The 57,671-nt window shown below is 39.4% G+C and carries 48 protein-coding genes and 1 riboswitch (1 of these 49 running past the window's edge); of the genes, 22 read left to right on the top strand and 26 right to left on the bottom strand.

What is annotated here, in order from left to right:
• Together cpxA and cpxR are read right to left on the bottom strand one after the other, a co-directional pair.
• Positions 1 to 1,239 carry the 5' portion of an envelope stress sensor histidine kinase CpxA gene (gene cpxA / locus DK857_RS10275; RefSeq protein WP_109402115.1) on the bottom strand. The gene continues 132 nt to the left of window position 1, outside the view, so 1,239 of the gene's 1,371 nt are visible here — the first part of the coding sequence; it begins with the start codon at positions 1,237 to 1,239; its stop codon lies beyond the left edge, outside the window.
• A gap of 12 nt (positions 1,240 to 1,251) precedes the next feature.
• Positions 1,252 to 1,950, bottom strand: a complete 699-nt coding sequence (cpxR, locus tag DK857_RS10270) for an envelope stress response regulator transcription factor CpxR (RefSeq protein ID WP_099659475.1) — start codon at positions 1,948 to 1,950, stop codon at positions 1,252 to 1,254.
• 211 nt (positions 1,951 to 2,161) lie between these two features.
• Between cpxR and cpxP the strand changes: the two genes are divergently transcribed.
• Both cpxP and DK857_RS10260 read left to right on the top strand, forming a co-directional pair.
• Entirely contained in the window at positions 2,162 to 2,713 is a 552-nt protein-coding gene (gene cpxP / locus DK857_RS10265; RefSeq protein WP_109402114.1) for a cell-envelope stress modulator CpxP, read from the top strand.
• 215 nt (positions 2,714 to 2,928) lie between these two features.
• Positions 2,929 to 3,990: a glycosyltransferase gene (locus DK857_RS10260; RefSeq protein WP_109402113.1), complete on the top strand. Its 1,062-nt coding sequence runs from the start codon at positions 2,929 to 2,931 to the stop codon at positions 3,988 to 3,990.
• Between the two features lie 49 nt (positions 3,991 to 4,039).
• Here the strand turns inward: DK857_RS10260 and DK857_RS10255 are convergent, their stop codons facing one another.
• On the bottom strand, positions 4,040 to 5,191 hold the full coding sequence (locus DK857_RS10255; protein WP_109402112.1) for a glycosyltransferase: 1,152 nt from the start codon (positions 5,189 to 5,191) through the stop codon (positions 4,040 to 4,042).
• A gap of 126 nt (positions 5,192 to 5,317) precedes the next feature.
• Positions 5,318 to 6,073 (bottom strand): 3-oxoacyl-ACP reductase FabG, encoded by a 756-nt coding sequence (gene fabG, locus DK857_RS10250; protein WP_109402111.1) that lies wholly within the window; start codon positions 6,071 to 6,073, stop codon positions 5,318 to 5,320.
• A gap of 533 nt (positions 6,074 to 6,606) precedes the next feature.
• Here fabG and pfkA point away from each other — a divergent pair.
• Positions 6,607 to 7,584 (top strand): 6-phosphofructokinase, encoded by a 978-nt coding sequence (pfkA, locus tag DK857_RS10245; RefSeq protein ID WP_075673000.1) that lies wholly within the window; start codon positions 6,607 to 6,609, stop codon positions 7,582 to 7,584.
• A gap of 263 nt (positions 7,585 to 7,847) precedes the next feature.
• The gene (locus tag DK857_RS10240; protein WP_109402110.1) at positions 7,848 to 8,849 is read left to right on the top strand and encodes a sulfate ABC transporter substrate-binding protein; all 1,002 of its coding nucleotides are present in this window, start codon (positions 7,848 to 7,850) and stop codon (positions 8,847 to 8,849) included.
• Between the two features lie 104 nt (positions 8,850 to 8,953).
• On the opposite strand, the gene tpiA is transcribed toward DK857_RS10240, so the two are convergent.
• Entirely contained in the window at positions 8,954 to 9,724 is a 771-nt protein-coding gene (tpiA, locus tag DK857_RS10235; protein ID WP_069366847.1) for a triose-phosphate isomerase, read from the bottom strand.
• Between the two features lie 106 nt (positions 9,725 to 9,830).
• Complete coding sequence (locus DK857_RS10230; protein WP_075672998.1) at positions 9,831 to 10,466, bottom strand: DUF1454 family protein; 636 nt, start codon at positions 10,464 to 10,466, stop codon at positions 9,831 to 9,833.
• Between the two features lie 97 nt (positions 10,467 to 10,563).
• On the opposite strand from DK857_RS10230, the gene DK857_RS10225 reads away from it, so the two are divergent.
• Positions 10,564 to 10,995, top strand: coding sequence for a DUF805 domain-containing protein (locus tag DK857_RS10225; RefSeq protein ID WP_109402109.1), 432 nt, complete (start codon positions 10,564 to 10,566; stop codon positions 10,993 to 10,995).
• Positions 10,996 to 11,060: 65 nt separating this feature from the next.
• Here DK857_RS10225 and fpr read toward each other — a convergent pair whose 3' ends face one another.
• On the bottom strand, positions 11,061 to 11,807 hold the full coding sequence (fpr, locus tag DK857_RS10220; protein ID WP_109402108.1) for a ferredoxin--NADP(+) reductase: 747 nt from the start codon (positions 11,805 to 11,807) through the stop codon (positions 11,061 to 11,063).
• Positions 11,808 to 12,144: 337 nt separating this feature from the next.
• On the opposite strand from fpr, the gene emrD reads away from it, so the two are divergent.
• Positions 12,145 to 13,329, top strand: a complete 1,185-nt coding sequence (emrD, locus tag DK857_RS10215) for a multidrug efflux MFS transporter EmrD (RefSeq protein WP_109394375.1) — start codon at positions 12,145 to 12,147, stop codon at positions 13,327 to 13,329.
• Positions 13,330 to 13,431: 102 nt separating this feature from the next.
• Here the strand turns inward: emrD and glpK are convergent, their stop codons facing one another.
• Positions 13,432 to 14,964, bottom strand: a complete 1,533-nt coding sequence (gene glpK, locus DK857_RS10210) for a glycerol kinase GlpK (RefSeq protein ID WP_109394374.1) — start codon at positions 14,962 to 14,964, stop codon at positions 13,432 to 13,434.
• 42 nt (positions 14,965 to 15,006) lie between these two features.
• Complete coding sequence (locus tag DK857_RS10205) at positions 15,007 to 15,822, bottom strand: MIP/aquaporin family protein (protein ID WP_075672993.1); 816 nt, start codon at positions 15,820 to 15,822, stop codon at positions 15,007 to 15,009.
• Between the two features lie 294 nt (positions 15,823 to 16,116).
• Between DK857_RS10205 and zapB the strand changes: the two genes are divergently transcribed.
• Positions 16,117 to 16,359, top strand: coding sequence for a cell division protein ZapB (gene zapB, locus DK857_RS10200; protein ID WP_036933299.1), 243 nt, complete (start codon positions 16,117 to 16,119; stop codon positions 16,357 to 16,359).
• Positions 16,360 to 16,453: 94 nt separating this feature from the next.
• Here zapB and rraA read toward each other — a convergent pair whose 3' ends face one another.
• The 7 genes from rraA to priA form a co-directional block, all read right to left on the bottom strand.
• Positions 16,454 to 16,957: a ribonuclease E activity regulator RraA gene (rraA, locus tag DK857_RS10195; RefSeq protein ID WP_098941446.1), complete on the bottom strand. Its 504-nt coding sequence runs from the start codon at positions 16,955 to 16,957 to the stop codon at positions 16,454 to 16,456.
• 109 nt (positions 16,958 to 17,066) lie between these two features.
• On the bottom strand, positions 17,067 to 17,984 hold the full coding sequence (locus tag DK857_RS10190; RefSeq protein WP_075672991.1) for a 1,4-dihydroxy-2-naphthoate polyprenyltransferase: 918 nt from the start codon (positions 17,982 to 17,984) through the stop codon (positions 17,067 to 17,069).
• A 97-nt stretch (positions 17,985 to 18,081) separates the two neighbouring features.
• Entirely contained in the window at positions 18,082 to 19,416 is a 1,335-nt protein-coding gene (gene hslU, locus DK857_RS10185; protein WP_075672990.1) for an HslU--HslV peptidase ATPase subunit, read from the bottom strand.
• A 12-nt stretch (positions 19,417 to 19,428) separates the two neighbouring features.
• Positions 19,429 to 19,959 (bottom strand): ATP-dependent protease subunit HslV, encoded by a 531-nt coding sequence (hslV, locus tag DK857_RS10180; RefSeq protein WP_006534149.1) that lies wholly within the window; start codon positions 19,957 to 19,959, stop codon positions 19,429 to 19,431.
• 114 nt (positions 19,960 to 20,073) lie between these two features.
• Complete coding sequence (locus DK857_RS10175; protein ID WP_109394372.1) at positions 20,074 to 20,871, bottom strand: SPOR domain-containing protein; 798 nt, start codon at positions 20,869 to 20,871, stop codon at positions 20,074 to 20,076.
• Positions 20,872 to 20,941: 70 nt separating this feature from the next.
• Entirely contained in the window at positions 20,942 to 21,973 is a 1,032-nt protein-coding gene (gene cytR / locus DK857_RS10170; protein ID WP_072064648.1) for a DNA-binding transcriptional regulator CytR, read from the bottom strand.
• A gap of 306 nt (positions 21,974 to 22,279) precedes the next feature.
• A complete protein-coding gene (gene priA, locus DK857_RS10165) occupies positions 22,280 to 24,481 on the bottom strand; it encodes a primosomal protein N' (protein ID WP_109402107.1) in 2,202 nt (733 codons plus the stop codon).
• A 203-nt stretch (positions 24,482 to 24,684) separates the two neighbouring features.
• Here priA and rpmE point away from each other — a divergent pair, with 203 nt between their 5' ends.
• Positions 24,685 to 24,897 (top strand): 50S ribosomal protein L31, encoded by a 213-nt coding sequence (gene rpmE / locus DK857_RS10160; RefSeq protein ID WP_006534140.1) that lies wholly within the window; start codon positions 24,685 to 24,687, stop codon positions 24,895 to 24,897.
• A gap of 134 nt (positions 24,898 to 25,031) precedes the next feature.
• On the opposite strand, the gene metJ is transcribed toward rpmE, so the two are convergent.
• Positions 25,032 to 25,349 (bottom strand): met regulon transcriptional regulator MetJ, encoded by a 318-nt coding sequence (gene metJ / locus DK857_RS10155; protein ID WP_006534139.1) that lies wholly within the window; start codon positions 25,347 to 25,349, stop codon positions 25,032 to 25,034.
• Between the two features lie 281 nt (positions 25,350 to 25,630).
• Here metJ and metB point away from each other — a divergent pair, with 281 nt between their 5' ends.
• From metB to ppc, 3 genes are all read left to right on the top strand, one after another.
• On the top strand, positions 25,631 to 26,791 hold the full coding sequence (gene metB / locus DK857_RS10145; RefSeq protein ID WP_109402105.1) for a cystathionine gamma-synthase: 1,161 nt from the start codon (positions 25,631 to 25,633) through the stop codon (positions 26,789 to 26,791).
• 9 nt (positions 26,792 to 26,800) lie between these two features.
• Positions 26,801 to 29,239, top strand: coding sequence for a bifunctional aspartate kinase/homoserine dehydrogenase II (locus DK857_RS10140; RefSeq protein WP_109402104.1), 2,439 nt, complete (start codon positions 26,801 to 26,803; stop codon positions 29,237 to 29,239).
• A 920-nt stretch (positions 29,240 to 30,159) separates the two neighbouring features.
• Positions 30,160 to 32,796 (top strand): phosphoenolpyruvate carboxylase, encoded by a 2,637-nt coding sequence (gene ppc, locus DK857_RS10135; protein ID WP_109394368.1) that lies wholly within the window; start codon positions 30,160 to 30,162, stop codon positions 32,794 to 32,796.
• Positions 32,797 to 32,858: 62 nt separating this feature from the next.
• Here ppc and DK857_RS10130 read toward each other — a convergent pair whose 3' ends face one another.
• Genes DK857_RS10130 through proP form a run of 3 tightly spaced genes read right to left on the bottom strand, consistent with a single transcriptional unit; the run spans position 32,859 to position 36,819 of the window.
• Entirely contained in the window at positions 32,859 to 33,836 is a 978-nt protein-coding gene (locus tag DK857_RS10130) for a glycosyltransferase (RefSeq protein WP_109402103.1), read from the bottom strand.
• Positions 33,837 to 33,875: 39 nt separating this feature from the next.
• On the bottom strand, positions 33,876 to 35,306 hold the full coding sequence (gene phrB, locus DK857_RS10125) for a deoxyribodipyrimidine photo-lyase (protein WP_109402102.1): 1,431 nt from the start codon (positions 35,304 to 35,306) through the stop codon (positions 33,876 to 33,878).
• 10 nt (positions 35,307 to 35,316) lie between these two features.
• Entirely contained in the window at positions 35,317 to 36,819 is a 1,503-nt protein-coding gene (gene proP / locus DK857_RS10120; RefSeq protein ID WP_109402101.1) for a glycine betaine/L-proline transporter ProP, read from the bottom strand.
• 708 nt (positions 36,820 to 37,527) lie between these two features.
• Here proP and DK857_RS10115 point away from each other — a divergent pair.
• Positions 37,528 to 38,541, top strand: a complete 1,014-nt coding sequence (locus DK857_RS10115; protein ID WP_109402100.1) for a LysR substrate-binding domain-containing protein — start codon at positions 37,528 to 37,530, stop codon at positions 38,539 to 38,541.
• Between the two features lie 64 nt (positions 38,542 to 38,605).
• Here DK857_RS10115 and DK857_RS10110 read toward each other — a convergent pair whose 3' ends face one another.
• From DK857_RS10110 to DK857_RS10100, 3 genes are read right to left on the bottom strand one after another with little or no spacing between them, the layout of a single operon-like run.
• Positions 38,606 to 39,784: a M20 metallopeptidase family protein gene (locus DK857_RS10110; protein WP_023583449.1), complete on the bottom strand. Its 1,179-nt coding sequence runs from the start codon at positions 39,782 to 39,784 to the stop codon at positions 38,606 to 38,608.
• Entirely contained in the window at positions 39,784 to 40,233 is a 450-nt protein-coding gene (locus DK857_RS10105) for a hypothetical protein (RefSeq protein WP_036933266.1), read from the bottom strand. The genes DK857_RS10110 and DK857_RS10105 overlap by 1 nt, the downstream gene beginning before the upstream one ends.
• Positions 40,230 to 41,051, bottom strand: a complete 822-nt coding sequence (locus DK857_RS10100) for a DUF3100 domain-containing protein (RefSeq protein WP_023583450.1) — start codon at positions 41,049 to 41,051, stop codon at positions 40,230 to 40,232. Before DK857_RS10100 ends, DK857_RS10105 begins: the two co-directional genes overlap by 4 nt.
• Before the next feature lie 568 nt (positions 41,052 to 41,619).
• Between DK857_RS10100 and poxB the strand changes: the two genes are divergently transcribed.
• Entirely contained in the window at positions 41,620 to 43,344 is a 1,725-nt protein-coding gene (gene poxB, locus DK857_RS10095) for a ubiquinone-dependent pyruvate dehydrogenase (protein ID WP_109402099.1), read from the top strand.
• Positions 43,345 to 43,474: 130 nt separating this feature from the next.
• Here poxB and argE read toward each other — a convergent pair whose 3' ends face one another.
• On the bottom strand, positions 43,475 to 44,638 hold the full coding sequence (gene argE, locus DK857_RS10090; protein WP_109402098.1) for an acetylornithine deacetylase: 1,164 nt from the start codon (positions 44,636 to 44,638) through the stop codon (positions 43,475 to 43,477).
• Positions 44,639 to 44,738: 100 nt separating this feature from the next.
• Here argE and argC point away from each other — a divergent pair, with 100 nt between their 5' ends.
• The 5 genes from argC (at position 44,739) to oxyR (ending at position 50,459) form a co-directional block, all read left to right on the top strand.
• Entirely contained in the window at positions 44,739 to 45,743 is a 1,005-nt protein-coding gene (gene argC, locus DK857_RS10085) for an N-acetyl-gamma-glutamyl-phosphate reductase (protein ID WP_109394360.1), read from the top strand.
• A gap of 20 nt (positions 45,744 to 45,763) precedes the next feature.
• Positions 45,764 to 46,537: an acetylglutamate kinase gene (gene argB / locus DK857_RS10080; protein ID WP_109402097.1), complete on the top strand. Its 774-nt coding sequence runs from the start codon at positions 45,764 to 45,766 to the stop codon at positions 46,535 to 46,537.
• A gap of 75 nt (positions 46,538 to 46,612) precedes the next feature.
• Entirely contained in the window at positions 46,613 to 47,821 is a 1,209-nt protein-coding gene (locus DK857_RS10075; RefSeq protein ID WP_098941433.1) for an argininosuccinate synthase, read from the top strand.
• A gap of 77 nt (positions 47,822 to 47,898) precedes the next feature.
• The gene (gene argH, locus DK857_RS10070; RefSeq protein WP_109394357.1) at positions 47,899 to 49,281 is read left to right on the top strand and encodes an argininosuccinate lyase; all 1,383 of its coding nucleotides are present in this window, start codon (positions 47,899 to 47,901) and stop codon (positions 49,279 to 49,281) included.
• Between the two features lie 260 nt (positions 49,282 to 49,541).
• Complete coding sequence (gene oxyR / locus DK857_RS10065) at positions 49,542 to 50,459, top strand: DNA-binding transcriptional regulator OxyR (RefSeq protein WP_075672972.1); 918 nt, start codon at positions 49,542 to 49,544, stop codon at positions 50,457 to 50,459.
• Here oxyR and sthA read toward each other — a convergent pair.
• Entirely contained in the window at positions 50,451 to 51,848 is a 1,398-nt protein-coding gene (sthA, locus tag DK857_RS10060; protein ID WP_109394356.1) for a Si-specific NAD(P)(+) transhydrogenase, read from the bottom strand. The two genes, oxyR and sthA, sit on opposite strands and share 9 nt — an antisense overlap.
• Positions 51,849 to 52,047: 199 nt before the next feature.
• Here sthA and fabR point away from each other — a divergent pair, with 199 nt between their 5' ends.
• Both fabR and DK857_RS10050 read left to right on the top strand, forming a co-directional pair.
• Positions 52,048 to 52,734, top strand: coding sequence for an HTH-type transcriptional repressor FabR (gene fabR / locus DK857_RS10055; RefSeq protein WP_069366914.1), 687 nt, complete (start codon positions 52,048 to 52,050; stop codon positions 52,732 to 52,734).
• Positions 52,734 to 53,135: a YijD family membrane protein gene (locus DK857_RS10050; protein ID WP_098941430.1), complete on the top strand. Its 402-nt coding sequence runs from the start codon at positions 52,734 to 52,736 to the stop codon at positions 53,133 to 53,135. The genes fabR and DK857_RS10050 overlap by 1 nt, the downstream gene beginning before the upstream one ends.
• A gap of 123 nt (positions 53,136 to 53,258) precedes the next feature.
• Here the strand turns inward: DK857_RS10050 and trmA are convergent, their stop codons facing one another.
• Positions 53,259 to 54,356, bottom strand: a complete 1,098-nt coding sequence (trmA, locus tag DK857_RS10045) for a tRNA (uridine(54)-C5)-methyltransferase TrmA (protein WP_109394355.1) — start codon at positions 54,354 to 54,356, stop codon at positions 53,259 to 53,261.
• A gap of 112 nt (positions 54,357 to 54,468) precedes the next feature.
• A riboswitch (cobalamin riboswitch) is annotated at positions 54,469 to 54,675 on the top strand.
• 69 nt (positions 54,676 to 54,744) lie between these two features.
• On the opposite strand from trmA, the gene btuB reads away from it, so the two are divergent.
• Both btuB and murI read left to right on the top strand, forming a co-directional pair.
• Positions 54,745 to 56,619: a TonB-dependent vitamin B12 receptor BtuB gene (gene btuB, locus DK857_RS10040; RefSeq protein WP_109402096.1), complete on the top strand. Its 1,875-nt coding sequence runs from the start codon at positions 54,745 to 54,747 to the stop codon at positions 56,617 to 56,619.
• Entirely contained in the window at positions 56,564 to 57,430 is an 867-nt protein-coding gene (murI, locus tag DK857_RS10035) for a glutamate racemase (protein ID WP_109402095.1), read from the top strand. The genes btuB and murI overlap by 56 nt, the downstream gene beginning before the upstream one ends.
• Positions 57,431 to 57,671: the final 241 nt, after the last annotated feature.

Raw genomic sequence — 57,671 nt, 5'->3', positions numbered from 1 at the left:
TTCGCGATCTCTTGCTTCATCAGTGCGATAGAATGGTCGGAAGATATGCTCTCTATCTTCTGGGCTAACACCCGGGCCATCATCATCAACAATAATAGTGATACCTTGATTTTGTTCAGTAAAGGCAACTTCAATGCGAGAATTTGAATAACGTAAGGCATTCCGAACAATATTTTCAAATGCACTAGCAAGTGAATATGGATTGCAGTAGATAGGCCATGCTCCCGGAGGTGTTGTCACTTGTAGCGTCTTATTACTCTGTTCAGCCTCAAATTTCGCATTATCTAAAATGTCATCCCACAGCTCGTTGGCTTTTACTGTTTCGCGCAATAACTCGTTTTTATGTTGGTTGCGTGAAAGTACTAGTAAATCATTAATCATGCCATCAAGGCGCTGAGTTTCAGTTTCAATACGCTCTAGCTCTTTACTTTCTCCACTACGACGACGTAACAGTGCGCTTGCTAATTGTAAGCGTGTTAATGGTGTTCGTAACTCGTGAGAAATATCAGAAATTAAGCGTTGTTGTGCTTCAACCATACGTTCGAGTGCGCTTATCATCTGATTAAAGCTAGTACCTGCGGCTAAAAACTCTTGCGGGCCAGTCTCTAGTTCAGGATGAGGGCGTAGGTTGCCTTTTGCGACATCATCAGCTGCATTTTTAAGCTGTCTTGCAGGTTTCGCTAAGCTCCAAGAAAGCCATACTAATAATGGTGTGCTGATAAGCATGGTGAATATCAGTAGCAATAACGGCTTATCAAATAATAAGTTGATAAAGTCAGATTGAGGGCTACTTGAAGGACGTACGAGGTAAAGTTGGTAATGATCTTCACCATCTCTGACAGAGAATGGCCCTAACATCTCAGAACGACCGTATTTTTTCTTTTTAGGGTGATCTGCGTTATCAGATTGACCAATAAAGTTTCTGACAACCTGCATCTCATTACGTTGAGCACCAATGATACGGCCTTCACTCGTAACAATAATTAAGCGCTGACCAGGGGGAGCCCATTTATCAATGGCACGAATTAATCGACGCCACCAAAGGAGATCATTAGCGGGATCTTGCGCTAATTCAGCTTCGATATGTTGTTCTAGCATAACGCCTTGACGGTATTCACTCTCTAAAAGAGGGGTAAGCTGGCGCGAGTCCAGCTTTGGAACCATCATAACTAGCACAAGAACTAATGCTAGCGTCAGCCAGAATATTGCGAAAATGCGCGCTGACAGACTATTTATCATAAAGAATATTTATCAAGTTATTGAAACCATCAGATAACCGCGGCCACGTAAAGTTTTAAACCAAGGTTGTCCATCTGTTCTTTCTGGTAATTTACGGCGTAAATTGGAAATATGCATATCAATCGCTCTATCAAACGGCGTTAAGCGTTTACCAAGAACTTCTTGGCTTAGATGTTCGCGTGATACGACTTGCCCTAAGTGCTGAGCAAGTAGATAAAGCAAAGTAAACTCCGTTCCTGTTAACTCTAGTGGTTCATTATCAAAACTTGCTTCTTGGCGACCAGGATTAAGTTGTAATTTATCGACCTGTAATGTTGGAGATGTATTGTTGTCGGTCTGTTTTTGTTCGCTCCAGTTAGAACGACGCAAAATAGCTCTGATACGAGCAACCAGTTCTCTATCATTAAAAGGTTTTGGTAAATAGTCATCAGCACCTAGCTCTAAGCCAAGTACTCGGTCAAGATCACTGCCTCTTGCCGTTAACATAATGACAGGTGTCTGGAAATTTTGGCGTAACTCTTTGAGTGTCTCAATCCCGTTTTTCCGTGGCATCATAATATCCAGTAATAACAGGTCGATAGAAGCATCCAAAAGTTTAAGTGCTTGTTCGCCATCAGAGGCGATTACAACATTAAAGCCTTCCATTTCAAGCAGTTCTTTCAATAGCGATGTTAATTCGCGATCGTCATCCACTAATAAGATTTTATGCATTCGTCAATTCCTCCAAGAGAAAAATACGATAATAAATAGCGCGAATCTATGACTTTACGTTCTTTTACACGCTCTGACGCTAGTTTGCAGCCGCAACGGTATAGTAATCCACATAGCAAAGAATTACACATATGAATTATATATATGAATTATGCACATTGAGTTCGTATTAATTTAGTCGGTATTAATTTACCGAATTAGGAGTGAAGCAATGCGTAAAGTAGCAGTAGTTGCACTAGCATCAATGTTTTTAGCAGCTCCGTCGGTCGTGTTAGCCGAAACAGCCAACACTAATCCGCCTACTGAGCAACAATATAATGGCAATTATCACTGTGATTATGGCTATGGTATGCATGGTGACCGTGATTACCGAGGCCACCGCGGACAGCGCGGTCATATGATGAACAACGGTGGACATATGATGGATCGCGGTTATGCCGAATCACGTATGTTTAACGGTATCACATTAACTGAGCAACAGCGTACTCAAATGCGCGATTTAATGCGCCAGCATCATCAAGACAGATATAACGGAAATTACCGTCAACGTCATGAGAATATGCACAAATTAGTGACAGCACCTCAATTTGATGAAGCAGCAGTAAGAGCACAAATGCAAGATATGGACAAACAAGCAATTGAACGCCATGTAGAAATGGCAAAAGTCCATAATCAGATGTATCAGTTGTTAACCCCAGAACAGAAAGCGCAGTTGGAAAAGAATTACCAACAGCAAATGTCAGATTTTGACACACGTAACTAATTAGTAAGTAGTTGAGTAAGAGTGTAGTAAAGATGTACCTAGTTAGAGAGTAAGTAGCAACAACGAAGTTTTTTCCTTGCCATAGACACCATCCCTGTCTTTTGCAGCCCCTCTGGAGAGGGGCTTTTTTTTGCTCTTTTGTTTGTTAAAATAGTAATAGTTGTATAGTTTTAATATAATTAATAAATATTCTTTGAGTTGGCTTGTTTTCTATAATGAAAAAAGTATTAATTATTGGTTTTAATTTAGGCGGATTTGGTGGTATGGAGACTGTTTTTAAGAAATCCATAGGCATATTCGATTCTCATGGCATTAGCGCGGAGTTTATTTTTTTTAATGAAAATAACAATCAAGTTAATGATGAATGGTTAACTGCTCACAGATATAGACGATTATCTTCAAAGATAAAAAATACTAAGTTAAGAAGAGTTGGTTATGCTATACAATTAGCGAAAGTTATCAAAAAAGAGAAGCCAAATATAATTATTTCTTATGATACTGTATGTTGTTATATAGCTAATTTAGCGAGAAAAATTGCGCGAAGCAATGTAATGATTTATTCATGGATACACTTTTCATTGCAAAATTTATATAAGTCAGTTTACTTACACAAGGCTGATTATCATTTATCAATTAGCTCAGGTATTGCTCGGCAGATGATTGATATGGGGATAGGAAAAGATAAAATATTCACTATTTATAATCCAGTTGGAGAAAGTAATATTACCATTACCCGGGATAAGAATATAAGATTCTTATATATTGGAAGATTAATTGCTGATGATCCAAAAAATATTAATGAATTATTTTATGCACTCGCTAAATTAAAAGGAAATTGGCGCCTTGATATTATTGGTGATGGAAAAGATGCTGAGTATTTAAAATATTTGGCATTAGAATTAAATATAATATCTAATATAAATTGGCATGGTTGGAAAAAGAATGCATGGATGTATATTAAAGAAAATATTAAGCATACCTCAGCATTAGTTTTAACATCTGCAAATGAAGGGTTTCCAATGGTATTATGTGAAGCATCCGCTCATGGTGTGTTTTGTATTAGTTCTGATTGTTCAACTGGTCCCGAAGATATTATAACTCCTGAATCTAACGGATTACTTTACCCTGTAAAAGATGTAGATAGCTTAGCTAATTATTTGCAAAGTATTATTGATGGGCGTTTATTACCTTCACATAATGAAATAAAAAATACTATTACTAAATTTAATGATGAAAGCTTTGCTAGACGTCTATTATCTGCATTAAAGTTGAGTTGACATGAATAAAGGATAATCTTATCCTTTATTCAATTTTTTATATTTTAAGTTATGCTTGGCTGTTCCTTATAGCGTGTTCAAATTCTCTAATAAATAGATTATAATCTATAGCTTCTTTTGAGTATTTAATTGCATTTTGACTAAAAGTTACATAATTATTAATTGTTTCTACTACAGCCGTAGCACAATTTTGGGGGGATATTAATTTGGGGGAGGTTAATGTATCAGAAATGGGATCATAAACTGTATAAGGGAAGTTTATATCTAAACCTGTTAAATTATGATATTCATCAATAGATAATGTAGGTGTAATTCCTATACCACAATATTTATCTTTTATCGCTTCAGGTTGGCCGTCAATATTAGGGTAGATAACCGGAATACCTTGTGCTAAAGCTTCAATGCAAGATAAACCAAAAGGTTCTGTTACTGGAGTGCTTAGATAAATGTCGATATCTGAATAAAATGTATCCATGTTTGATTGATATCCAATGAAACTGATATAGTCTTTTACATTGTTGCGTATCGCTAATTCCTCTAACTCATTCCTTTGTTCACCATCACCCGCAATAATTAATTTTGCTTTTATATTTAATTTTATTAATTCTGATAGGCAGAGAATACTAATTCCTATTCCTTTTAATCCTACTAAGCGAGAGGCTGTACCCAGAGTAATTTGATTATCATCATGAAGTGTTTTTGCTATTTCAATAGGCTTTAATGGTAAGCGGTTAATAACTTTTTTAGGTTCATATGTTGTATTGAATCTCAACTCCATGACACGTTTGGATGCTGTGGATATAGCTATAGCATTATTGAGCATATCAAAAAAATCTAGTGTTTTTTTGGTAAGAGGATAGCGCCAAGAACAGCCATGATCATAATAAACTAAGCTGGTGTTTTTGGGTTTCCTAGATAATTTTGGAACAAAGTCCCATACTAAAGTGACATCAGCTTTACTTGCTTCAATCTTTTTTGTTAAGACGTATTTTCTTAAAAAAGAAGGATATTTTATTTTAGTAGAAGCAATTTTATTGGCATGTTTTATATTAAAATGCTTAAGCTCTGGGAGTAGGTTTTTATTTAAAGAGTTACTGGTACACAAAATCTCATTCTGAAATGAACTATTTTTTAAATATTCAATAAACAAACGTTCAGCACCACCAAACCCTTGTAAATTAATCAAATGAAGTATTTTCATGATGCTAAATCCGTTCCATTCTTTTATTGAAATCACCTAATAACACGATTAATTAGTTATAATTCAAAAAATTTTATATTAATTATAAGTGAAAAATTAGGGCAGATTATTCTACCCTAAAATATATTACAACAATGCCTCTGGAGATTCAGGTAAAATCTGTCCGCCATCGACGATAATTGTCTGGCCTGTAATATATTTTGCTTCATTCGACGCAAAAAATGCGGCTGCGTAGCCGATATCTTCTGGCTCACCTAACGTGTGAGTTGGGATAGAAGCCTTCATCTGATTTAAATAGGCTTCACCTTGAGCCTGTAAACCCTCAGTGAGGATATTTCCTGGCATCACGGCGTTGATGGTAATGCCATGGCGTGCGTATTCAAGAGCTGCGCTACGCATAAAGCCTAATTGTCCTGCTTTGCTTGCACCATAATGGCTCCAGCCCGGATAGCCAGTAATAGCACCTGTAATGGAAGAGGTAATGATCACTCGACCTTGTTTTTGTTTCTCCATTACACGAAGTGCGGCTTTTACTAAAAAGAACATGCCTTTTAAGTTTACGGTATGCATTTTATCCCAGTCAGCTTCTGTCATCTCTTTAATCGTTGCTTGAGGGAAAATGCCAGTATTGGAACAGAGAATATCGAGCTTGCCATACTCTTTTACGACATCATCAATGACTTTCTCACAGGCAGATTGCTGAGTGACATCAAGATGCATAAAACCTACACCTAATTCCTCTTTTGTTTTATTACCAGCAACATCATCAATATCCGCAATAATTACTTTCGCACCACTGTTTTTTAGTGCGATAACGATACCTTTGCCAATACCCTTTGCGCCACCTGAAACTAAAGCGATTTTACCCGTTAAATCAAACATAAAACCTCCTATTAAGTGAGAGCTCTACTGTATCAGTCTAGGCTAAAAAGCGGAGAATGAACCAAAGAACTTAGCCATAAGTCACAAATGTACCTTAGATGATTTTTTTCTTTAAAAGGATGACTGATTAAAATAGGAAGGTAAACAGCAAATAAAACATCATTTAAGGGAAAAACTGAATATTTATCAAAATATGCCGATGCTATTTTTTAGCATAAATAGCGTTTTTTTGAGGTGAATGCAAAAAGGCAGTAAAGTGTCTGTATAAAAAGTGTTAACTTATTAGTGAAACACATTTGAGATAGACTAGTATAATCTTTATACAGGCTGTCTGATTAGTTTAATGCGCATCAAGTTTATGAAAAAAAATGTACGATAATGATGAACTGGTAAAAAATATGCGTACAATGGTATTGTTGAATCAATTCAGCATTTGCGATATCGGTATATAACACCAGACAAGCCGGTATTGAGATAAAAAGTTATTCCAACAATTTTGCAATAATTACATCGAATAAGAATCAGAGGTAATCATGGTCAATGGGATCAAAAGAATTGGGGTTTTAACAAGTGGTGGTGATGCACCAGGTATGAATGCCGCGATCCGTGGTGTTGTTCGTGCCGCACTAAGTGAAGGTTTAGAGGTTTATGGGATTATGGATGGCTATATGGGGCTATACGAAAATCGCATGAAAAAACTCGACCGTTTTAGCGTGTCAGACATGATCAACCGTGGTGGTACATTCCTTGGCTCTGCTCGTTTCCCTGAATTCCGCGAAGACAATGTACGTGCTGTTGCCATCGAAAACATGAAACAAAATGAGCTGGATGCCTTAGTGGTTATTGGTGGTGATGGTTCTTATCTAGGTGCAAAAAAATTAACGGAAGCAGGTTTTCCATGCATCGGCTTACCGGGCACAATTGATAATGACGTTGCTGGTACTGACTACACCATCGGTTATTTCACTGCATTAGAAACTGCCGTTGAAGCCATTGACCGCTTACGTGATACCTCAACGTCTCACAAACGTATCTCTATCGTAGAAGTGATGGGACGCTACTGTGGTGACTTAACACTGTCTGCAGCAATCGCTGGGGGCTGTGAATTTGTTGTTCTGCCTGAATCTGAATTACCATTTAATCGTGATGAATTGCTGGCAGAAATCAAAGCAGGTATCGAACGTGGCAAACGTCATGCAATCGTCGCAATTACCGAACACGTTTGTGATGTGCATGAATTAGCACGTTTTATTGAAGCTGAAACTAAACATGAAACGCGTGCAACAGTATTAGGTCATATCCAACGTGGTGGTTCTCCAGTTGCTTACGATCGTATTCTAGCTTCTCGTATGGGTGCTTACTCTGTACAACTGCTATTAGAAGGCTATGGCGGTCGTTGTGTTGGTATTCAAAACGAAAAACTGGTTCACCATGATATTATTGACGCGGTTATGAATATGAAACGTGTCTTTAAAGCTGACTGGTATGAAACCGCGAAAAAACTGTACTAATTAATAGATTTTCCGCAATACCAGAGCCTTTCTGAGTTCTATCCTTATTCGTGAACTGCTCTGATACATTCTCCTTGTGTCAGAGTAGCTTCTCGAGTGAAAATATTTCACTTAGTGATCTTTATCTTCCAGCATCTCTTCTTATCTTCCTTATATTGATAGTCATATTCCTGTTGTGTATATCCATCGGCTTTTTGTTATTTCATCGTTATAAAACTTTCTGTCAGCCTAGTTAAATATTTAACGATAGGGGATGGATAGATATGTTTAAACAATGGGGTTTATTATCGGCAGCTTTAGTGACATTACTTTTTTCTAATATTTTATGGGCTAAAGATATTCAATTATTGAATGTCTCTTACGATCCGACAAGAGAACTTTATCAGCAGTATAACTCAGTATTTAGTCAGTATTGGGAGCAGAAAACGGGAGATAAAGTCACTATCCGCCAATCACATGGTGGATCAGGAAAGCAGGCGACATCAGTTATCAATGGTATTGAGGCAGATGTTGTCACACTAGCCCTTGCCTATGATATCGATGCGATCGCCCAAAGAGGAAGTATCGATAAACAATGGATCACTCGATTACCCGATAACTCTGCACCTTATACTTCAACAATCGTTTTTCTGGTGAGAAAAGGAAATCCTAAGCAAATAGTCGATTGGGATTCATTAATTAAGCCGGGTGTTTCAATTATTACGCCTAACCCCAAAACTTCAGGAGGTGCAAGATGGAATTACCTTGCAGCGTGGGGCTATGGATTAAAAGCCAATCATCAAGATAGTGAAAAAGCCAAAGCCTTTGTTCAAACACTTTATCAGCAAGTTGAAGTATTAGATTCAGGTGCGAGAGGAGCAACAAATACATTTGTTGAGCGAGGTATTGGTGATGTATTAATTGCATGGGAAAACGAGGCGTTATTAGCGATTAATGAATTAGGCACAGATAAGTTTGAGATAGTCACACCATCAATATCTATTCTTGCAGAGCCTACGGTGTCGGTAGTGGATAAAGTTGTTGATAAACGAGGAACACGAGAAATTGCCACAGCGTACTTAGACTATCTTTACTCACCAGAAGGACAAGAGATCGCAGCAAAAAATTATTATCGTCCTAGAGATAAAGTAATTGCAGAGAAATACCAAGATAGTTTTCCAAAACTAGAACTATTTACACTTAATGAAGTTTTTGGTGATTGGCAATCTGCGCAGAAAATACATTTTGCGACAGGGGGCATATTTGATGAGATCAGTCGTCGTTGATAATCAAAGATGAGAGAAACAAAAAAATCACCTTCTGTTTTATATCCAGTAAGGTGATTTTCTCTATTTTTTATCAATTAACGGCATCAGCCAGAAAGATAAAATTATTTTTTCGCTTTAGCTTGTGCTGCTGCTTTAACGATAACGGCAAATGCGTCAGCTTTCAGTGAAGCGCCACCTACTAATGCGCCATCGATGTCTGGTTGACCAAACAGTTCTGCTGCATTTTTATCGTTAACAGAGCCACCGTATTGAATGATAACTTGTTCAGCGATAGCGGCATCTTTCTTCGCGATATGATCACGAATAAATTTATGAACAGCTTGAGCTTGTGCTGGAGTTGCTGATTTACCTGTACCGATAGCCCAGATTGGCTCATAAGCGATAACGGCATCTTTAAATGCTGCTGCACCATGTGCATTTAACACAGCATCGATTTGGCGAGCACATACTTCTTGAGTTTTGCCAGCTTCGTTTTCTGCTTCAGTTTCACCAATACATAATACTGGTGTTAAACCTAACTCTTTTAACACGCCGAATTTTTGAGCGATAAACTCGTCAGATTCTTTATGATAAGTACGACGCTCAGAGTGACCAATGATAACGTATTTAACATCAACGTTTTTCAGCATCTCTGCTGAAGTTTCACCAGTGAAAGCTCCTGATAAGTTAACACCTGTATCTTGAGCACCTAATGCAATACGGCTTCCACCAATTTCATGGCGTGCTTGGCATAGGTAAACTGCTGGTGGTGCGATAGCAACATCACAACCTGCAACACCGCTAACTTCTTTACGTAATGCAGCAATTAATTCATGAACCATATGAATGCTGCCGTTGAGTTTCCAGTTACCCATGACTAATGGATGGCGCATAACTTTTCCTCCAACCGAGTGGTTTAAATTTAGTTTGCTAATAAACACGAATTCTGTTGATGCACAACAGTATAGAGAACAATGAATAGAATAGCTTTGTTTTTTATCACGGAATAGCTGAAACGATCTTGCTGTTTAAAGAAAGCTTAATCGGTTCAATAGCGAAGGTTGTTAATTGGTCATCTTCATGGACAATAATATAGCGAATTGCACCCACATCATGACTAATGTAATCAGAAGTTTGATTTTTAAATGCAAATAAATTGAGAGCCTCTTGAATTTGCTCTGAGGTTATTGATGAGTCAAATTGAGTGACCAAAGTAATAATGTATTGTGTCGTGATCTCACGATTTATCTTTTCTAGTTCAGGTGAATCAGGGGTGTGGAGCAGCGTTAGTTGTAAACTTTTTATTTTTTCGCTACCGCGCTCTAGTATTGCAGATGAATAGAGATAAGGCGTGATCCGTGTTGCTGCTCTGACAAGAGGGATCGCAATATCGTGATTGGTGATAATCTTATATTCATTAAGTGATAACAACGGATTTTGTTGATTAAATTTTGCTCTTAGTTCCGGAATAGTTATCTCAAAAACAGGTGCATCTTGTTTAAGATAGGCGATGTCATCCTTTGTAGGCTGTTTTTGTGCGACAGACATCTCTGTTGCAAAAACAGAAGTTGGCAAACAAAGAGCAATGCTTATGATTATCAGGTATAACGTAGAAAGTGTGTTTGCTTTTATCATCTGTCCTCCGCTTGTCTGTGCTGTTATTGGCTAGTCTGTATTATTTGATACTAAATGGACAGTGTAATTCACAAATTAAGTAAATTATTGAGAATTTATGACCTTACAACATTGGGCATTTTCATTCAAAGGGCGAATTGGACGCCGTGACTTTTGGGCTGGTTTTGGTGCTTGCTTTGCGCTATTTTTAGGCCTTTTTATTATTAATGATATGATTTACCCATTACCAGCCATTGCAATATGGGGAGTATTCCTTTTTATTCTTTACCCGCTATGTGCGATTTTTACAAAAAGACTTCATGACAGAAATAAAAGAGGAATATGGCTTTTATTACTCCTACTTGCCGTAATGTTAGGATTAGCTGATACCAGTAGTTTAGAGCCATTTTGGCAATGGGCGATAGGACGCTTTCTTCCTTCTTTTATTGGGATGATCATGTTGCTTGATTGCGGTGTATTTGTGGGTAATGACGGCGAAAACTACTTTGGTAAACAGGCAGAGCAAGTGAACTATCGTCGTTGGCGTTAATTTATATTATTAAAATCAAATGAATAAGGGTGAGATAAATAGATTCACCCTTATTTTTTGTATTATTACCAATATTGCTCACTGGTGATATGTCCGGGTTTACGTCGTAAGTGCTTACGCATTTCCCGTTGTTCTTTTAGTAATTGTTGAGTGTCTCTGACCATTTGAGGATTACCACACAACATAATATGGCTCTCTTCTGGGCTGATAGTTAAGCCAACCGTTTTTTCTAAAGCGCCACTTTCAATGAGTGCAGGGATACGTCCTGTCAATGAGCCAATATGATTTTCACGGCTGACAACGGTTTGAATGCGTAATTTACCTTGATAACGTTCAACGAGTTTTTCCATCAAAGATAAATAGCTTAAGTCATTAGCATATCGAACAGCATGAACAAGAACGATATTTTCAAATCGCTCAAGATCGTGTCCTAACTGCAAAATAGATAAAAAAGGTCCAATGGCTGTTCCCGTCGAAAGCATCCAAAGCGTATTTACTGTGGGAACTTCTTCTAATACAAAAAAACCGCTGGCTTGTTCAGTCACTAATACTTCATCACCGACTTCTAGAGTACTTAGTTTAGAGCTTAATTTTCCATCAGGAATAGTTACTAGATAGAACTCTAAATTGGGATCATCTGGTGCGTTTACATAAGAGTAGGCTCGTTGTACTCGCTCACCATCGATATCTAGCGCTAATTTTGCAAATTGTCCGGCTGTAAACTTATCAATAGGAGCATTGACGACGAGACTCATTAACGCATCAGTCCAGTGATGAACTTGAGTAACTTTTCCATTCACCCAATTAGCCATAGAGATTATCTCCTTTTGATAAACATGCTTATGTTGCTTATTCATTCTAAATAGGAAGCGACTTTTTATTTATCAAGATGGTGTGGTGATGTGATTAATCTAAGGATCTGTCAATAAATGACACAATATGTACATTTATATTGACAACTATGGTGTATTTCTCTGACATTAATCTTTATACAAAAATTGCTGGCTATCTCGCAAATTTCTCCAAATTTGTTAACTTAGTCTCATTCTGAAAAGGCATGCATTTTGCAGAGTTTATTTTTATAAATTCTCTGTGGTGTGCGCCTGTCCGTTAATTTATTTATCTGAAATTCTTGAGCAAAGAAAAGAAATGAGAAAGTTAGAACATGCAAATTTATTATTATTGATAATTGCACTGGTTGCTGTGGGTCAAATGACCCAAACTATTTATGTTCCTGTTATTGCTGATATGGCGGTTTACTTTGGTGAACCCACTGGGGCGGTACAGCAAGTCATGGGTGCCTATCTTTTTTCTTATGGTTTTTCACAGCTAATTTATGGACCTATTTCCGACAAAGTAGGGCGCCGTCCTGTTATTTTAGTCGGAATGACGATCTTTTGTTTATCAACGCTGGTGGCAATTTTCTCGCAAAATTTAACCACACTGGTTATTGCAAGTACTTTACAAGGGATGGGAACAGGTGTTGCTGGTGTCATGACACGTACTCAACCTCGTGATTTATATACAGGAACTGCATTGCGTTACGCCAATAGCTTATTAAATATGGGCGTCTTAGTTAGCCCACTATTAGCGCCGATGATTGGTGGTGTTGTTGCTCACTTCTTTGGCTGGCATGCGTGTTATATCTTCCTATTATTATTGGGAAGTAGTGTTCTTTTCTGTATGTATCGTTGGATGCCAGAAACGCGTCCAGTGCAAGTTGAAAAACGTAAAATGCTGTCATCATTTTACTTACTGCTTTCAAATAGTACCTTCAGTGCATTTTTGATTATGTTGATTTGCGCATTATCTGGTATTGCTGTTTTTGAGGCATCAAGCGGTGTATTAATGGGGGGAGTATTAGGATTAAATAGTATTACTATCAGTATATTATTTATTTTACCGATCCCTGCGGCATTTTTTGGGGCTTGGTATGCTGGTCGTGAAGGTAAAACCTTTGTACAACTGATGTGGCACTCTGTTTTTTGTTGTTTATCTGCGGGGGTTTTAATGTGGATCCCTGGTTGGCTAAATATTATTAATATCTGGACATTACTGGTACCAGCCGCGCTGTTTTTCTTTGGTGCAGGTATGTTATTCCCATTAGCAACAACAGGTGCGATGGAGCCATTCCCTTATTTAGCCGGCTCTGCGGGTGCGCTGGTGGGTGGTTTACAAAATGTGGGTTCAGGTGTAGCAACATGGTTTTCAGCTTTATTGCCACAGCATAACCAATTTAGCTTAGGTATGATTATGTTTGGTATGTCGGTGGCTATTATACTTTGTTGGCTTCCTTTGGCTCATCGTTTTAGCCATGAAGAACATACTATTTAATTGACTGATACAGTAAGTTAAATAAAAAATGCCGAGATAAAAAATCTCGGCATTTTGGTTTTGTAGCCTAGGCTACTTCTCTCTCAAACTGTTTTACTGCAATTAAGCGCGATCTTCCCACTCTTGAGCGCGAGCAACCGCTTTTTTCCAGCCGTTATAGCGATAGTTACGCTCAGTAGTTTCGATGCCAGGGCGGAATTCTTTGTCAATCGCCGCTTTGTTTTTCACTTCTTCTAAATCATTCCAGAAACCGATAGCAAGACCCGCAAGGAATGCTGCACCTAATGCGGTACTTTCGCGGACAACAGGGCGCTCTACACGAGTACCTAAAATATCGGATTGGAACTGCATTAAGAAGTTGTTAGCAACAGCGCCACCATCAACACGCAGTGATTGTAAACGTGCACCTGAATCTGCTTGCATTGCATCAAGCACATCGCGTGTTTGATAAGCAATAGATTCTAAAGTTGCACGAATAATGTGATTACGGTTAGCACCACGAGTCAAACCAAAAATAGCACCACGCGCATACGGATCCCAATATGGTGCGCCTAAACCTGTAAATGCAGGAACAACATAGACACCATTTGTATCGTTAACTTTAGTTGCGAAGTATTCAGAGTCAGTGGCTTCATCAATCAGTTTTAGCTCATCACGTAGCCATTGAATAGAAGCACCACCAACGAATACCGCACCTTCTAGAGCATAGTTTACTTCACCACGAGGGCCACAACAGATTGTTGTTAACAAGCCATGATTAGAGCGAACGGCTTCTGTACCTGTATTCATCAGTAAGAAGCAACCTGTACCATAGGTATTTTTCGCCATACCACTTTGTACGCAAAGTTGGCCATAAAGTGCAGCTTGTTGGTCACCCGCCATACCTGCGATAGGAATACGTGTACCACCTTTACCACCAATGTTTGTTTGGCCATAAACTTCAGAAGATGCCACTACTTTTGGTAGCATATTGCGAGGAATATCCAGCAGATCGAGGATTTTTTGATCCCAATCTAAAGAGTGGATATTAAATAACATGGTACGAGAGGCATTAGTAAAGTCAGTAACGTGAACGCGGCCTTGTGTCATTTTCCAAACTAACCAAGTATCGACAGTACCGAATAACAATTCACCTTTTTCGGCTTTTTCACGAGCGCCTTCGACGTTGTCGAGGATCCATTTTAATTTTGTACCAGAGAAATAAGGGTCAACCATCAAGCCAGTATTTTGACGAATATATTCTTCAACACCTTCTTTATCTTTTAAGCGAGTACAGAAATCTGCAGTACGGCGGCATTGCCATACAATCGCGTTATAAACGGGTTTACCGGTTTCTTTATCCCATACAATAGTGGTTTCACGTTGGTTTGTGATACCAATACCAGCAACGTGGTCGGATGGAATATCTGCTTTTGCTAATACTTCAACTAAGGTTGCACTTTGTGTTGCCCAAATTTCCATTGGATCGTGTTCAACCCAGCCTGGCTTAGGATAGATTTGGGTGAATTCACGTTGTGAGATACTGACGATATTTGCATCGTGGTCAATGACTACGGCGCGTGAACTGGTTGTGCCCTGATCTAGCGCAACAATGTATTTTTTCTCGGTATTCGATGTATTTGTTTCTGTTGTCATGTTATTAACCTGTTCTGATAATCAACAATATTGCTCTTAATTTTATTTATCGTCTTCGATTTTGCAGGTATCGCAAGGTAAGTGACGGCCAATTAATTTACGGTAAGCCAATGCACCTAAGATACCACCGATAAATGGAGCAATCATTGGAACTAAGAAATAAGGGATATCACGTCCACCAGTCAGCGCGATATCACCCCAGCCAGCAAAGTACGCAACCAGTTTTGGACCAAAGTCACGAGCTGGGTTTAAGGCGAATCCAGTTAGTGGACCAAATGCACCGCCGATTACGGCAATTAAGATACCAATTAATAAAGGTGCTAATGGGCCTTTAGGTACACCGTTACCATCATCAGTTAAGGCTAAAATTAAGCCAACAAGGATAACGGCAATGATAACTTCGACAACAAAGGCATGTGCAACGGAAATTTGAGCTGCGGGATAAGTAGAGAATACACCGGCAGTGAAGAGACTTTCTTGTGAGCCCCTGACAATGCCATTAACTTGTTCATAGTCGATAAAAACATTGTAGTACATAAAGTACACAATGGCTGCGGCAAAGAAGCCACCTAACATTTGTGCAATAATATAAGGAACAACTTTTCTGCGTTCAAAGCAAGCAAATAGCCAAAACGCAACGGTAACAGCAGGGTTCAGGTGTGCACCAGAGGTGCCGGCGGTAAGATAAACGGCTAAGGCAACACCCAGCCCCCAGATAATACTTATCTCCCACAATCCCAGTTGAGCACCTGCAATACGTACTGCAGCAACACAACCAAGACCAAAGAAGACTAGCAACGCAGTTCCGATAAATTCAGAAATGCATTGACCCATAAGAGAGGTTTTCGTCTGGCTCATATATTCTATCCTGAAAGAGGGTTATTTATTGTTAGTATTCTTTTCGAATTGAAAAGATAACTGTGAATTTATCGTTAATGAGCGTAAACGAGAATAAGCGAAATTGAATTTTGTGTGTCTCATCAAGAAAATGAGTGAAAACGCTCTTAATTAGTGACTTGATCGACATTTGTAATGTGATCTGACCAGTATTTTTGATAAATTGAAAAAAGAATGTAATTCCTCGGAAGATGCTAGACAGTTGTTGATAGGCTACTTACAATCGGAAGTATCGATTATATGGGGGATTACAGTATGTCATTTGAAGTTTTCGAGAAGTTAGAATCAAAAGTACAACAAGCAATTGATACCATCACGTTATTACAGATGGAAATCGAAGAGCTAAAAGAAAAAAATGATGCGCTGAACCAAGAAGTTCAAGAAGCGAAAGGATCGCGCGAAGCTCTTGTTCGTGAAAATGAAGAGCTGAAACAAGAGCAATCAAGCTGGCAAGAGCGTTTACGCGCGCTGTTAGGCAAAATGGAAGACGTGCAATAATTGTCTTTGTTTGCTTAAAGCCTAAGAAAACAAAAGCCACCTTTAGGTGGCTTTTGAGTATTGAAATCGTAAGAATGCAGATAAAAAGTAACAATTACTCTTCAATCAAATCTTCATCTAAGCCTAATGGCTCTTCAGATAAGATGATCCCTGTGTTATCAGCATAAAGATAATCACCAGAGAAGAAGGTAACGCCCCCGAAGTTAACACGGATATCACTTTCACCAATGCCTTCACTTGGACAACCTGCTGGGATAGCTGCCATCGCTTGAATACCTAAATCAAGCTCTGATAATGCATCAACTTGACGTACTGCACCATAAACGACAATGCCTTCCCATTCATTAGAAACAGCGAGTTGCGCTAGTTCCGCATCAACTAAAGCTTTACGTACGGAGCCACCGCCATCGACCAAAAGAATACGGCCTTTGCCATTTTCTTCGAGTAAGTCATAAAGCAGGCCATTATCTTCAAAACATTTAACGGTGATGATTTGCCCGTTAAAGGCACTTTGACCACCAAAGTTTGAGAAAAGCGGTTCTACGACATTGATATCTTCTTGATAGATATCACAGAGTTCAGAAGTATCATATTTCATAGGAGATTACGTCAGGTTGCCACAGGAAATCTCAGTATATCCCTTAACAGGGGCGGTTGGCAAAAGACTCACTGAAAATTCAGTGAGTCAAATCAACAATCGAGTGAAATTATTCTAAAACTAAGCCTAAAGAGAAAAGAACGTTAGTTAGCAGTGCTGCTTTTACCATGTGTTCGAGTAGAGGACGCATCGCCTCACCAGAGTGATCCGCATTCACACGCTTGATATGCAGTAAAAGCATTGGGGTAGCGAGTAAAAATAACCATGCTGTCCAGCGGTGCATATAAAGTAGGGTAAAGATAATTAAGCAAGCAATAGAAAGAAAAATAACACACGTATGGTAAGTACGTGAGCCAGCAGGGCCTAAGCGAACAGCTAATGTATTTTTACCTGCCTGAATATCACTTTCTAAATCGCGCATATTATTAATATTTAGAACAGCGACAGAAAGTAAACCACAGGCTGTGGCTGGAAGTAGAGTAACAATATCAAAGGTATTGGATTGCAAGTAATAAGTTCCGATGACACTTAACCAGCCAAAGAAAATTAAAACAGAAATATCACCCAGTCCCATATATCCATAAGGCCGTTTGCCCACGGTATAAGTAATTGCGGCAACAATAGCGAGTAAACCCATCACTAAGAAGCCAATAGCGTCTTCAGGCTTTTTACAGGCGACAATAATCAGTGCAATACCACAGATACAGGAAATAATAACATTTAGGATCAGTGCTTTTTTCATTTGAGCCGCTGTTATCATGCCTTTTTGCATTCCACGAAGTGGCCCTAAACGCTCTTCAGTATCCGTTCCTTTTACGGCATCACCATAGTCATTAGCAAGGTTCGATAGGATCTGTAAGGTTCCTGCTGTTAATATAGCAAGCAGTGCAATAGGTAGCTCAAAATGACCCATCCAATACGCTAATGCGGAACCCGTCACAATGGCAATTAACCCTAAAGGTAGTGTTTTGGGTCGTAAACTTTCAAGCCAGGCTTGGGTCCGGCTAGTGGAATTTAGAGAGCTCATGCTGAAATTCGATACTCATGTTCGTTGTTATTATAAAAATAAGAATGGGAGGCAAGCCTCCCACGTAAATATTGCTGATAAGGATCGCACAAGTTGATTATAAAATAAATCGACTCAGATCTTCATCTGCTACAAGCTCATCCAGATGCTGTTTCACATATTCTGCATCAATCAATACTGATTGACCTTGACGTTCACTTGCATCATAGGAAATTTCTTCCATCAAACGCTCTAAAACAGTATGTAAACGACGAGCACCGATATTTTCAGTGGTTTCGTTTACGCGCCATGCTGATTCAGCAATTTTGCGAATACCGTCTTCGGTGAAGCTAATGGACACACCTTCAGTAGCCATTAATGCTTCATACTGTTTTGTTAATGATGCATTAGGTTCAGTTAGAATACGCTCAAAATCTTCTGCTGTCAGCGCTTGAAGTTCAACGCGAATTGGCAGACGTCCTTGTAATTCAGGAATTAAATCAGAAGGACTTGAAACTTGGAAAGCGCCTGACGCAATAAACAGAATATGGTCTGTTTTTACCATACCGTGTTTTGTTGAAACTGTACAACCTTCAACCAGTGGTAAGAGGTCACGTTGTACACCTTCACGAGAAACGTCAGGGCCAGAACTTTGTCCGCCACGTTTACAGATTTTATCTACTTCATCAATAAAGACGATACCGTGTTGTTCTACCGCATCAATAGCTTGCTGTTTAAGCTCTTCAGGGTTAACTAATTTAGCAGCTTCTTCTTCAACAATAAGCTTAAACGCATCTTTGATTTTCATCTTACGCGCTTTTTGTTTTTGCCCCGCCAAATTTTGGAACATAGATTGTAATTGGTTAGTCATCTCTTCCATTCCTGGAGGAGCCATAATTTCAACACCCATTGGTGTTGCAGATAACTCAATTTCAATCTCTTTATCGTCTAATTGGCCTTCACGTAATTTTTTACGGAAAGATTGACGTGCAGCTGATGGTTCTGATGCTTGCTCTGCTACACCCCAGTTATTTTTTGCTGGTGGGATCAGGACATCAAGGATACGCTCTTCAGCCATTTCCTCAGCACGGAAACGATTTTTATCGATGGCTTGGCTGCGTACCATTTTAACCGCAGAGTCGGTTAAATCACGGATAATAGAATCGACTTCTTTACCCACATAACCCACTTCGGTGAATTTAGTCGCTTCAACTTTGATGAAAGGTGCGTTGGCCAATTTTGCTAAACGGCGTGCAATTTCAGTTTTACCTACACCAGTAGGTCCAATCATCAGAATATTTTTAGGTGTTACTTCATGACGCAGCGCTTCATCAAGCTGCATACGACGCCAGCGGTTACGTAGGGCAATCGCCACAGCACGTTTCGCTTTATCTTGACCAATAATAAATCTATCAAGTTCGCTGGCAATCTCGCGAGGAGTCATTTCAGACATGCTCTCTAATCCTTACTCTTTTGAAGAGAGTTCTTCAAAGTTGACATTATGGTTAGTGTAAATACAGATATCTCCAGCGATGCTAAGTGCTTTTTCTGCAATTTCTCGTGCAGAGAGTTCAGTATTTTCTAGCATAGCTCTAGCCGCTGCTTGTGCATAAGGGCCACCAGAACCGATAGCAATTAAATCGTTTTCTGGTTGAACCACATCACCATTACCCGTGATGATAAGAGATGTATTTTCATCTGCAACAGCAAGCAACGCTTCTAATTTGCGTAGCATTCTGTCTGTACGCCAATCTTTAGCAAGTTCTACCGCAGCTTTTGTTAAATGCCCTTGGTGAAGTTCTAATTTGCGCTCAAACAGTTCAAAAAGAGTAAAAGCATCAGCAGTGCCGCCAGCAAATCCCGCAATGACTTTGTCGTTATAAAGACGGCGTACTTTGCGAACATTGCCTTTCATGACGGTATTACCCATCGTCGCCTGTCCATCACCACCGATTACAACTTGGCCCTTACGGCGAACACTTACGATTGTAGTCATGAGTCAGCCCCTGGTTTAATCAATAAAAAAGTGAGACGGGAAGTGCCTTTATTTAAGATAAAGCACGGCCCGTTGTGTGAATTAGAATTATAGGTGGGGGAGAAAATTTATTTTTCAACCCCCAGAAGAGCGAAGAATACAACCTGATACGCCAGCTCCAGCTGCTTGTTTACTCACAGAGTTAGCTTGTTCTTTATTGTAAGGGCCTGATAAGACGCGGATCCAACCATCATTGCCTTTTGTTACTCGGCTTTCAACACCAGAAAAAGCCAGGGTTGCTCTTACTGATTCAGCTTGTTCGGTATTTTTAAATGAGCCACATTGCACTAAAAAGTTCGCTTCAGTGACAGCGGGTTTAGGCGGTGTAACAATCGCAGGTGCAGGTGCTTGCGGTTGTTGAGTTTGTACAGGCTGTTGTGCAACAGAAGGTGTTGTTATTGCAGGTGGTGTTACAACCACTTGTGAGCGAGGTACTTCACCATTGTAAGGCACTTCTGGCAGTTGAACGGCAGGTTGGCGCTTATCCGCTTCAATTTGTTGTAAAAAACGCAACTGCTCAGGTGAAAGTGTTGCTTTCGGATTAATCTGGCTACCCGATGAAGGATATTCAGGTTGTAAAGGCGTACCTACCTGACGATTTTCCAATTCTTTAATATATTGCCAACGCTCTTGAGGTTTTGGCGGTAGGCTATTCGCTGGATTTTGCCCAGTGACAGTCGGCGTTGTTTCTACGGCTTCTTTTTTATTATGAGTAATAAAATAGAGGCCGCCGATAAACAGCGCCACAATAGCTATTGCCGCGATAAGCGTTGTTAAAGGCAGCCCTTTAGCAGCCTTTTTGCTTTTACTTTTCGTTGTCTTTTTACGACGAGCAGATGTCTGCCCTCGTCCCACATAGTCTCGTTGTGCCACAGTTCGATTCGCTGATAATTAAAGGAATAGGTATCACAAACGATATGTTACTTAACATAGTGTGTTTTGCCTAGCTTTTAAGCCGACAGACACTATCTCTTATAATTAGCTCGCAATCTAATAAGCGAGAGCCGGGTGCGACAGGTCTACCTTGTAATTGGTCAAGTAATAACAACATAGATTCACGACCAATTTGATAACGAGGTTGTTCCATTGTTGTCAGAGCAGGCTCGCTATAACGTGTAATATCAAGATTATCAAAACCAATCACAGAGAGATCTTTGGGAAGCTCTAATCCTAATTTTTTTGCCTGCCACATAACGCCAATTGCCATAATATCACTATGACAGAAGACAGCTGTCGGTGGCTCAGGTAAAGAAATCAGCTTTTTCAGACTTTCTGCACCGCTTTCATGGGTAAAATCACCACGAATAATATAATCTTCGCGCAAAGGTACGCCCGTTCTACGCATGGCTTGAATATAGCCTTGCAAGCGATAACGGCATAAAGGCATATCTTCAGGGCCTGTAATACAGGCAATACGCTTATGACCCATTTGCTGTAAATAGTGTGTAGCTCTAAAAGATGCAGTGAGATTATCAATATGGACGGTAGGTAATTCGAGTTCAGGTGCAAACTCATTTGCCATGATCATCGGTGGCAAATTTTTCTGCTCTTCTTTAGAAACATCAAAAGGGATGTGTGAGCCAAGAAGTAACATACCGTCAATTTGTTTGGTAATAATAAGATTAATAAAGGCATTTTCATGTTTTTGCTGATGTTTACAATCACCAATTAACACAAGATAACCATGTTGTGCAGCGGTTTCTTCGATGCCACACACAACATCAGTAAAAAATGGATCGCTGATGTTAGGTACGATCACAAGGATCGTTTTTGACTCGTTACGCTTAAGGTTCTTTGACAGGTTATGTGGGTAATAGCCCACATCAAGAACAGCCTGTTCAACTTTCTGACGGGTTTGTGAGGATACTTTTTCCGGATTCATTAAAGTACGTGACACAGTTGCTGTGGACACGCCGGCTGCAAGGGCAACATCTTTCATTGTTGCTTGCGTATTATCTTTATTATTCTGTTGCAAACCCCATACCTCCCTTTTGGATGGTTTAGTTAAACGATTGCTTTTTTGTTGCAAAAAAACCGCCAATATTCAAAAAAGGATTTTATCGACGGTTTTTAATTCAAGAAATATTCTAAATTGTTATTCTACCCGCTTTTTAAATAGATTCTGTTACCTAGTTTGCATAAAAAGTGTGATACCAATCGTTTTTATGAGGTAGTTCGCAAAATTGATAAATAGTCTTAGGTGGCAACGAGTATTTGAGCGAAGTTGTACCCTCAACATAAATCTGGCTAAAATACATTCAACTTAGGTTGAAAAAGATACTTAACAATCTGTTGGGTCGACATCAATATTCCATTTCACTTTTTTACTCTCAGGCAAGGCGACAATTTGAGGATAAGTGATAGACATTAATTTTTGTAAATAACCCCGTGAAGGATGCTGGAGCAATAATTGCCAACGATAATTTCCACCTCGTTTAGCTTGAATTGCAGGAACAGGCCCCATTACCCATAAATTAGAGTCTCGCATTGGGTGTTGTTCAAAAAACTGTTTGAGTTGTCGCAAGAACTGAGGCGCACGTTGATTATTGTGATCTTCAGAGCGGATCATTATATGGCTAGAATAAGGTGGTAAAAAAGTCGCTTGTCGCTCTTGTAAAGCTTCTTTAGTAAAAGCATCATAACCTTTTTCTAATAGTGTCAGCAAAAGAGGGTGATCGGGTTGGTGAGTCTGTAAATACACCGAGCCTTGCTTACCTGCACGGCCAGCACGACCTGATACTTGTATATAAAGCTGAGCAAAGCGTTCAGCTGCACGAAAATCACTGGAGAACAGAGCGCCATCCACATCAAGCAAAGCCACTAAGGTGACATCAGGAAAGTGGTGCCCTTTGGCTAACATCTGTGTACCGATAAGAATACGTGAGCCACCTTGGTAAATATCTTCCAGTTGTTGCTCTAAAGCGCCTTTGCGACTTGTTGTATCTTTATCAATTCGTGTCACTGGCGTATCAGGAAATAATTCACCAATCCCTTGTTCAAGTTGTTCTGTTCCTAATCCTACAGGCATTAAATTAGTTGAGCCACATTGTGGACATTGTGCTGGAATTCGTCGCTGACTATCACATTGATGGCAACGTAACATGCCATTTTTTTGATGGATCGTGTAATAGTGATCACAGCGAGGACATTCTGCTATCCAACCACATTCATGACATAACAATGCAGGCGAAAATCCACGGCGATTTAAAAAGAGCATCACTTGGTTACCTGCATTAAGGTGCTCTTTTATCGCTTTAATAAGGATTGGAGACAACCCCGTTGTCAGTGGTTGCCCTTTTAAATCTATTAAATGCTCTGTTGCGGGTTTTGCATTACCTGCACGTTGAGTCAGAGTGAGTTGTTGATATTTTTTTTGCTCAACATTAAAACTGGTTTCAATCGATGGGGTTGCGGTTCCCATCACGATAGGAATATTTTCTTGTTTTGCGCGGAAAACGGCGAGATCGCGAGCATGGTAACGCCAACCATCTTGTTGCTTATAAGAGCCATCATGCTCTTCATCGATAATGATAATGCCAAGATGCTGAAAAGGGGTTAGAAGTGCCGAACGCGTACCGATAATAATGGCATTATCACCTCGTTTTGCTCGTAACCAAACAGCTAAGCGTTCAGTATCATTTAATCCTGAATGAAGCACATCCACTGGGGCATTAAAGCGTGCTTTAAAACGACGAATTGTTTGAGGTGTTAAGCCAATTTCAGGCACCAGTACCAGTGCTTGTTTACCTTGTGCGAGAATTTTTTCTAATACACTTAAATAAACTTCAGTTTTGCCTGAACCTGTAATACCCAATAATAACCAAGGTGAGAATTGATCTGCCTGAGCTGTGATTGCTCCTACTGCAACAGCTTGTTCTGTGTTTAATTTAAAGCGTTCACCTTGAACAGCAAGACTGTTGTGCCAGTGTATCGGAGCCGGTTGAATAGGACGGAGATCCACAAACTCTTTCTTTTTTAAGTTATTGAGTGTTGCTGTTGTGATCTCAAATTCATCAAGTTGATGGCGATATAACGGTGTACGTCGAAGGGCCGCTAATGCTTGTTGCTGTTTTTTCGCACCTTTTAAACTGTTGAGATCGAGATTAATCCCTTCTTCTGTGGCATACCATTGCCATAATGGTGTGAATTCTGCGGGTTTTCCTTGTCGTAATAAAATCGGCATAGCATGAAATAACACTTCTCCTAAAGGATAGTGATAATAAGCCGATGCCCAATTTAGCATATCCCATAAAACACCCGGAAAGAGTGTTTCACTATCAAGGACTTCATCAATAGGCTTTAGCTTTTCGAGAGGAAACTCACTGTGTGTACTGAGTCCTTTGACAATACCAATAGAGCGGCGTTTATTACCAAAAGGTACGATCACCCGACTACCAACAACTGGGGCGTCGATCCCTTCCGGTAACAGATAATCAAAAGAGGAGAACAGTGGTACAGGCAAAATTACCTGAACTATAGTCATATCAGGGTTTCCGAGAGTTTTAGCGAAAAGATGACCTTAAGAATATCACAAAAAGTGTGCAGATTTCATTGCGCGTTTAGTGGATATTCTGTATGATCCGCCCCCTTTGGTAGATAAATTACCAAACACTTAATTTCAATCAACACGACGTGTGGTGTTCGGCTGTGGGCTGAATGGCGACACGGCCTTAGTAGAGGTTTTCCATGCAAAAAGATATCCATCCTAAATACGAAGAAATTACTGCATCTTGTTCTTGCGGTAACGTTATGAAAATCAACTCCACTGCAGGTCATAACCTGAATCTGGACGTTTGTGACAAATGCCACCCATTCTATACTGGTAAACAACGTGATGTTGCAACTGGTGGCCGTGTTGATCTGTTCAACAAACGCTTCAAAATTCCAGGCAGCAAATAAGATATTTGTTGTCACAAGATGTCAGCCTAGCTTGACATCTTGTAGACAGTTCGGAATTGAAAAAAAGCCCAAAGTTTTTGCTTTGGGCTTTTTTGTTCGTGTTAATCAAGCAATAAATCAAAAATTGACGCTGATTAATACTCCCAAGTATCGGGATCAACCCCGCGCTGGCGCATTATTTCTTTTGCCTCTTCAGGGATTTCATCGTTACGTTCTTTACGTAAGTCTTCATCATTTGGGAGAGGCTGTCCGGTAAATGCGTGCAAAAATGCTTCACACAATAATTCACTATTGGTTGCATGTTTTAGGTTATTAACCTGACGGCGAGTGCGTTCATCAGTCAAAATTTTCAATACTTTCAATGGAATTGAAACTGTAATTTTTTTAACTTGCTCACTCTTTTTGCCATGCTCAGCGTAAGGGCTGATATATTCACCGTTCCATTCAGCCATGGATTACCTTAATTAATATCATTTAGTTGAAGTCAGAATAGGGTTAACCCACATTCTGATGGGCAATACCAGTTTATCATGACTTTTCTAAAACCACCGACCCTTCTAGCTGAAGGTGAGAGAAAAAGTAATAGCACTGGCGATATTCTTAATTTATGTATTATTCCATTACTTAATCTATCCGTAAAGGAGTTTAGATGGCTAGATGTATTGACGTCTTGGTGTCTAATTGGATATGCTGTTGTAGACTTCTCCACTTATCGCTGTGACAAGGTGCCTGTATGACGAAGAAAACAGCAACAATTGCTATCCATAATGGGCTAAATGAAGACACTCAATTTGGTTGTGTCGTACCGCCTATCTATCTTTCTAGTACCTATAATTTTTTAGAATTTAATCAGCCTCGCGATCATGATTATTCTCGTCGAGGTAATCCAACTCGCGATATGGTGCAAAAGGCATTAGCAGAGCTAGAAGGTGGAGTCGGGGCAGTTGTCACTAGCAGTGGGATGTCCGCAATTCATTTAATTTGCACCGTTTTTCTAAAACCTGGCGATGTGATTGTTGCACCTCATGATTGTTATGGGGGAAGTTATCGCCTTTTTAACAGTCAACAAGCGCGTGGTGCCTACCGTGTGATTTTTGTTGATCAAAATGATGATGTCGCACTTAAGCAGGCTTTAGCGCATCAACCCAAAATTGTTTTTATCGAAACACCAAGTAATCCTCTTTTAAGAATAACGGATATTCAAAAAATCAGTGAACTAGCTCATCAGCAAGGTGCTTTAGTGGTTGCTGACAACACCTTTATGAGCCCTGTTTTGCAAAAGCCATTAGCATTAGGAGCAGATATTGTTGTGCATTCATGTACAAAATATCTCAATGGACACTCAGATATTGTCGCAGGTGTTGTTATCTGTCAGTGTCAGAAACAGCTTGAGGAGCTAAGCTGGTGGGCGAATAATATTGGCGTCACTTCTGGTGCATTTGATAGCTATTTATTATTAAGAGGTATAAGAACATTAGTGCCTCGAATTCGACTTCAACAAGAAAATGCACAGGCATTAGTGGCATTTTTACAAACACAGCCTTTAGTCGAAAAAATGTATTACCCCGCACTGGAAAATCATGTTGGTCATCAAATAGCAAAAAAACAGCAACAAGGTTTCGGTGCGATGTTAAGTTTTGAGTTAAAAGGGGGATTGGATGTGATTAAACTCTTTTTATCTCAATTAACACTCTTTACACTGGCAGAATCTTTAGGTGGGGTAGAGACCTTAATTTGTCACCCTGCCACCATGACACATGCAGGTATGTCAGAAGAAGCGAAAAAAATAGCAGGGATCAGCCCCTCATTACTTCGTATTTCGGTGGGTATTGAAGATAGTCAGGATTTAATTAACGATTTGCAAAGTGCGTTTGATGCAGCAACTAAAAGGTAACCATGGATCATGAGCGTAGTGGCGATTAAACAACAGGCGGAGCCGATTTGCCGTCAGTTACATAAATTCGGTGGTAGCAGTCTTGCAGACATAAAATGTTATCAACGTGTCGTGAATATCATGACGAACTATAGCCAACCTAATGACCTAATGGTGGTTTCTGCGGCGGGCTCGACGACGAATCAGTTGATTAGCTGGCTGAAACTTAGCCAAAGTGATCGTATTTCTGCCCATCAAGTCCAGCAAACTTTGCGTCGCTACCAGTTATCTTTAATTGAAGGGCTACTTTCAAAAGAGAATGCAGAATTACTCTCTCAAGCCTTTATTGCTGATCTTGAACGCTTAAGCTATTTGTTGGATAAACCTATCACAGACGCGACTTATGCAGAAGTTGTCGGCCACGGTGAAATTTGGTCTGCAAGATTAATGGCGAGATTACTTACAGAGCAAGGTTTACCTAGTGTGTGGTTAGATGCGCGTGAATTTTTATGTGCTGAGAGAGCGGCTCAGCCTCAAGTGAACGAAACTTTATCTCGTCCATTATTACAATCACTATTAGCTAAACACCCCGAAAGCCGTTTTGTCGTAACCGGTTTTATCAGTCGCAACCAACAAGGTGAAACGGTCTTATTAGGTCGTAACGGTAGCGACTACTCTGCCACACAAGTTGGGGCTTTAGCGGATGTCGGTAAAGTAACAATTTGGAGTGATGTTGCGGGTGTTTATAGTGCGGATCCTCGTAAAGTTAAAGATGCTTGTTTATTGCCATTGTTGCGTTTAGATGAAGCGAGCGAATTGGCTCGATTGGCTGCCCCAGTTTTACATACACGCACACTTCAACCTGTTTCAGGCAGTAATATTGATTTGCAACTTCGTTGTAGCTATCAACCAGAACAGGGTTCAACTCGTATAGAACGTGTTTTGGCATCAGGAACGGGTGCGAAAATCGTTACTAGTCATGATGATGTTTGTTTGATTGAACTCCAACTTCCATCTCATCAAAACTTTGAACAAGTGGCGAAAGAGGTTGATGAATTACTTAAACGTGCACAAATCCGTCCTTTAGCTACTGGTGTTGATAAAGACAGCCAACTTTTACAGCTTTGCTATACCAGTGAAGTCGCTAACAGTGCATTAGATGTATTACAAGATGCGGTTTTACCGGGAAAATTACATCTACGAGAAGGTTTTTCACTAGTGGCTTTAGTGGGGGCAGGTGTTTGTAAAAATCCACTCCATTGTCATCGTTTCTATCAACAACTTAAAGATCAACCTGTTGAATTTATTTGGCATGCTGAAGATAACATCAGCTTAGTTGCAGTGTTACGTAATTATACCGAGCATCTACTGCAAGGTTTACATCAAACGCTATTTAGGGCTGAAAAACAGATTGGCTTAGTGCTGTTTGGTAAAGGGAATATTGGTTCACGTTGGTTAGAGTTGTTTGCTCGCGAACAAGAGCCTTTGTCAGCACGTAGTGATTTTGAATTTATTCTTGCGGGTGTCGTTGATAGCCGTCGTAGTTTACTTGATTATCAAGGGATTAATCCAAGCCGTGCATTGGCTTTCTTTGATGAGGAAGCTACAGAGCATAATGAAGAGTCGCTGTATCTTTGGATGAGAGCTCATCCTTATGATGATTTAGTGGTTGTTGATATTACGGCTAATGAGTCTCTTGCTACCTCTTATGAAGATTTTGCTAGCTACGGTTTTCATGTTATCAGTGCAAATAAGATTGCTGGCTCGGCTTCAAGTGTACGTTATCGTGCCACACGAGATGCCTTTTCTAAAACAGGTCGCCATTGGTTATATAACGCAACAGTCGGTGCGGGTTTACCGATTAATCATACAGTGCGTGATTTGCGTGAAAGTGGTGACACTATTTTATCAATTAGCGGTATTTTTTCTGGCACGCTCTCTTGGTTATTCTTGCAATTTGATGGCACAGTGCCTTTCAGTGAGCTGGTGGAACAAGCTTGGCAACAAGGATTAACCGAGCCTGATCCACGAATTGATTTATCAGGGCAAGATGTGATGCGTAAACTGGTTATTCTTGCTCGTGAAGCTGGTTATGACATCGAGCCAGAACAAGTCCGAGTTGAATCTTTAGTACCTGTACAAGCTGAAACTGGTTCACTAGAAGAGTTTTTTGATAACAGTGCATTGATCAATGAACAAATGGCACAACGATTAGCTGCCGCAAATGAAATGGATATGGTATTACGTTATATCGCCCGTTTTGATGCTAATGGTAAAGCAAAAGTCGGTGTTGAAGCGGTGAGAAAAGATCATCCTCTTGCCTCGCTATTACCGGGTGATAATTTATTTGCGATTGAAAGCCGTTGGTATCGTGATAACCCTCTTGTGATCAGAGGGCCGGGAGCTGGAAGAGACGTGACCGCAGGCGCAATTCAGTCAGATTTAAACCGCCTTTCTCAGTTACTGTAATTTAATTTTTTCTCTTTTATAAAGATTATCGGCAGGTTATTTTTTGCTGATAATCTTTTGTCATTTTTGTGTCATATCACTCAATTTTTTTAAATTCTTTGGCTATACTTGAATTATCTCTAGTCACAAAGGAGCGATTGATGTCAAAGGTAGTAAGACAGATTGTCCCACTAAGAAATGAAATGACGGAGGTGAACCATCAAGCTAAAGAGAACTTTTGTCAGTAGCTCATGATGTGAAATTTAAGCGTCTTGAGTGGAAGTTGAAGTACGGTTACAACGTGTTTGAACGTTATTAAGAGTACAATTCGATTAACCACATTATTTACAACAGACAACTTAATTTACTGAAAGACAATTCGTTATTTTTAACTTAAAGCGCTGATACTCAGCGCTTTATTCGTTTTTATCTTATGAGGATCTTAATCGGAAATCGTGATCTAGTAAAAATGTAAAAAAGAATAAAGTAAGCGATGAAATAGAAACACGAGTTATAGCCCCACCAGCGAAATTAGCTACAAATCAAAAAAATAGACCAGACAATTTATCAATATTAAAAAAAATCATCTAAATTTTCCGCCAGATAAATTTTCACGTATCACTCCCTTTCTAGTAAAAAACTCTTCTTAGTAGATAAGAAACGAAAAAAAGTCCTTATTCTTGCTAAAATTGAGCTAGAACAGCATGAATATTAGCCATTCTTATAAGACTAAAGCCGTAATTAAATTTCAGAAAAATCCCCCAAAACGATTATTTTCTGATATGAATAGTAGGCTAAGTAAAAAAAGCAGTGTGGCTTATCACAAAAATCAAAATAAAGTCACATCAGAAATGAAAGTTAATTACACAACTGGGAGGACATGACTTTTCTAATAGGAAGAAGCATGTTGTTACCGCCACAAAGACAAGGTCAGGAGTCTTATGAATCAACAATATTCTGCTATGCGTAGCAATGTCAGTATGCTTGGCAAGCTACTTGGAGATACGATAAAAGAAGCGCTCGGTGAAGAAATTTTAGATAAAGTTGAATCTATTCGAAAATTATCTAAATCATCACGAGCGGGTAATGAAGTTCAGCGACAAAAACTGTTGCTGACGTTACAGAATCTCTCTAATGATGAATTATTACCTGTTGCTAGAGCATTCAATCAATTCTTAAACCTGACGAACGTGGCAGAACAATACCATAGCATTTCACCTCACGGTGAAGCAGCGAGTAATCCTGTGGCATTGGCAAAACTGATCACCAGACTAAAAGATAAGAATTTTACCGACGAGCAATTAAAAGAAGCGGTAGAGCAAATCTCTATTGAGCTGGTATTAACGGCACACCCAACCGAAATCGCACGTCGTACACTGATTCATAAGCTGGTTGAGGTAAATACCTGTTTATCTCAACTCGACCACGATGATCTAGCAGATTATGAGCGTACTAATATTATGCGCCGTCTGCGTCAGTTAGTTGCCCAATCATGGCACACTGATGAAATTAGAAAAATTCGCCCAACACCTATTGATGAAGCGAAATGGGGATTTGCGGTTGTTGAAAATAGCTTATGGGAAGGTGTTCCTGCTTTTTTACGTGAATTTAATGAGCAGCTTAAAGAATCCATTGATTACAACTTACCCGTAGAAGCTTCTCCTATTCGTTTTACTTCATGGATGGGTGGAGATCGTGATGGTAACCCAAATGTGACGGCTGAGATCACACGCCATGCTTTACTATTAAGCCGTTGGAAAGCCGCTGATTTATTCTTAAATGATATTCAAGTTCTTGTTTCAGAGCTTTCAATGACAGAAAGTACCCCTGAGCTGCGCGAATTAGCAGGTGGTACTGAAGTTGCAGAGCCATACCGTGAAATTGCTAAACAATTGCGTACTCGCTTACAAGTCACTCGTGATTATTTAGAACAACGCATTAAAGGACAGCAATCTCTACCTCCTGAAGGATTGTTAATTGATAATGCCCAACTTTGGGAACCGTTATACGCTTGCTATCAATCACTGACTCAGTGCGGTATGCGTATTATCGCTAATGGGCAACTGTTAGATACATTACGTCGTATCCGTTGTTTTGGCTTACAGCTAGTTAAGCTCGATATTCGCCAAGAAAGTACCAATCACACCGAAGCACTCTCTGAATTGACACAGTATTTAGAGCTTGGTGATTACGCGAGTTGGTCTGAAGAGCAAAAACAAACATTCTTACTTGAAGAATTAAGTTCTAAGCGCCCGCTGATCCCAACTAATTGGCAACCAAGTGCAGCGACTCAAGAAGTATTTGAGACTTGCCGTGTGATTGCTGAATCACCTAAAGATTCTATCGCCTCTTATGTGATTTCAATGGCAAAAGTGCCTTCTGATGTATTAGCTGTAAAACTATTACTGAAAGAAGCTGGCGCGAATATTCGATTACCAGTTGCCCCTCTATTTGAAACGCTTGATGACTTAAATAATTCTGAAAGCGTAATGACCCGTTTGTTTGATATTCCTTGGTATCGCGATTTAATTGATGACAAACAAATGGTGATGATTGGCTATTCAGACTCAGCAAAAGATGCGGGTGTGATGGCAGCATCGTGGGCACAATATCGTGCTCAAGATGCATTAATTAAGCTCTGTGAAAAATCAGGTGTGACATTAACACTATTCCACGGACGTGGTGGTACGATTGGTCGTGGTGGTGCGCCAGCACATGCAGCATTACTTTCTCAACCACCAGGAAGTTTAAAAGGTGGCCTGCGTGTGACAGAACAAGGCGAAATGATCCGCTTTAAGTTCGGATTACCACAAGTCACCATCAGTAGCCTTGCTCACTATGCAGGTGCAATCTTAGAAGCGAATTTATTACCACCACCAGAGCCAAAAGCGCCTTGGATTGAGGTAATGGATTCCTTGTCTGACGTTTCTTGTGCAATGTATCGTGACTATGTACGAGGACAAGAAGACTTTGTTCCTTACTTTAGAGCGGCAACGCCAGAAGGCGAATTGGGTAAACTACCATTAGGCTCACGTCCTGCAAAACGTCGCCCTACTGGAGGTGTTGAAACTTTGCGCGCTATCCCGTGGATCTTCGCATGGACTCAAAACCGCTTAATGCTACCTGCTTGGTTGGGTGCTGGCGCTGCATTACAACATGAAATTGATAGCGGAAAACAAGCGGTATTAGACGATATGTGTGAGAACTGGCCGTTCTTTAATACACGTATTGCGATGTTGGAAATGGTGTACGCTAAAGCAGATTTATGGTTGGCGGAATATTACGATCAACGTTTAGTTGAAGAGCGTTTATGGCCATTAGGATCTAAATTACGCCAACAACTTTCCGATGATATTAAGAGTGTCCTGGCCATTTCAAAAGATGAGCACTTAATGGCAGATTTACCATGGGTTGCGGAATCTATTGCACTACGTAATGTGTATACCGATCCATTAAACGTACTTCAGGCTGAGTTATTACAGCGCTCTCGTACTCATAGCGAGTCTGATCCACGTATTGAACAAGCGCTAATGGTAACAATTGCTGGTATTGCAGCTGGTATGCGTAACACAGGCTAGAGCAATCCGTATTTAGAAACTAAAACAGCGCTTAATAACAGCGCTGTTTTTTTTATGCTTACTTATTTCAAAGAGGCGATAAATAAAATGCAGTTAACACGAAAAATAAACCAGCGTTGATGCCAATTATTTACGCCTTTATTGAGAGAGGAAAATAAAGAATAAGTAGAAAATTGTTTTGCGATTATTTTTTGATTTTTTGCATCACAACATTTACGAAAAAGAATAAAAAAACTGCCTAATTCACGAACTGCCTGTTGGCGGAGTGCTTTTGCTAATAACTGATCAGATTGTTTATCTGCTTCTTTTAATAGCTGTAAGATTATCTGTAAATAACTTTGTGTTCGTTGAGCTTCTTTTTGTTGGTCGGGTTTACGTGTAATAGAGTCAGGATTAGCACAGTAATAATAGAGAGGTTGGTTATCAAAACCTATTCGCTCTGCAACAAGCGCTAATTGCATTGTCCACAAAATATCTTCATGATAAAGACCTTCAATAAATTGAAGTTGATGTTTTTTTATTAAGTCATGCCGAGTTAACTGCAACCAAACGAAATGTGGCCATTGATGTTGAGTGACGGCATGAATGATCCACTCACTACCTTTTATGACTTTTTGATAAGGCTGTCGTTGGTGGATTGGTCTTTGGTGCTTTTTAAGATCACTTGGATTGAATCGTTCACCATTGCCAATTAAAACATCAACGTGTTGGGTAACAGCTAATTGATACCAATGTGCGAGTAATTCAGGCTTAATAAAATCATCACTATCAAAAAAAACTATCCACTCACCTTGAGCATATTTTAAACCTGTATTTCTTGCGCTGGATAATCCTTGATTAGTTTGATGATAAAGCTTCACTCGTGCATCTTTTTGGCAATAAGACGTTGCGATTTCAGCACTATTATCTGTCGAACCATCATTAATAATAATGACTTCAATATCGGTGAAAGTTTGAGTGATCACACTATCCAATAATCTCGTAATACGAGACGCTTCATTAAACATAGGAACGATGACAGAAATTTGGGGGGTTTTCACAATATTGAGCCAGTTATCAATAAATAAAGTTTTACTATCTTACCCTTTTTTTGCCTTTTCATAAGACTCAATCGCTCTTATTCGTGCTTTTGTGTGATCAACTATAGGCAATGGATAATCGAGAGAATTATTAGTTTTTGCTGACCATTCGTGAGGGGTATGAATATATCGATTAGGCACATTGGCGAGTTCAGGAAGCCAATGGCGGATAAATTCACCATCCGGATCGAATTTTCGTCCTTGGGTAGTTGGATTAAAAATTCGAAAATAAGGTACGGCATCTGTTCCTGTTGATGCGGCCCATTGCCAGCCCCCATTATTTGATGCGAAATCGCCATCAATAAGTTGCGACATAAAATAACGCTCACCCCAACGCCAATCAATTAACAAGTCTTTGATAAGAAAGCTCGCCGTGAGCATACGTAGGCGGTTATGCATCCAACCTGTCTGGTTAAGCTGTCGCATTGCTGCATCAATAATCGGAAAACCTGTTAAGCCTTGAGTCCAAGCGTTAAATTCATCTTGTTCATTACGCCAATTGATTTTTTCTGTCCAAAGCTGAAAAGCAATGTGTTTGCATAAATTGGGATTTGCCACAATTAAGTGTTGGTAAAACTCTCGCCAAATAAGCTCGTTAAACCAAACAAATGCGCCTGATGTACTGTTTTCTAAGAAATCAGGTTCAGTTTGGTAAAGACGATTAAAACATTGGCGAATAGATAACAGACCGACAGAAAGGTAGGGAGATAATCGACTTGTGCCATCAACTGCCGGAATATCTCGCCATTTTGCATAATGTGGAACACTTTCATAGCAGAACTGTTTTAAGCGTTTAAGTGCTTCTTCTTCCGTGGCGACAAAAGAAGATGCGTTTGTATTTTCAAGTGAAAAAAGTAGCGCTTTTAAAGGAGATACTGTTTCTTGATGTGCTCTTATTTCTGGAATAGGTAACGAAGCATTATCTTGTGAAAAAAAGAGTCGTAAAAATGCATTTCTAAAGGGAGTAAAAACCTTATACATCTCCCCTTGTTGTGTGACTACATTACCCGGTGGAATAAACACATTGTCATGATAAGCATAAACGGTTGTTTTATTTTCTAGTAACTTAGTGACTTTTTTATCACGACGTTGTTCATTAAGGGCATATTGGTGATTGAAAAAAAGCGCGGTAACTTGATGTTGTTGGCAATATTCAGCCACTTTATCGGCTGCATTTGAATAAGTATCGCTAATCACTACTGTTAGTGGAATATTCAGTTTTGCCAGCGATATTGAAAGATCAAGTAAAGCATCATGAATAAACGCCTGACATGACAAAGCCATATTATGAACTTTCCATTGTTCAGGCGTTATGGTGAAAAGAGCATGCACCTGTGCTTGTTTATCTTGGCAAGCGTTAAAGAGTGCCTTGTTATCCGTCACTCTTAAATCATTACGAAACCAGACTAAATGAACAGAAGACGGGTGCATGTAACCTCTCTTAATCTAACTTAGGATGTTGATCGATTAGGGCTTGGCGTTTTTTCTGTAATGTTTCTATTTCTGCTTCAATATCTTCAACACGTTGTTCGATATTATCATAATGCTCAGACAGAATTTCTTTAGCTTCTGATCTATCCGATGCCGCAGGTGTTGCACCTCGTAAAGGTTTATTTGCGGTTTCGATCATCTTGATACCTGTTATTAAGCCAACAACAGCGACAATCATCAGGTAATAAGCAGGCATATATAAATCACCGGTTGCTTCAACTAACCAAGCTGCCGCTGTTGGTGTTGCCCCTGCAATTAGTACCGAAATATTAAAAGCAATTGCTAATGCACTATAACGAATATGGGTTGGGAAAATAGCCGGTAAAATTGATGCCATAACCCCAGTAAAACAGTTGAGTAGAACGGCAAGAATTAATAGTCCTAAGAAAATTAAGCCGATTTCATCACTGTTAATCATCATAAATGCAGGGTAAGCAAGGATAAATAACCCAATGCTACCACCGATAACAAACGGTTTACGACCAATTTTATCACTCAGTAACCCAATAACCGGCTGTACAAACAACATACCTATCATAATCGCGATGATGATCAGTACACCGTGATCTGCCGAATAATTTAGATTATGAGATAAATAACTCGGCATATAAGTTAATAACATATAGTAGGTCACGTTAGTGGCAATCACCAAACCTACACAAACGGTTAAGCTTTTCCAATATTTTGATGCAATTTCCCGTAATGAAACACGAGGTGGATCTTGGATAGATTTACGGTCGTCGCTATTCATTTCATCAACGTGTTGTTGGAATGCTGGAGTTTCTTCTAAAGCATGACGTAAATATAAGCCGATAAGACCTAATGGTAATGCTAAGAAGAACGGGATACGCCATCCCCATTCATGAAATGCGGTTTCTCCCATAATGGTTGAAATAAGTACAACGACCCCTGCACCCATGACGAAACCAGCAATAGAACCAAAGTCTAACCAGCTTCCCATAAATCCGCGTTTACGGTCTGGTGAGTATTCAGCAACGAAAATCGCCGCTCCAGAATATTCACCACCAATGGAGAAACCTTGTGCTAATTTAGCGAGTAATAATAAGACTGGTGCCCAAATACCGATGGTTTCGTAAGCGGGGATCAAACCAATGGCAAACGTACTGAGTGCCATTATTATAATGGTGACAGATAAAACCTTTTGGCGACCAAATTTATCTCCTAACATTCCAAATACAACTCCCCCTAATGGTCTTACAAGGAAGGGTACGGAGAATGTAGCAAGAGCGGCAATCATCTGTACTCCCGGAGATGCACCCGGGAAGAAGACTTGACCTAAGACATATGCAAGGAAGCCATAAACACCAAAGTCAAACCATTCCATGGCATTACCTAATGCCGCAGCGGTAATGGCCTTCTTGAGCTTACTATCATTAATAATAGTTATGTCATTGATTTGTAGTGGTTTATTTCTTTTTTTCTTCATTTTCATATTAAGTGACCTTTATTAAGGTATTCGTAATTTCTTGTTATTCAATTAATTAAAAGAAATGAAGTGACTATTTGTTAGCGAGAAGAGTGAGTGATAAAAATCCACTAAAAAACAGCTTACTTCTACCAAAATTAAATAGTGATATTAAGCTAATAGATAAGAGAATATTTATTAAGTATAGATGAGATTGAATAAGATATTAGGATGTTTTCTTTGTTGTTTTGATATAACAAAACATAGCCCCTAAGTATTAAAATGTGATCGTTATCATAACGTAATTCTGTGTTTCTGTAAAATTTATGGTGTTAGTGATTGTAAATTTAGCTTAAGTAAATCAAAAGTATTTGCAATAAAACAATAAGAGAAAAATTAAAATTTTATTTTAATAACAAGGTATTAGATTGGTTTATTGTTTTTTGATTCAGGCTAACGCAACTATATGAGTATTATGCATAATACAAAGGTTGATAGGTAAGTAGAAAATAATAACATCTTATTTTGATTTATTATTCTTTCGAATAGTTAAAGTGAAAGTGTGGATAATAGAATAGATCTCGCTATTCTTATTATAAGGTTAAATCAAGATAGTATGATGAGATATCACGACAGAGATATTAAAGATAGTTTACCCATTACTCATAGTTAGAATAAAAATTAATAAAATTAATAATTAACCGCGCATTTGTGCAGATTAACCCAGGTACCTCTATGAATATTAATCAACTGAAAAGCTTTGTTGAAGTCGTAAAAAATAATTTCAACATTACTAATGCGGCTGAAAAACTCTATACCTCACAACCGACAATTAGTAAGCAACTAAAAATATTAGAAGATGAATTAAGTGTGTCACTGTTTGTGCGTAAAAATAATAACTTATTAGCCTTAAGCCCAATGGGTAAAGAGGTTCATAAAATTGCTTGCGATATTCTTGGGCAGGTTGATCGAATCAAAAGCATTGTGGCTGAAGAAGATCGTAATAAAAAAGTCGATTTACATATTGCAACAACACATACTCAAATACGTTATTCATTACCGAATGTGATTGATCACTTTCGCCACTATTACCCTAATATTTCTCTACATTTTCATCAGGGGGCACCTGCTCAACTAGCAGAGATGGTTAAAAATGGCGATGTGGATTTTGCTATCGCAACAGAATCTATGCACCTTTATGAAGATCTCATTACACTGCCTTGTTATCGTTGGACTCGCAGTTTATTAGTTCCTTATGATCATCCTCTTGCTTTATTGAAAGATGATGAGCAGGTTACCATCGAGCAAATGGCAGAGTATCCACTGATTACTTATGTTTTTGGTTTTACAAGGGGATCTAAATTAGACAAGGTATTTTATAAAAATAATCTTAAGCCTAAGGTGGCGTTAACAGCGACGGATACTGAGATTATTAAATACTATGTTAAGCGCCATTTAGGCATCGGTGTTATTGCGGCAGCCTCTTATGATGAAACGGAAGATGGTAGCGCATTAAAATGTATTAATATCGATCATTTAGTACAACCGAGTTATACCCATATCTGTGTTAGTAAACATACCCATATGAAAGATTATATGCATGAGTTTATTTCTCTTTATGCGCCGCATATTGATAGAAATATTATTCAGATGCCAGATCAATGGGAAACCCAATGGCACAGTAAAGAGGTATACCAAGGATTGCCTGATTTACGTTCAGTGAATGTGAATAATAGCGTTGCAGAATAGACATCAAAATAAAAAAGCCCGTTGTTGCGGGGGCAATAACGGGCTTAGGGCAGAATAATCGAGATTAGCGAGTCAGAATATTAACAAAAATCTGAGCACCGACTAATAAACAATCATCATCGACAAAATAAGGATTTGCGTGAAGGTAATTATTAATACCTTTCGCTTGATTACCACTTCCTAAGAAGAACATTGCACCGACTTTGCCTTTTGTGGCGTTAACCATATAACTAAAGTCTTCACTACCTGTCATTGGCTTACCGTTCGATTCAATATTTTCTTCAGGTAAGAATTTACGCATTGCATCTAATAAACGCTGATGTGCAGTTGGATGATTCACAACAGCAGGGTATCCGCTATAGCTTAATGTGGTTTTAAATCCACCAGCTGTACTGCGTGCAACGATTTCATCAAAACTTGCTTTCAGTACTTGGTCGGTATTTTCATCCATAGAGCGGATAGTGCCGCGAGCCTGTACGTGATCAGCTAATGCATTAGGGATTGTTCCCCCATTGATCATGCCACAACCAAAGACAGCAGGGCTAAATGGATCTGTTTTCTTCGCAACAACATAATCCATATAATCAATTAAGCGCGTTGCTTCACGAATGGCATCTAAACCTTTGTGCGGTGTTGAACCATGAGCAGAAACACCATAAACATCTAATGTCCATGCTGAGCCATAAGATGACATCACACCATCATTAAAGCGAACACAACCTGTTTCAATCGCTGCATCATTATGAAGTGCGTAAGTTTCATCAACGCCTTCCATGCAACCGAGTTCAACCATTTTTTCAGCGCCAGGTACACGCATATCTTCTTCAGCCATTTGGAAAATAAAGCGAACGTTCGCGCTCATCTCTTCTCTATTTTCGGCAAGATATTTAGCACTGGTTAATGCCATAGTCATATGAGTATCGTGACCACAGTTGTGTGCACAACCTTGGTGAACTGAACTATGTTCATTATTCGTTAAGTCTGGCATTTCTAATCCGTCCATATCAGCACGGATAGCAATTAATGGAAATTCAGAATTAACAATTAAGTCTGCTGTGAAGCCAGTATATCCATCAAAAGTTTTAATTTGATAACCAAAACTTTCCATTAATTCACGGCAATACTTTGATGTCTTATATTCTTCACCTGATAACTCAGGTATTTTGTGTAAGTCTTGTCGTGTTTTTTTACTAAAGTCATTTAATTGAAAGAGTTTTTCACTGACATTATAAATATTATTCATTAGATAACTCCCTGGATAGTAAATCCAATTTGCGCGACGATTGATGCTCCAAAGAAACAGCAAGTTGAAACAATCATGAAAATAAGAATAACTTTCCATGACATTTTCTTAAGTTCTTCTAATTGACCACCAACAGATAAACCAGCAAATGCTAATAAAGGAACACAACAAGATAAGAAAGAAACTTTACCAATAGAACTAATAAAGAAATCTCTTATCGGAGTTTCGGGTAAACAAATAAGTATCCCGATAATTGTTGCATAAGCAAATGTTGGTAAAGATGAAGGTAAATAATGTTTTGCAACGAGTGAAATAAATACCACTAATGACATAGCAATAAAGCTATCCCACATTGCATAAAGAGCGATCCCTGATGTTAACGTTTGAGTAAACATTGCCAGTAAAATAGCAACGAATACAAATTTCATATCAATAATTATATTTTTCATGCAGTTTTGCCTCTGGTGAAAATTTTATAAATTTTTTCTGAAAGAGGTAAACCTAAATAGGTTAATGACAGTGCGCCTAGTGCTGAAGATAATAAGTTAGATGCAGCGGCAACACTTAATACTTGCTGTGCTAATGCTTCATCAAGACCATTAATTAATGCACCTGATGCTGCACTTAACATTGAACCAGAACCCACGCCAGACCCTGCTGCAAGAGCAAGTGGATGTAATCCAGTTAATGGAGCAATACTACCTAATACGCTAAACCATAAAGTACCGATAACAGAACCACATAAATAAATGGCTAATACACCAATATATTCCTGAGAGCCTGTACCAAATTTACCTTGAATAACAGCGATAGAAGGTTCACGGCTAATAGATGAACAAGCACCAATTGCACGACGACCAAATCCAAATTTAATGGCTAATGGAACCGCAATTAATACTGGTAATAAGTTGCCAAGTTCCTGAACAAATAATGGAATGCCGACACTTAAAATCATTTTTATATTAGGAACAATCATTCCTGCATATTGTGTACCTAAAATAAGCAGGCTGAAACCTACCATTTTACCGCAGAAGCCTTCTTCTTTTTCTGTGAATAATTTACCCCATACTTTAATTTTTTTACGGGTAAATCCAGCAGATATACACATACCAATAATTACAGCAAATAGCATTGGTAAAATAGGTATTACCGCAATGCCAATCTTAATTTCTTTTTTACCAATGACATATTGTGAAATAAAAATTAAGAAAAGGACTGCCAGAATACTAATAAAGAAAACCTTTATCGGACTTCTACTTTTGTCCATCCGTTAATCTCCGTTGAAAAATAATCAGGCTTTATTCTAGAGGACAAAAAGCAAAAGGTAGCGTGACCAATGTCATGTTTATTTCATACCTCTTTTTCATGGCTCATGAAATAATACAATGGTGATAAATTTATTAACAAATAGAAGAAAGTTAAATTTTTTAATAAAGACAGTGAGTAAGGCTGAAATGAGTCAGCTTAATTGTTAATAAAGATGTGAAGGGAAAAATCATTATTAAAAATTATTTTAATTATTAAAATAATCCTATAAATGAATTTTGTCTACCATTTAGTAAATAATAATACGTTATTAATGAGATATATTCTTATTTGGTGCGGTTATTATAAGTTTAATGAATGTATTTGGAAGTGATATTTTATTTTTACATTTTTATCAGTGCTCACTTTATCACGACAGTGACATTATAGTGATTAGTGTTATTCTTTATATTTGAGTTAGTAAGATAATTTTCTCTGCAAGCTGGTTAGGAAGAGAAACAGAATATGGGAAGGAGATAAGTGTAGCTCGCAGAGGCACAATTTACCCAAAACTGAGGAAAAATATCACCATGAGTAAGCAAACCGTTGCAACTTATATTGCTAAAGTACTCCATAATGCAGGTGTAAAACGTATTTGGGGCGTAACAGGCGATTCTCTCAATGGATTAAGTGATAGCTTGCGAAAGATGGGAACAATTGAGTGGATGGGAACCCGCCATGAAGAAGTCGCGGCATTTGCCGCAGGGGCAGAAGCGGCAGTTAATGGCCAATTAGCGGTTTGCGCTGGTTCTTGTGGACCGGGAAATTTACATCTTATCAATGGGCTTTTTGATTGCCATCGTAATCATGTTCCTGTGTTAGCAATTGCTGCGCATATTCCTTCTGCTGAAATTGGTAGTAATTACTTTCAAGAAACACATCCTCAAGAACTTTTTCGCGAATGCAGTCATTACTGTGAGTTAGTTTCTAATCCAGAGCAGATCCCTCAAGTGCTAGCCATTGCGATGCGAACCGCTATTTTGAAAAAAGGGGTTGCGGTTGTTGTATTGCCGGGAGATGTTGCACTAAAACCAGCCCCAGAAGATGCGCATGAAAATTGGTATCCGTTGCAGTTTCCACTCACCATGCCTAATCGTTTCGAAATCGAAAAACTATCCGATGCACTGAATAATGCAAAAAACATCACCTTAATGTGCGGTGCAGGATGTGCTCAAGCTCGCGATGAAGTGATTAAGCTGGCTCAAACCTTAAAAGCCCCTGTTGTACACGCATTGCGGGGGAAAGAGTACATTGAATGGAAAAATCCCTATAGTGTAGGAATGACTGGGCTAATTGGTTTTTCATCGGGTTATCATGCGATGGAAAATGCCGACACTTTGGTGTTATTAGGTACGCAGTTCCCTTATCGGGCATTTTATCCATCAAAAGCCAATATTATTCAAATTGATATTAATCCAAGCAGTCTTGGTTCACATTGCCATGTAGATATGGCGATGATTGGCGATATTAAAGCAACACTAAATGCGATACAGCCTCGCTTAAAAGAGAAAACAGATACCACTCACCTTGATGCTTCATTAAAACACTATGCCAAAGCACGACAAGATCTGGATGCACTTGCACAACCCAGTGAGCGTGAACTTATTCACCCACAATATTTGGCACGTCGATTAAGTGAACTAGCAAATGATGATGCCATTTTTACCTGTGATGTCGGAACGCCAACAGTGTGGGCAGCTCGTTATATTGGAATGAATGGAAAACGTCGTTTACTAGGATCGTTTAACCATGGCTCTATGGCAAATGCGATGGCTCAAGCTATTGGTGTACAGGCGTTAGATAGAAAGCGTCAAGTTGTAGCAATGTGTGGTGATGGCGGATTTACCATGTTAATGGGTGATTTTATCTCATTAGCTCAAATGAATTTGCCAGTCAAAGTGATTATTTTTAATAACAGTGTATTAGGTTTTGTCGCGATGGAGATGAAAGCTGGTGGCTATTTAACTGATGGCACAGATTTACATAATCCGGATTTTGCTGCTATTGCCAATGCGTCTGGTATCAAAGGTATTCGAGTAGAAAAAGGTGAAGATCTGGATCATGCACTTAAAGAAGCCTTTGAACATGATGGTCCTGTGATTGTAGATGTAGTCACAGCAAAACAAGAGCTTTCAATGCCTCCTGAAGTGAAGTTTGAGCAAGCAAAAGGTTTTAGCCTGTATATGATGAAGGCGATTATTAATGGTCGAGGAGATGAAATTGTTCAGCTTGCTAAGACTAATTGGTTACGCTAATCCCTAATTATACTCGTCATACTTCAAGTTGCAGGGGTGTTGACTAGGCTCAGCGAGTCACCTACCTGCAACTCGAATTATTTAGAGTATAATAGAGACCCTATCAACATAAGTTGATAGGGTTTTTTCATTATTGAGCTTTCTCTGTTAAACAGAAGTTTTCAATTAATTGCCCCATTAATTCACGCGTTGGCTCAATAAATGCCATATCAATAAATTCATCAGGCTGATGTGCTTGTTCAATAGAGCCTGGACCTAAAACTAAGGTAGGGCAGAGATCTTGAATAAACGGCGCTTCAGTACAGTAATTCACTGTTTGCGCTTTCTCGCCTAATAGTTTTTCGATCACCGCGACCATTTTGTGATCGGTCGGGCACTCATAACCCGGAATAGGATCGTGTAATGCCTCAACACTTAAACGACCCGGCCAACGTGCTTTGACTGGCGCTAATGTTTCGTGAAGTAAATCATCCAAATCTTGTAACGTTAATCCCGGCAATGGGCGAATATCCATATGTAATTCACAGCAAGCACAAATTCTATTTGCTGCATCACCGCCATTAATATAGCCAAAGTTCATCGTAGGATAAGGGATAACAAACGCAGGGTTGTTATAGCGAGTTTTTAACGTATCGCGCAGTGTACTAAGGTGAGTAATAGATTCATGCATCAACTCTATCGCATTTACGCCTTTCTCTGGATCACTAGAGTGTCCTGATTGTCCAGTAATACGTATCGCATTTGATAAATGCCCTTTATGTGCACGGATAGGTTTTAGCGATGTGGGTTCGCCAATAATGGCAAAATCAGGACGGATTGCCGTATTAGCAGCAAAATAACGTGCCCCTGCCATAGAGGTTTCTTCATCAGCGGTGGCGAGAATATAAAGAGGGTGAGTTAACGTCTTAGTGTCTACATATCGCAATGCATCGAGAATAAAGGCAAAAAATCCCTTCATATCAGCAGTGCCTAAGCCATATAACTTATTTTCTTTTTCTGTCAGCGTAAAAGGATCTTGTGTCCAACGACCTTCATCAAACGGTACTGTGTCAGTGTGACCACTGAGCAATAATCCACCTTTTCCCGTTCCTAATGTTGCTAGAAGGTTAAATTTGCCTCGTGTTTCAGGTACAGGTTGAATTTCAATTGAAAAACCTAATGTTTCCAACCAATTAGCAAGTAAGTTAATCAGTGTTTCATTACTTTGATCGTTTTTAGCGTCTGTAGCACTGATAGAGGGTGTTGCAATTAATTGACGATAAATCTCAATAAATGTAGGTAATTTAATATTCACTGTTGACAGCCTTTCTTCATAATAGTATCAATATTCATGCACTTTTTTTGAATAAAAATACATTAATCGGTTTGTGTTCATAGTACAAGGTAAGAATGACATGTTAAATACTCTGATTGTAGGAGCAAGTGGTTACACTGGCGCTGAATTAGCCGCCTATCTTCAGCAGCATCCTCATGTGAATTTGAGCAGACTGATGGTATCAGCTCAAAGTGCAGATGCAGGAAAGTGCTTTTCTGAACTTCATCCACAATATCGTGGTTTAGTGGATCTGCCACTTGAGCCGATGGTTGATGTCGCTAAAGCTGCTGAAAACATTGATATTGTTTTTCTCGCAACTGCTCATGAAGTCAGCCATGACATTGCCCCAGTCTTTTTAGAGCAAGGTTGTGTGGTATTTGATTTGTCCGGCGCCTATCGAGTACAAAACAAGCATTTTTATCAACAATACTATGGATTCGAGCATAAGAATACTGATTGGTTATCGCAGGCAGTTTATGGATTAGCTGAATGGAATGCCGACATTATTAGTCAGGCGCAATTAATTGCTGTGCCGGGTTGTTATCCAACCGTCTCTCAGCTGTCACTAAAACCTTTAGTGGAAGCGGGGCTTTTAGATACAGCACAGTGGCCTGTTATTAATGCGACTAGTGGTGTGAGTGGTGCAGGTAGAAAAGCGTCCTTAACCAGCAGTTTTTGTGAGGTGAGTTTGCAACCTTATGGCGTGTTTACTCATCGTCATCAACCTGAAATTGCAACACATCTGGGTATTGATGTGATTTTTACACCTCATTTAGGCAATTTTGCGAGAGGGATCCTAGCCACTATCACCTGTAAGTTAAAAGCAGGAGTGACGCAAGAGTATGTAAGACAAGTCTTTGAAGATGCTTATCAAGATAAACCATTAGTGCGTGTTTATGAAAAAGGATTACCTGCATTAAAAGCCGTTGTAGGAACCGCATTTTGTGATATCGGATTTGCTCAGCAAGGTGAACATCTGATTGTGGTAGGTGTTGAAGATAACTTGCTGAAAGGAGCTGCTGCACAAGCAGTGCAATGTATGAACATTCGGTTTGGTTTCGCTGAAACCGAATCACTTATTTAAATAATGAGTAGGGAAGTTTCATGGAACCATTAATTATCAAACTGGGTGGCGTACTCCTTGATAATGAAGAAGCGTTAACGCGGTTTTTCACTGCATTACAACAATATCGTTCAACGCATTCTCGTCCTTTAGTCATCGTACATGGTGGTGGCTGTTTGGTGGATGAGTTAATGGGTAAATTGCAATTGCCTGTGATGAAAAAGCAAGGTCTTCGTGTCACACCTGCAGATCAGATAGACATTATTACAGGTGCGCTTGCCGGAAGTGCCAATAAAACCTTGTTATCGTGGGCAACCAAGTTTGGGCTTAATGGTGTGGGGCTTTCTTTGGGTGATGGACAATTAGCTAAAGTTACTCAAACCAATGAGGAGTTAGGTCATGTAGGAAATGCAACTCCCGGCTCTCCTGATTTACTTAATTTATTATTAGGTGCTGGCTATCTACCTATTATCAGTTCTATCGGGATGACTGAAAAAGGTGAGCTGATGAATGTGAATGCTGATCAAGCGGCAACCGCTATCGCTGAAACATTAGGTGCTGATTTAGTCCTGCTTTCTGATGTCAGTGGCATTTTAGATGGTAAAGGTCAGAAGATTGCTGAGATGTCAGCTGAAAAAGCACAGATGTTAATCGATCAGGGCATCATCACTGACGGCATGATAGTGAAAGTAAATGCAGCATTGGAAGCTGCTAAAACGTTAGGACGACCTGTTGAAATCGCAAGCTGGCGCCATGCTGAAAAACTGACGACATTATTTAATGGTGTTGCAGTAGGAACCCGAATTTTAGCTTAAAAATCACTCTAGAAATCTTATCGCTATTTGGTAGTTGGCAGAATTTAAACAAATTGGGAATTGAAGGTTATCACTATGACTAAAGGTATTAAGAAAATCGTATTGGCATACTCTGGCGGATTGGATACATCGGCAATCATTCCTTGGCTAAAAGAGCATTATGATAACTGTGAGGTTGTCGCTTTTGTTGCTGATGTTGGTCAAAGCCGTGATGATTTAGTGGGCGTAGAACAAAAAGCATTAGCTTCAGGTGCTTCAGAGTGTTATGTCGTTGATTTACGTGAAGAGTTTATCAAAGATTATGTCTATCCTGTATTAAAAACAGGTGCTTTATATGAAGGTAGCTATTTATTAGGTACTTCAATGGCACGTCCTGTTATCGCTAAAGCACAAGTTGAACTCGCATTAAAATTAGGTGCTGATGCTGTTGCTCATGGTGCAACGGGTAAAGGTAACGATCAGGTTCGTTTTGAAAGTACTTATGCGGCACTTGCTCCACAACTTAAAGTGGTTGCTCCTTGGAGAGAGTGGGATTTACGTTCTCGTGAAGCGTTGTTAGATTATCTAAAAGTTCGTAATATCCCAACAACAGCAACTCTTGAGAAAATTTATAGCCGTGATGAAAATGCATGGCATATTTCAACAGAAGGTGGCGTATTAGAGAGCCCATGGAATGCTTCAAATGAAGATTGCTGGGCATGGACCGTTGATCCTAAGAAAGCACCAGAAACGCCAGAATTAGTCACAGTTACAGTTAAAGCGGGTGAAGTTGTCGCAGTAAACGGTAAAACACAATCACCTTTTGAATGTTTAGATACCCTAAATACATTAGGTGTTAAACACGGTATCGGACGTATTGATATTGTTGAAAACCGTTTAGTGGGAATGAAATCTCGTGGCTGCTACGAAACCCCGGGGGGCACTATCATGATGGCTGCTCTGCGTGGTGTTGAGCAACTTGTTCTTGATAGAGATGCATTTAAATGGCGTCAGCAATTAGGCTTAGAGATGTCTTATGTCGCTTATGATGGACGTTGGTTTACGCCAATTCGTGCTTCACTACAAGCTGCTGCTGAATCACTGGCAAAAGATGTGAATGGTGAAGTGGTTTTAGAGCTCTATAAAGGGCATGTGAATGCTATTCAGAAGAAATCAGACAACAGCCTGTACTCTGAAGAGTTTGCAACCTTTGGTGAAGATGAAGTTTACGATCACAGCCATGCTGAAGGCTTTATCCGTTTATATTCCCTGCCATCACGTATTCGTGCACTGAGCAAGAAATAACGCAAAGCAATAGAGTGGTGCTAACAAGCATCACTCTCACTCTTTTTTATTACACAGAATAAATACAGGAAGCGATTATGGCACTCTGGGGTGGACGTTTTAGTCAGGAAGCTGATCAACGGTTTAAACAATTCAATGATTCACTGCGGTTTGATTTTCGACTGGCACAACAGGATATCTTTGGCTCAGTAGCTTGGTCTAAAGCGTTAGTCACAGTTGGCGTATTGTCGCAAGATGAACAAGCTCAACTTGAGCAAGCATTAAATGAATTATCAGAAGAAGTAACGGCAAACCCGCAGTCTATCTTGCAAAGTGATGCTGAAGACATTCATAGCTGGGTTGAAAGTAAGCTTATTGCCAAAGTGGGCGATTTAGGTAAAAAATTACATACAGGCCGCAGCCGTAATGATCAGGTCGCAACAGACTTAAAGCTATGGTGTAAAGAAGAAGTCATTCATCTTCGCCAAGCGATTGTTGAGCTACAAAAAGCTTTAGTTATCACCGCAGAACAAAATCAAAATGCTGTGATGCCGGGTTATACCCATCTACAGCGCGCTCAGCCAGTCACTTTTGCACATTGGTGTTTAGCATACAATGAAATGCTAGCCAGAGATGAAAGCCGTTTAGCTGATGCATTAAAACGTTTAGATGTCAGCCCATTAGGTTGTGGCGCTTTAGCCGGAACGGCTTATGATATCGATCGTGAACAATTAGCGGAATGGTTAGGTTTTGCGAGTGCAACCAATAATAGCTTAGATAGCGTATCCGATCGTGATCATGTCTTAGAGCTATTATCCTCTGCGGCTATTGGTATGGTGCATTTATCTCGTTTTGCAGAAGATCTTATTTTCTTTAATAGTGGTGAAGCGGGCTTTATTGAATTATCAGACAAAGTGACTTCTGGCTCATCATTAATGCCACAAAAGAAAAACCCAGATGCGCTGGAGCTTATCCGTGGAAAATGTGGACGAGTACAAGGCGCATTAACTGGCATGATGATGACCTTAAAAGGCTTGCCTCTCGCTTACAATAAAGATATGCAAGAAGATAAAGAAGGCCTATTTGACGCCATCGATACATGGTCTGATTGTTTGCATATGGCAACTCTTGTTCTTGATGGGATCCAAATCCGTCGTTCTCGTTGTGAAGAAGCGGCTAAACAAGGTTATGCGAATGCCACTGAACTGGCAGATTATCTTGTTGCTAAAGGTGTGCCATTTCGTGAAGCTCACCATATTGTGGGTGAAGTGGTTGTTTGCGCCATTGAGCAAGGTAAAGCGATTGAAGAGCTCCCTCTTTCTGAATTACAGATGTTTAACAGTAAAATCATGATTGATGTGTACGATATTTTATCGCTTCAATCTTGCTTAGATAAACGCCTTGCAAAAGGTGGTGTTTCTCAAAAACAGGTGGCTTATGCGATAGCAAAAGCCAAAGAAGTTTTAGATATGAATAAATAAGAAAAGAGTTTATCTGATACAACTTATTGTTATTAAAAAAGAACAGAGTGAATATCACTCTGTTCTTTTATTTTAAATTGCCGATAATATCTATATTCATCTTGAATTTTTTACAGTATGAAGTAATTAGTTTTGTTTGAGTTGTTTATTCAAAAAATTTTGAAAAAGAGAGACAGAATAACATTCGACTGATAGAAAAATTTATCAGTTACTATATTATCTATAGACATTAACTATCAGCAATAAATATGGGATCTGCAATGAATATCCGTGACTTGGAATATCTGGTGGCTCTAGCTGAGCATAAACATTTTCGTCGTGCGGCAGATTCTTGCCATGTGAGTCAGCCAACATTAAGTGGTCAAATTCGTAAACTTGAAGATGAACTTGGTGTGATGTTGCTTGAAAGAACTAGCCGTAAGGTTCTGTTTACTCAACAAGGTTTGTTGCTGGTGGATCAAGCGAAAACCGTTTTACGTGAAGTCAAAGTGCTACAAGAAATGGCTTCATTGCAAGGCGAAAGTATGGCAGGGCCTTTACATATTGGGCTTATTCCTACTGTTGGCCCTTATTTATTGCCCCACATCATTCCTGAATTACATAAAAACTACCCTAAGTTAGAGATGTATCTTCATGAAGCACAAACTCATAGCTTATTAGCTCAGTTAGATAGCGGAAAACTCGATTGTGCAATTTTAGCAATGGTAAAAGAGAGTGCGCCATTTATTGAAGTGCCTCTATTTGAAGAGCCAATGAAGTTAGCGATTTATGAAGGTCATCCTTGGCATGAACGCGAGTCTGTGCCGATGGGCGACTTAGCGGGTCAGCGTTTATTAATGTTAGAAGATGGACACTGTTTACGCGATCAAGCGTTAGGTTTTTGCTTCCAAGCGGGCGCGAAAGAAGATACGCATTTTAGAGCAACGAGTTTAGAGACTTTGCGTAATATGGTCGCTGCTGGTAGTGGAATAACGTTATTACCTGATTTATCTGTACCTCAAGAACAAAAACGTGATGGGGTTTGTTATCTAGAATGTACTGATCCAAATCCATCACGTTCTATTATTTTGGTTTATCGTCCCGGATCGCCTTTGCGTAATCGTTATGAACAGTTAGCGGAGACAATCCGTGAACATATGACCGCATTTTATGCAGAAAAACAAAACGCATTAAAATAAGCGGTTTAAACCATTAAGTGCAGCAACTCGGTAGGCTTCTGCCATTGTTGGATAGTTGAAGGTGGTATTAACGAAATACTCGATAGTATTGCCTTCACCTTTTTGCTCCATAATTGCTTGGCCGATATGAATAATTTCTGCTGCACGCTCACCGAAACAGTGAATACCTAAAATCTGCTTGGTTTCACGGTGGAAGAGAATTTTCAAACTCCCCACATTCATACCTGCTATTTGTGCTCTTGCTAGATGTTTAAATTGAGCTCGACCCACTTCATAAGGGATTTTCATTGCAGTGAGTTGTTGCTCTGTTTTACCAACAGAACTAATTTCAGGAATGGTGTAGATCCCCGTTGGAATATCTTCAATTAAATGTGTTTCTGATTTTCCAGTTGTGATTGCTAAAGCCGCAATTCGGCCTTGATCATAAGCGGCTGAAGCTAGGCTTGGATAACCAATAACATCACCTACGGCATAAATGTGTTCACAACTGGTTTGGTAGTGGGCATTAACAGAAACGAGCCCACGACTATCTGTTTTAATACCGACGTTTTCTAAGCCTAGAGTGTCTGTATTTCCTGTTCGACCATTCGCATAAAGTAGGCAATCTGCTTTGACTTTTTTACCTGATTTTAAGTGAACAATCACACCATCATCGACACCTTCAATGCTTTCGTATTCTTCATTATGACGAATAACAATGCCGTTATTCCAGAAGTGATAAGAAAGTGCATCAGACATCTCTTGATCAAGGAAAGACAATAGATGATCACGAGTATTAATTAAGTCTACTTTTACTCTTAATCCTCTAAAAATAGAGGCATATTCACAACCAATGACACCAGCACCATAAATAATGACATGGTGAGGTTCATGCTCTAAATCGAGAATAGTGTCACTGTTATAAATACGAGAATGAGAGAAATCGACATCTGGCGGGCAATAAGGACGCGAGCCTGTTGCAATAATAAAGTTATCTGCTGAAAGAATATCGCAAGTACCATCAGGATAACGCACGCTGATCCTGTGCTCATCAATAAATGCCGCTTCGCCCGAATACATTGTACAGTTATTACGCTCGTAGAAACCTTGACGCATTTTAGTCTGCTGACTAATTACGGTACTGGCTTGGCGAAGTATTTGAGAGAAAGAGGAGTTAATCAGACGAGATTGGTCACTGTAAAGCGGGTTTTGATTAAATTCGATAATACGACTTACTGCGTGACGTAGGGCTTTTGAAGGAATAGTTCCCCAGTGAGTACAGCCGCCACCGACTTTGTTATAACGTTCTATAACTGCGACGCGCTTTCCTTGTTTAACAAGCCCCATGGCCGCGCCTTCACCACCAGGACCTGAACCGATCACAATTGCATCGAAATGAGAATGTTGCATAGGAAGAGACCTGTTTTATACAAACCGACAACGCTATATTAACATTAGAATGAATAATAGCCCAATTGACATTAAGGGCATTAGTCACACTTTGTTGAGTTTTTATGAGAATGTGCCTTGAGAGATGATTGTACGCACTGCTTTTTTAACAAAGTTTGATATATTGGGTATAAACCAAATTAGGATTATCAGGATTTCCGTGAGTAATAATATTGGCATCAGAGCTAAACAAAAAGAAAAAACCCGTCGCTCTTTAATTGAAGCTGCTTTTAGCCAACTCAGTGCCGAGCGTAGCTTTACAAGCCTAAGTTTGCGAGAAGTGGCTAGAGAAGCTGGTATTGCACCTACCTCATTTTATCGTCATTTTAAAGATGTTGATGAACTAGGACTCACGATGGTTGATGAAAGTGGATTGATGTTACGTCAATTAATGCGCCAAGCACGTCAACGTATTGCGAAAGGTGGCAGTGTTATTAGAACATCAGTAGCTACTTTTATGGAATTCATTGGTAATAATCCTAATGCGTTTCGATTATTATTACGTGAGCGTTCTGGGACTTCGGCGGAATTTCGTGCCGCAGTCGCACGAGAGATCCAACATTTTATTGCAGAACTGGCAGACTATCTTGAGCAAGAAAGCCATATGCCACGTTATTTTACAGAAATGCAATCTGAAGCAATGGTCACTATTGTATTTAGTGCAGGCGCAGAAGCACTGGATATCGATATTGAAAAGCGTCAACAATTAGAAGAAAGATTAGTTATACAACTGCGAATGATTGCTAAAGGTGCCTATTATTGGTATCGACGTGAGCAAGAAACGCAAATACCTCTACAAGATAACCCAGAGATAAAGAAAAAAACGCATCAGAAAGGAGACAAATGATGGAACAAAATCGCTGTGAAAAAAGCACGCTATTACTTGCCACAGTCATTGGTGTCGCTTTACATGGTACTTATTCGAGTTTTTTTAATTCATTTATTGAGACGTGGTCGGTTTTCCCACTCATCAGTTTAATCTTGGCTGTTTACTGTTTATATCAGCGCTATTTAAATCAACCTATGACCGATGGTATGCCTAAGCTGATTTTTTCATTCTTTTTATTAGGCTTGTTCGGTTATAACGCTTACACCAGAACCGTTAACCCTGAATGGGGTTCAAATTTCTTCTCTTCAGTGTGTATTGTTATCGTTGCGTTGTGGATTTATCGTCAGTTCAAACAGCGTCAACGCCTACGTATACAGGCAGAAGAAGCTGAAAGAGCATCACAAGCAGAACAGTACTAGTCTGTACTTATCTCTTTGTTGTAAACACAGCGAAATTTTGACACCAGCAAGTTACCTTGCTGGTGTTTTTGTTTTTATTCGTGCTATTGTAGATTTTTTATCTATAACGAGTGAAATAAGCAGTTATCTTTTTTCTAATAACACGCCACATTCCATGTGATGGGTATATGGGAACTGATCGAATAAAGCTAATTTACTGATTTTGTGTGTTTTAATTAGCGTTTCCAAATTATGACACAGTGTTTCTGGGTTACAAGAAATGTATAAAATGCTAGGGTAACTTTTAACCAACTCTACAGTTTTCTCGTCTAAACCACTACGAGGTGGGTCAACAAAAATGGTTTCGCACTGGTAATCTGTTAAATCAATCCCTTCTAGGCGTTTAAATTCTCTTACTCCATTCATTGCTTGAGTAAAATCTTCTGCAGACATGCGAATAATCTTCACATTATCAATATGGTTCATTGCAATATTATATTGCGCGGCATAAACAGAAGGCTTGGCAATTTCTGTTGCTAGTACACGATCAAAATTACGCGCGAGCGCTAATGAAAAGTTACCATTACCGCAATACAGCTCAAGCAGATCGCCTTTTGCATTTTCCGTTGCCTGTAATGCCCATTCCAACATCTTAATATTGACCTGTGCATTAGGTTGCGTGAAGCTATTTTCAACTTGGCGATAAATCATCTCTTTGCCAGCAACGGGTAGTACTTCATCAATAAAATCGTTATCGAGCATAATTTTTGTTTTATATGCACGACCGATTAATTGCACATCAAATCCTTGAGCAATTAATGATTGGCGTAATGCCATTGCTTCTTGTTGCCAAGTTTCATCAATTTTCTTGTGATAAAGCAGCGAGACAATAATTTTATTACTCAACGTAGAAAGATAATCAATCTGAAACAGTTTCTTTCTGAGTGTCGGTTTATCTTTTATTTCTGCTAACAGGGCTGCCATCATTTTATTAATAAGCTGGCTGGCAACCGGAAATTGATCAACACGAATACGCTGCTTAGTCTCTTGGTCAAACATAATATGATAGAGAGAATCTTCTTCATGCCAGATACGGAATTCCGCACGCATACGATAATGCTGTTCTGGTGATGAAAAAACCTCTGCTTCAGGCGCATTAAAAGGAGCCATCATTGTTTGTAGACGTTGTGTTTTTTCATTCAGTTGAGACTGATATGTTTGCGTTGGTAATGAATTCTGCATGGTATCTCGCCTTTTTTTGGCCGTAATAAAGTTAAGCGAGCGAAATTGTAGAGATCCTCATGAAGATGTCCAGTATTCTTCATGTTCAATTTCTGGACTCAGTGGATTTGAAATCGTAGCATAGTTATTCGGTCTCCTATAGGAGTGAAAAGGGAATCTGGTGCAAAGCCAGAACTGACGCGCAGCGGTAATAGGATCAAGGATAATAAAAGACACTACAAAGCATCTTAATAAGTGCGGTGGGAAGTCATTATCTTAAATACACAAAATTGTTTATTTAACCTAGAGTCCGAAGACCTGCCGAAGACCTGTCGCATCTTAAATTAAATACGCGCTTTATTTAATTTTGGCGGCATCCTGCTACTTATTCTGTTGGATGCAGATTTTCATGAATAATAAAAAAGTTTTCTTTATTTCAAGTATAGCTTCGAGTGTGGCTTTGAGTGTCATGGTGAGCAGTTTTGGTGCGTTTGCGAATAACAGCGATACATTAAGTGTGACTGCGAATCGCTTTCAAGAGCCTAACTCTTCTATTCTAGCGCCTATCACTGTTGTTGAACGTGAACAGATCGATCGTTGGCAGAGTAATAGTGTTATTGATGTATTACGCAGAATGCCGGGTATTGATGTGGGGCAAAATGGCGGGATAGGGCAAGTGAGCTCTATTTATGTACGTGGGACTGAATCTCGTCATGTTCTTATTTTAGTGGATGGTGTGCGTTTAAATCAGGCTAATGTATCTGGTAGTTCCGACATTAGCCAAATTCCCCTTTCTCTTGTTCAACGTATTGAATATATAAGAGGGCCTCGTTCTTCTGTTTATGGTTCAGATGCAATTGGCGGTGTGATTAATATCCTCACAGAAAGAAAAACAGAAGGAGGAACGCTTAATGCCACAATGGGTTCTCATGGTTATCAAGAATATGATGGCTCTGTAAAACAGAAAGTCGGGGATAAAACGACATTAACGGCTGCAGGTAGTTATCTCTATACCAAAGGTTATGATGTAGAGGCGAATGGAAATACCGGTGGATATCCACAACCTGATCGCGATGGCTTTATGAATAAGTCACTGTGGTTAGGGGTTAATCACGATATTAACGATAACGTTTCTTTATATGCACGCGCTTATGGTTTTGATAATCGCACTGCTTATGATGCTTATCATGACAGTTATAATAAAACCTTAACGGATACAAGAGCACTGTTTAGCCGTACCTATGATGGTGGCGTGAAATTTCATCACGATAACTATTCTTCTTCTTTAAATACTAGCTATAACTACACCAAAGATTATGACTATGATCCTCGTTATGGTCGCTATGGTAAAGGAAGCCGTTTTACCAACTCTGAACAATATAATGTGCAGTGGGGAAATCACCTTTTATTAGGGAATGGCAGTATTGGTGGTGGTGTTGATTGGCAGCGTCAATCTATTAAAGCAGGTTCTAACGGATTTCCTAATAAAGAGCATTTCGACAATACTGGCTTATATCTAACAGGACAGCAGAAATTAGGTGAAATTATAGCTGAAGCATCTGTGCGTTCTGATAAGCATTCAGAATATGGCTGGCATACTACTTGGCAAACTAACCTAGGTTGGGAATTTGTCGATGGTTATCGTGTGATTGGTGGTTATGGCACAGCATTTAAAGCTCCGACACTGATGCAACTTTATAGTGAATGGGGAAGTAATCCAGACTTACAACCTGAAAAGAGTAAACAGTGGGAAGGAGGCTTTGAAGGATTAACGGGACCTGTAGCGTGGCGATTAACGGCATATAGAAATGATGTTAGTAATCTTATTCAAGCTGATTCTACTCAGGGATGGAAAAATCATAATATTGGAGAGGCGTTAATTAAAGGTGTGGAATTTACAGGTGAAATGGATACTTGGGTTTTTCATCATACCTTTAACTTGCAATATATAGATGCAAGAAATAAAGAAACGCATCAACGTCTTGATCGTCGTGCCCGTCAACAACTGAAATATCAACTTGATTGGCAAGTTGAGAAATTGGATATGGGAATTACTTATCACTATATCGGTCAGCGTACAGATAAAGATTTCGGTACAAATCCGGCTAAACCTGTTTCTTTAGGCGGTGTCAGTATTTGGGATCTAACTGCTTCATATCCTATTACATCACATCTCTCAATTCGTGGTAGAATAGCCAACCTGTTTGATAAAGATTATGAGACAGCTTATGGCTATCGCACGCCAGGACGAGAATACTTCCTCACAGGAAGTTACAACTTCTGATGCACTATCTACCGCTAACCCTACTGTATTAGTTTTTGATTCAGGGGTTGGCGGTTTATCTGTTTATCGTGAGATCCGTGAAAAACTACCGGAGGCTCACTATATCTATGTTTTCGATAATGAAGCATTCCCCTACGGTGAAAAATCACAAGAGTTCATTATTGACCGTGTTGTTCGAATAGTTAGCGCGGTTGCTGAAAAACATGATATCGCCACTATTGTTATTGCTTGTAATACAGCAAGTACAGTAAGCCTTCCTGCTTTACGTGCCAAGTTTACAGAGATCCCTATTGTGGGTGTTGTTCCAGCTATTAAGCCAGCGGCTAAATTAACGTGTAACGGTGTGGTTGGATTATTAGCGACCAGAGCAACAGTTAAACGTCCTTATACTCACGAACTTATTGAGCGTTTTGCAACTGATTGCAAAGTTCACTCTTTAGGTTCGGCTGAGCTGGTGGAACTAGCAGAAAGAAAACTTCATGGTGAAGAGGTTCCTTTAGATGAGCTTCGCAAAATTCTTACACCTTGGTTAAAAATGAAAGAGCCCCCCGATACAGTGGTATTAGGTTGTACTCATTTCCCTTTATTAGCAGATGAACTTCTTTCTGTTTTACCTGATGGCACACGAATTATCGATTCTGGTGCTGCAATTGCACGAAGAACTGCGTGGTTGGTCGTAAATCAAGCGAAAATAAAAGGTTCAAATGAAATTAGCTTCGCTTATTGCTTAAAAGAAGATGAGAATAGCGAATTACTAAAACCTGTTTTGGCGAGTTTTGGCTTCGAATCGCTCAGAAAACTGGCGCTTTAAGTGCAATTTGATTGAAAATTCAACGGTCAGTAAAAAAACTCAAAAAAAGTGTTGCCAGCTTCACAAAACTCCCTATAATGCGCCCTCGTTGTCACGGCAAACCACGCTAAGTGAGTTAGCCAAGAGAACCAAGAAAAAAAGTGAAAAGCCTTGAAAATAAACGCTTGACACCAAATGAGGAAGATGTAGAATGCACCTCCTCGCAACAACGCAGAAGACCGGAAACGGCAGCGAATGTTGC

It is taken from the genome of Proteus terrae (assembly GCF_003144325.1).
GTDB classification, from domain to species: domain Bacteria; phylum Pseudomonadota; class Gammaproteobacteria; order Enterobacterales; family Enterobacteriaceae; genus Proteus; species Proteus terrae.
Note: the sequence above shows the minus strand (reverse complement) of the source record. Positions and strands in the feature narration are given on the sequence as shown.

Excerpts from the sequence above, each read along its gene's own strand:
- cpxR (WP_099659475.1), bottom strand. The coding sequence starts at position 1,950 with ATGCATAAAATCTTATTAGTGGATGACGATCGCGAATTAACATCGCTA.
- cpxP (WP_109402114.1), top strand. The coding sequence starts at position 2,162 with ATGCGTAAAGTAGCAGTAGTTGCACTAGCATCAATGTTTTTAGCAGCT.
- DK857_RS10260 (WP_109402113.1), top strand. The coding sequence starts at position 2,929 with ATGAAAAAAGTATTAATTATTGGTTTTAATTTAGGCGGATTTGGTGGT.
- DK857_RS10255 (WP_109402112.1), bottom strand. The coding sequence starts at position 5,191 with ATGAAAATACTTCATTTGATTAATTTACAAGGGTTTGGTGGTGCTGAA.
- fabG (WP_109402111.1), bottom strand. The coding sequence starts at position 6,073 with ATGTTTGATTTAACGGGTAAAATCGCTTTAGTTTCAGGTGGCGCAAAG.
- pfkA (WP_075673000.1), top strand. The coding sequence starts at position 6,607 with ATGGTCAATGGGATCAAAAGAATTGGGGTTTTAACAAGTGGTGGTGAT.
- DK857_RS10240 (WP_109402110.1), top strand. The coding sequence starts at position 7,848 with ATGTTTAAACAATGGGGTTTATTATCGGCAGCTTTAGTGACATTACTT.
- tpiA (WP_069366847.1), bottom strand. The coding sequence starts at position 9,724 with ATGCGCCATCCATTAGTCATGGGTAACTGGAAACTCAACGGCAGCATT.
- DK857_RS10230 (WP_075672998.1), bottom strand. The coding sequence starts at position 10,466 with ATGATAAAAGCAAACACACTTTCTACGTTATACCTGATAATCATAAGC.
- DK857_RS10225 (WP_109402109.1), top strand. The coding sequence starts at position 10,564 with ATGACCTTACAACATTGGGCATTTTCATTCAAAGGGCGAATTGGACGC.
- fpr (WP_109402108.1), bottom strand. The coding sequence starts at position 11,807 with ATGGCTAATTGGGTGAATGGAAAAGTTACTCAAGTTCATCACTGGACT.
- emrD (WP_109394375.1), top strand. The coding sequence starts at position 12,145 with ATGAGAAAGTTAGAACATGCAAATTTATTATTATTGATAATTGCACTG.
- glpK (WP_109394374.1), bottom strand. The coding sequence starts at position 14,964 with ATGACAACAGAAACAAATACATCGAATACCGAGAAAAAATACATTGTT.
- DK857_RS10205 (WP_075672993.1), bottom strand. The coding sequence starts at position 15,822 with ATGAGCCAGACGAAAACCTCTCTTATGGGTCAATGCATTTCTGAATTT.
- zapB (WP_036933299.1), top strand. The coding sequence starts at position 16,117 with ATGTCATTTGAAGTTTTCGAGAAGTTAGAATCAAAAGTACAACAAGCA.
- rraA (WP_098941446.1), bottom strand. The coding sequence starts at position 16,957 with ATGAAATATGATACTTCTGAACTCTGTGATATCTATCAAGAAGATATC.
- DK857_RS10190 (WP_075672991.1), bottom strand. The coding sequence starts at position 17,984 with ATGAGCTCTCTAAATTCCACTAGCCGGACCCAAGCCTGGCTTGAAAGT.
- hslU (WP_075672990.1), bottom strand. The coding sequence starts at position 19,416 with ATGTCTGAAATGACTCCTCGCGAGATTGCCAGCGAACTTGATAGATTT.
- hslV (WP_006534149.1), bottom strand. The coding sequence starts at position 19,959 with ATGACTACAATCGTAAGTGTTCGCCGTAAGGGCCAAGTTGTAATCGGT.
- priA (WP_109402107.1), bottom strand. The coding sequence starts at position 24,481 with ATGACTATAGTTCAGGTAATTTTGCCTGTACCACTGTTCTCCTCTTTT.
- rpmE (WP_006534140.1), top strand. The coding sequence starts at position 24,685 with ATGCAAAAAGATATCCATCCTAAATACGAAGAAATTACTGCATCTTGT.
- metJ (WP_006534139.1), bottom strand. The coding sequence starts at position 25,349 with ATGGCTGAATGGAACGGTGAATATATCAGCCCTTACGCTGAGCATGGC.
- metB (WP_109402105.1), top strand. The coding sequence starts at position 25,631 with ATGACGAAGAAAACAGCAACAATTGCTATCCATAATGGGCTAAATGAA.
- DK857_RS10140 (WP_109402104.1), top strand. The coding sequence starts at position 26,801 with ATGAGCGTAGTGGCGATTAAACAACAGGCGGAGCCGATTTGCCGTCAG.
- ppc (WP_109394368.1), top strand. The coding sequence starts at position 30,160 with ATGAATCAACAATATTCTGCTATGCGTAGCAATGTCAGTATGCTTGGC.
- phrB (WP_109402102.1), bottom strand. The coding sequence starts at position 35,306 with ATGCACCCGTCTTCTGTTCATTTAGTCTGGTTTCGTAATGATTTAAGA.
- proP (WP_109402101.1), bottom strand. The coding sequence starts at position 36,819 with ATGAAAATGAAGAAAAAAAGAAATAAACCACTACAAATCAATGACATA.
- DK857_RS10115 (WP_109402100.1), top strand. The coding sequence starts at position 37,528 with ATGAATATTAATCAACTGAAAAGCTTTGTTGAAGTCGTAAAAAATAAT.
- DK857_RS10110 (WP_023583449.1), bottom strand. The coding sequence starts at position 39,784 with ATGAATAATATTTATAATGTCAGTGAAAAACTCTTTCAATTAAATGAC.
- DK857_RS10105 (WP_036933266.1), bottom strand. The coding sequence starts at position 40,233 with ATGAAAAATATAATTATTGATATGAAATTTGTATTCGTTGCTATTTTA.
- DK857_RS10100 (WP_023583450.1), bottom strand. The coding sequence starts at position 41,051 with ATGGACAAAAGTAGAAGTCCGATAAAGGTTTTCTTTATTAGTATTCTG.
- poxB (WP_109402099.1), top strand. The coding sequence starts at position 41,620 with ATGAGTAAGCAAACCGTTGCAACTTATATTGCTAAAGTACTCCATAAT.
- argC (WP_109394360.1), top strand. The coding sequence starts at position 44,739 with ATGTTAAATACTCTGATTGTAGGAGCAAGTGGTTACACTGGCGCTGAA.
- argB (WP_109402097.1), top strand. The coding sequence starts at position 45,764 with ATGGAACCATTAATTATCAAACTGGGTGGCGTACTCCTTGATAATGAA.
- DK857_RS10075 (WP_098941433.1), top strand. The coding sequence starts at position 46,613 with ATGACTAAAGGTATTAAGAAAATCGTATTGGCATACTCTGGCGGATTG.
- argH (WP_109394357.1), top strand. The coding sequence starts at position 47,899 with ATGGCACTCTGGGGTGGACGTTTTAGTCAGGAAGCTGATCAACGGTTT.
- oxyR (WP_075672972.1), top strand. The coding sequence starts at position 49,542 with ATGAATATCCGTGACTTGGAATATCTGGTGGCTCTAGCTGAGCATAAA.
- sthA (WP_109394356.1), bottom strand. The coding sequence starts at position 51,848 with ATGCAACATTCTCATTTCGATGCAATTGTGATCGGTTCAGGTCCTGGT.
- DK857_RS10050 (WP_098941430.1), top strand. The coding sequence starts at position 52,734 with ATGGAACAAAATCGCTGTGAAAAAAGCACGCTATTACTTGCCACAGTC.
- trmA (WP_109394355.1), bottom strand. The coding sequence starts at position 54,356 with ATGCAGAATTCATTACCAACGCAAACATATCAGTCTCAACTGAATGAA.
- btuB (WP_109402096.1), top strand. The coding sequence starts at position 54,745 with ATGAATAATAAAAAAGTTTTCTTTATTTCAAGTATAGCTTCGAGTGTG.
- murI (WP_109402095.1), top strand. The coding sequence starts at position 56,564 with ATGGCTATCGCACGCCAGGACGAGAATACTTCCTCACAGGAAGTTACA.